Here is a 57671-nt window from a genome sequence, read left to right as displayed (position 1 = left end):
CCGTTACCATCCAGCCGGCCCGCTTTGCCGGACATGAAGCGCAAGACAAGATCAAGGAGATGCAAAAAGCGGTAACAGCGGCGGGAGCAAGCGCAACCGTTCTGACCGACCCTTCATCGGTTGCCTGGGTATTCAACATTCGCGGCAAGGATGTCTCCAACACACCTCTGCCATTGAGCTTTGCAATCATCCCGGCAGAGGGTGAGCCTGAACTCTTCATTGACGAGCGCAAGCTTGCCATTGAACCGCGCGCCTATCTCACACAGCTCGCCAAACTCTGTGAACCCGCCAAGTTGGAAGGCCACCTGAGCGCACGTGCTGCAAAGGGTGAAACCATTCTGCTTGATCCGGCACTGGCCGCTGAAAAGCTCCGCCTCGCGGTGGATGCTGCTGGCGGTCATGTCATTCATGGCAAAGACCCGGCCCGCCTGCCCCGCGCAATCAAGAACAAGGCCGAGCTTGACGGTTCTCGCGCAGCGCATGAACGTGACGGCGTGGCTATGGTCAACTTTCTGTCCTGGCTCGACGAACAAAACCCCGGCACGGTTGATGAAATCTCGGCGGCGCAAAAGCTGGAGCAAAGCCGCGACAGGGCTGGTCGCGATTTCCAGATGCCGCTCGAAGATATTTCATTTGATTCGATTTCCGGTGCAGGTCCTGACGGCGCGATCATCCATTACCGCGTTAACACAAACACCAATCGCAAGCTCAACGATGGCGAGTTGTATCTGATCGATTCCGGCGCACAATATCGCGATGGCACGACAGACATCACGCGCACAGTTGCAATCGGGACAGTGACGCCAGAAACGATCCGCTCTTTCACACTCGTTCTCAAAGGCATGATTGCGATCACCACCGCCCGTTTTCCAAAAGGGACGCGCGGACAGGACATTGATGTGCTGGCGCGTATCGCACTCTGGAAACAGGGCTTCGACTACGCACACGGCACCGGTCATGGCGTCGGCAGTTATCTCTCTGTCCATGAAGGCCCGCAGAGCATTTCAAAAAAAGGCGCACACGAGCTTCTGCCCGGTATGATCCTTTCCAATGAACCGGGCTATTACAAGCCGGGCGCTTATGGCATCCGCATTGAAAACCTGATCATTGTAAAGGAAGCGGAAGTGCCCGCAGGCGGCGAACTGCCAATGATGAGCTTTGAGACGCTCACCTTCTGCCCCATCGACCGTCGCCTGATCGACAAATCACTGCTCACGCCGGAAGAGCTTGATTGGCTCAACGCCTACCATGTAAGCGTGCGTGAGAAGCTGATCGGCCATCTCGAAGGCGCTCAGGTCGAATGGCTGGAAAAAGCGACTGCGCCGCTTTAAGCCGGAAAGAAATGGCGCAGCGTGATCAACAGCGCTGCGCCCGCAAAAAAAACAGCGTCATCATACTGACGCGCAGCGAAAGCAGCAACATTTCAGCATCACCTATCAGAATGCGTGATGAATCGATGCATTATTCGGATGCTTGCGGAACAGTGCCTTCGATCTTCTTGATCCAGTCGATCAGTGGGCGTGCCTGCTCGGCAAATTTGACCAACCGATCGGCAAGGTCGGCGCGGGTAATGCTATCGGGATCGATTTCGAGGCGAACAGCAAAATGCCGGTTGCGAATGGCTTCAAGAAGATCGGCATCCGCTACAGTTTCAAAACCACGCGGCGTGCGCTTCAACCGATCATGATCGCTGATTTGCAGGCCATGCTTCTTAAGCTTTGCCACGACCGCACGATACGCATCCGGCTTTTCGACAATCGCTTTGCGGATGGCTTGCAGAAGCTCTTTCTTCGGCCCCCACCATGCAACACCTGCATAGCAATCGCGCACACCCGGCAAACCGATACAGACATAAAAGCAGCCGCTTTCATCCCACTTGGTACCGGAATTGGACAGAAGGGCCGACAGATGCCGGTTATACGGAGCCTTGTCATGAGAGAAGCGCGTGTCCCGCTTGATGCGAAACTGCGACTTCACCCGATTACCCTTGAACGGCAATCCGGCCTTTTCAAAACGCACCGTCAGTTCTTCAACCAGATCACCAAGCGGCCCTTTCAAATGCTCTTCAAACAGGTCCTTGTTTTCAACAAACCATTCGCGGTTTTGATGAAAATCGAGCGCCTTCAAGAACGGAATAGCCTTGTCGCCAAAGCCCTTGAATGGAGCCATCAGCCTTCTCCAACCAGTTGAAGCCACGCATCTTCATCAATGACTTCGATGCCAAGTTCCGATGCTTTTGCAAGCTTTGAGCCAGCCCCCGGCCCTGCCACAACAAGATCCGTCTTCTTGGAAACAGACCCTGCCGTCTTGGCACCGTGACGCTCGGCCATGGCTTTTGCTTCATCACGTGACATGCGTTCAAGGCTACCCGTAAACACCACTGTCTTGCCCTCAACCGGCGATCCGGTTGCCACGCGGGCAACTTCATCAAGAGGCGTGACTTCATCAAGCAACGCTTTCAAGACCTGCACGTTATGCGGCTCGGCATAAAAATCGACCACCGCTTCCGCCACAATCGAACCAATGCCTTCAACTGAAATGAGATCCTGCCAGGCTTCATTGCCTTTATCGGTTCGGTCCCCCTCTTTTGGCGGGACTGCGGTTTTGGCTGCCTCAGCAAACTTGTCATAGCTGAGATAAGCCTTGGCAAAGCGCTTGGCGTTCACTTCGCCGACATGCCGGATACCAAGACCAAACAGGAAGCGATGCAAGGCAATCTCACGTCGGCCATTGATTGCGTCATAAAGCTTCTTCACGGAAACCGCACCAAAGCCCTCAATATTTTCGAGTTTCTTGAGCGCTTTAGACTGACGAGCCTGTAGCGTGAAAATATCAACAGGGGATTTGATTTTCAGACTGTCATCGTCCGCATGGAAGAAGAACTCGACCTGCTTCTCGCCAAGGCCCTCAATATCGAACGCATTGCGCGATACGAAATGGCGAATGCGCTCCACCACTTGCGCAGCACAGGTCAAACCGCCTGTGCAACGATAAACCGCCTCACCCTCCTCGCGCACGGCATGACTGCCACAGACAGGACACACATGCGGGAAATGGAACTCCTCAGCATCGGCGGGACGCTTTTCCAGCACCACATCGACAATCTGCGGAATAACATCGCCAGCACGCTGTACGATCACCGTATCGCCGATGCGAATGTCGTGACCATCCTCGCGAATATGTTCACCCTTGAGACCAATGCCCTTGATATAATCTTCATTATGCAGCGTGGCGTTGGTCACAACCACGCCACCAACAGTAATCGGCTCAAGGCGTGCAACGGGTGTCATTGCACCCGTCCGCCCGACCTGAACATCAATGTCGCGCAGAATGGTGGTTGCCTGTTCTGCCGGGAATTTGTGCGCTATCGCCCAGCGCGGACTGCGCGAGCGAAAGCCAAGCCGCGTTTGCAGATCCAGCCGATCCACCTTGTAGACAACACCGTCGATGTCGTAATCAAGCTTGGCGCGTTCAAGGCCAATCGCCCGATAATGCGCGATCAGCTCATCGGCACTGTGCATTCGTTTCGTTAACGGATTGACCGGAAAACCCCACTCACGAAAAACCTCGACCATGCCGTGTTGCGTATCCGCCGGCATCTCCGACATTTCGCCCCAGGCATAGGCAAAGAACCTGAGCTTGCGGCTGGCCGTCACTTTCGCATCCAGCTGTCTCAACGACCCAGCGGCTGTGTTGCGCGGATTGACGTATGTTTGTTTGCCCTCGGCAACCATCTGCTCATTGAGCGCAAGGAAGTCGCTCTTGGCCATATAGACCTCGCCGCGCACTTCAACGACCGCCGGCACACCTGCCGGAAGCTTATTGGGAATCTCGCTGATGGTGCGGATATTGGCGGTTACATTTTCGCCAGTCGTGCCATCACCACGAGTCGCGGCACTGACAAGAACGCCATTTTCATAGCGAATCGACATGGAAAGCCCGTCAATCTTCGGCTCTGCGGTGAAGGCAATGGAATTATCCGGCAATTGGCCGAGAAAACGATAAACGCTGCCGACAAAATCGCGCACGTCTTCATCCGAAAACGCATTGCCAAGTGACAGCATCGGACGTGCATGAACGATTTGTGCGAATTTGGAAACAGGTGCTGACCCAACGCGCAAAGAAGGGCTATCAGGGCGTACCAGATGTGGAAAGCGCGCTTCAATAGCATCGTTAAGACGCTTCAGTGCATCATAATCCGCGTCCGAAATCTCCGGTCGGTCATTGGCATGATAAAGCTCATCATGATGAGCAATTTCACGCGCCAGCCGCTCCAGCTCTGCTGCTGCTTCAAGGTCGGTCAGTTTTTCGACGGAGATATCGGACATATGCGTGGCAAAACCTGCTGAATCAATTTTGCCCAACATAACCAAGAAATTGCGCCGCGCCTACAGCCACGCGTGGTTACGAACATGTGCTCCCCCTGACAGCGTTCTGTCAGGAGACAAGCGCATTGTTTTCAGCCAACAAACGCTCGGCTGCGGCACGCGCTTCATCGGTAATGCTGGCACCGGCCAGCATACGCGCGATTTCTTCCTGCCGCTCATCAACACCAATCGAACGGATTGATGTGGACATGCGATCTTCATTGGTCGCCGATTTCGCAATGAGGAAATGGGTCGATGCACGCGCGGCCACCTGTGGTGCATGGGTCACGGAAAGCACCTGCACGCGCGATGATAACCGCGCCAGACGCTGCCCAATTGCATCGGCAACCGCACCGCCCACACCCGTATCAATTTCGTCAAACACAAGCGTCGGAGCCGAACCGCGATCAGCCAATGCCACTTTGAGCGCCAGCAGGAAGCGCGAAAGCTCACCACCCGATGCAACCTTCATCATCGGGCCTGCACGTGTGCCCGGATTGGTGCGAACCCAGTATTCGACCGTATCAATACCTTCCGCCGCCCGTGCATTGGTGTCGGTTGTCATTTCAACGATAAACTCGGCACGTTCCAGCTTCAATGCCGGAAGCTCAGCCATAACGGCAGCCTTCAGATGTTCAGCAGTGTCCTTACGGCGCTCGGACAACAGCTTCGCGGCAGCATCGTATGAAGCACGTGTTTCTGTGGCCTGTGCTTCCAGCTGGGTCAGCTTTTCTGCACCGGCATCAAGATCAGCAAGATCAGCATCCATCTTATCGCGCAGTGCGGGTAAACCCTCAACAGACACCGAATATTTGCGGGCGGCAGCTCTGAGCGCGAAAAGACGTTCTTCAACTTGTTCCAGCACGCGCGGATCAAAATCAATTTCGCGCATAGCGTGATCGATGCCGTCCTGCGCAAGCGCCAGGCTGTTGAGTGCTTCGTCTATCGCCTTGCAGACTGGCTCAAGCAGATGCGGCGCTTCCGGAATTTTGCGCTCCAGACGACGAACAAGGCTTGCCAGTGTCGGGACTGGCGAACCGTTACCCGACAGAAGCTCGCCTGCTTCGTTCACGTCGCCTGCAATCTTTTCCGACTTCATCATGATCGCGCGGCGCTCGGCAAGATCATCTTCCTCGCCCGGCTGCGGATCGAGCTTGGTCAGTTCTTCAACCGATGAACGCAGATAGTCGCCTTCGCGCTCGGCCTGCTCAACACGCGCGCGATGCTTCGACAAAGCATTTTCGGCATCGCGCCACGCTTTGTAGCGCTCGCGAACAGCAGCAGCCTCAGCATCAAGACCACCAAAAGCATCCAGCAATGTACGATGAAGATCGGTATCGATCAGCGCACGGTCGTCATGCTGACCATGGATTTCCACCAGCCGTTTGCCAAGCTCGCGCAACAGTGCAACGCTTGCCGCCTGATCATTGATGAAAACGCGTGTGCGGCCGTCCCCCATCTGAAGACGGCGCAGGATGACGTCACCGTCATCATCAAAACCATTTTCGCTAAGGAACTTGCGGGCGGGGTGCCCAACCGGCACATCGAATACGGCAGTTACCTGCCCCTGATCAGCGCCGTGACGCACCAGAGAAGCGTCGCCGCGTGCACCAAGGGCAAGCGACAACGAATCAAGCAGAATCGATTTACCGGCGCCGGTCTCGCCCGTAAGCACGGACAAGCCGGTCTTGAACTCGATGTCGAGCCTTTCAATCAGAACAATATCGCGGATCGACAGGTGCGACAGCATGCAGGTATCGGCTTAATTGCCGCCTGTGATCAGCGACGAAGCCTTGGCCAGCCACGAACCACCGTTTTCGCGCGGCTCAAGACCGCCGCTCTGCAGAAGCTTGTAGCTATCCTTATACCAACGGCTGTCCGGGAAGTTCTTGCCAAGCACCGACGCTGCCATCTGCGCTTCCGACGTCAGACCAAGCGCATAATAGGCTTCGACCAGACGAGCCAGTGCTTCTTCGACCTGACGAGTGTTGGAATATTCCTCAACCACCAGACGGAAGCGCTTGATTGCAGCAAGATATTCCTTGCGCTCAAGATAATAGCGGCCGACCTGCATTTCCTTACCAGCAAGCTGATCGCGGGCAACGCGGATCTTGGTCTTCGCGTCATCCACATATTCGGAATTCGGAAAACGATCGACCACTTCCTGCATCGCAGCAATGGCACGGCGGCTTGCAGCCTGATCGCGTGTCACGTCAGGGATCTGACGGAAATAGCTCAAACCAATAATGTAATAGGCATAAGCCGATTCAGGCGATGTCGGGTAAAGCGTGTTGTAACGCTTGGCCATGCTGATCGCTTCTTCATAATTACCCTGACGGTAATTGGTGAAGGCAGCCATAACGAGCGATTTACGCGCCCATTCAGTATAAGGGTGCTGACGATCAACCGCCGCAAACTTCTTTGCAGCTTCGCCAAGTCGTCCTGCATCAAGGTTTGCGAGGCCTTCATTATAAAGCTTATCCGCCGGATCGATCGTTTCCACATATTTGGTCAGATCAATATCGTCGTTTTTGCTGGCACATCCCGCAAGCGGAACAAAAACGGCAAGAGCGCTGGCAATCAGCGCGGTTTTCGTCTTCACCGGGAAATTCGAACTCGTCATGCGGTCTCCGGCCATCTGGCAACGTCTTTTCTGTCTGGAGCAACGTAAACATGTGCGTTCACGATTTTCTCCATTCTTCCCAATACATCAGCATCAGCACATAGGTAAACATAGCCGAGGCTGTTTTGGCAGTTCATAAACCACATGCTGGCGAAATCGGCAATCGTCTAGCTGATCAATCGTCAGAAATTGGCCTTAAACTACGGTCTGAAACTGTATCTATGCAAACCAATGGCTTTATCCTCACCAAATACGGAGGCTTGGCTGTCAGTTCATCATGAGTCTAACGACTCAACAGAAGAGAACCCGTCGATCACGGCCCAATTATGGCCATGAACGCCGACCTGCTCCACATGAGTTTCAAAGCGCCCAGGGTGCGGCAATATTAGGCTGAAGTGCAACCATATCCGAGCTGTCAGCATTGCGACGCACGCCACTGGCCTCAACAATATCGTAATTTGACTTATCGGCCAGAAGGGCCTTCACCGTCTCCGCATTCAATCGGTGCCCGCCACGATACGAGCGGAAGCAACCAATAAAAGGCAGGCCGGCCAGCGCCAGATCACCCACCGCGTCCAGCGTCTTATGGCGCACGAACTCATCCGTAAAACGCAAACCACCCGGATTGATAACCGAATTGTCGTCGCCAATGACAAGTGAATTGTCGAGCGACGATCCAAGTGCAAGACCAGCCGCCCACAACCGCTCGACATCTTTCATAAAGCCAAATGTACGTGCGGTGGATATGTCTTTTCTAAATATCACTTCATTGATATCGTTGGCATATTTCTGACGCCCGATCAGCGGACATTCAAAATCGATCTCGACTTCGTAGCGCGTACCCGAATAGGGCTGAAATTCACCCCACGAACCGCCAGCTTCGACGCGCACGGTTTTCAGAATGCGGATAAACCGGCGCTTGGCTTCCTGCGTGACAATACCCGCCTCATCGAATGCATCGATAAAACGCGCCGACGTGCCATCAAGAATAGGCACTTCCGGGCCTTCAACTTCAACAATCATGTTGTCGATGCCAAGGGCTGCTATCGCTGCCATCAAATGCTCGACGGTATTGATTCTCGCCTCTTTTGGTCCAAGAGCCGTACAGAGATCCGTCGCGCCGATTTCGGATGCATGCGCACGTATTGCGGGCGCTTCCTCGATGTCGGAGCGCTGAAATATAATTCCTGTGTTGGCGTCGGCTGGAACGAATGTCACCGATGCATGTGCGCCACCATGGACGCCCACACCGGACAAAGTCAGCACACGACCAATTGTCTTTTGATAAACGCTCAAAACAGGTCCAATCTATTCTTCATAAGTGCAGTCTGCTTAACCACAATCCAGCAGACCACCAGCCTCGCATCTTGACGCCGCTGGCTTCCGTCATGCTCTCTTTAATATAAAGAGATATGGCAAAATTAGTGGCAGATACACATAAGCAACCCGCATCTTTATACGAATTTATTGTCTATAAATAATGAGTGCCTCCTGGCATTCAAAATCACGCTTTCTTACAAAATTTAACGTATACCCCCAACAAAAAAGCCGCAGGATATATCCTGCGGCTTTGATTTTTAACACGGGGTCAGATGATCAGTTCGACTGACGGCGCAGGAATGCCGGAATTTCGAGCTGGTCTTCTTCCGAAGCAGCACGTGGCTGCGGACGGCCCTGATCGTCAAGCTGGCCACGACGTGGCGCATAGATTGACGCATCCTGCTGCATTGGGCGGCGCTGTTCTGGCTGGCGCATTGCAGGTTCACGATGCGCTGGTTCCAAACGTGCAGCTGGCTGCTCTTCTTCACGGCGCGTCAGACCACGGGTCAGGCGGGAAAGCAGACCCATTGGGCCGCGTTCTTCATGGACAGGCTGCTGCGGCGCTGCACGGCGTGCATTGATTTCAGCCTGTGCTACAGGCGGGAAATCCGAAACAGCTGGCATGCGTGGAGCAGGACGTGGCTCGCGAACAGGCTCTGAATGCATCTGCTGTGGCTGCTGATAAGCCTGTGGCTGCATAGCCTGAGCCGTTGCCTGATTGTTCATCATCTGCGGCTGTGGAGCGGCTGGACGTGCAACAGGTGCGCGCTCGAAGCTGTCAGCGGCTGGCGCCTGGAAAATGCGGCTCTGCGGACGGAATTCAGGAGCTGCCGAAGCTGCTGGAGCAGCAGGCGTTGCCGGAATTTCGTTTTCAATCGACTGAGCCGCAGGCTCGGCCTGGCGTGGCTGTTCAACAACCGGAGGACGCAGAGCGCCGTGCGGAGCCATCGGCTTGGTCTGGGCAGCAGGCTTTACCGGTTGGCGAAATTCCAGCGGCGCAGGCGCCGCATCTCCAATCTGCTTGTCGATGCCAGTCGCAACAACGGATACACGGATGACGCCTTCGAGGCCTTCATCAAAGGTGGCGCCAAGAATGATGTTGGCTTCTGGATCAACTTCTTCGCGGATACGGGTTGCAGCTTCATCGACTTCAAACAGCGTCATGTCGCGGCCACCGGTGATCGAGATCAGAAGACCCTTCGCACCGCGCATCGAGGTTTCATCAAGCAGCGGATTGGCAATTGCAGCTTCAGCAGCAGCCATCGCACGGCCTTCGCCTGACGCTTCGCCTGTACCCATCATCGCCTTGCCCATTTCGCGCATGACCGAGCGAACGTCAGCAAAGTCGAGGTTGATAAGACCTTCCTTGACCATCAGATCGGTGATGCAGGCAACACCCGAATAAAGCACCTGATCAGCCATTGCGAACGCATCGGCGAAAGTGGTCTTGTCATTGGCAATGCGGAAGAGGTTCTGGTTTGGAATGACGATCAGTGTATCAACATTCTTCTGCAGTTCTTCGATGCCCAGCTCAGCCGTCTTCATGCGGCGAGCACCTTCGAAATGGAAAGGCTTGGTAACAACGCCAACGGTGAGGATACCGCGTTCGCGTGCAGCGCGTGCCACAACAGGAGCAGCACCCGTGCCGGTACCGCCGCCCATACCAGCAGTAACAAAGCACATATGTGTGCCATTGAGGTGATCGACGATTTCGTCAATGCACTCTTCAGCAGCCGCACGACCAACTTCCGGCTGCGAGCCAGCGCCCAGACCTTCGGTGACAGCTGCACCAAGCTGGATCATGCGTTCGGACTTCGACATCGTCAAAGCCTGCGCGTCAGTGTTGGCCACAACAAAATCCACACCGCGCAGACCGGCATTGATCATGTTGTTGACCGCATTGCCGCCGCCGCCGCCAACACCAAATACGGTGATGCGAGGCTTGAGCTCGGTGATGTCCGGCTTTTGCAAATTAATGGTCATGGTTCTCGTTCCTCTTAAGCCTCTCACCGCTTCGCCGCCGCGGTGCTAATTGGTTATTACGCTGATGGTTACGCCCACATCACGCAATCAAATCACTCAATGTGTACTCAAAAACTCTCTTTCAGCCATTGGCTGACACGTTGAATTCGCCCCCCCGTACCGGTCATAAGACCGGAGGAAGCTGCTTTCACCGACCGCTCTTCAATACCTGCCACCTGGGGGTAAATCAGAAGCCCAACGGTCGCGGAGAAAGCCGCACCCTTAGCCGCCTCTGGCAATCCTGCTATGCCTAGCGGACGCCCGATGCGTACATTCCTTGCAAGAATCCGCCTGGCAGCTTCCGGCATTCCCGGCAACTGGCTTGCGCCACCGGTCAACACCACACGCTTACCAACAATATGGCCGAGGCCCGACTGGTTCAGCCTGTCGCGAACCAGTTCCAGCGTTTCTTCCACACGTGCACGGATGATCCGCGTCAAAACCGAACGCGGATATTGATTGGGTACATCACGCTCGTCATCGCCAATGGGCGGCACCGAGATGAGATCGCGGTCGTCAGCTGCACTTGGCAGCGCCGAACCATACATAACCTTGAGACGTTCAGCATCTTCCATACGCGTAGAGAAGCCGCGCGCCACGTCCATCGTGACATGCGATCCACCGATAGCGACAGCATCAGCGTGAATGAACTTGCCTTCGGAGAACACGGAGATCGTTGTTGTGCCGCCGCCCATATCGATGCAGGCCGCACCCATTTCCGCTTCATCACCCACGAGAGCGGCAAGACCGCTCGCATAAGGCGTGGCAACGATTGCTTCAACGGAAAGATGGCAACGATTGACGCAAAGCTCAAGATTACGCAAGGGTGCTGCATCAGCCGTCAACACATGCATATCAACGCCAAGGCTGTCACCCAGCATGCCAAGCGGATCGCGAATGCCGCGTTCTCCGTCAAGCGTGTAACCGACGGGCAGCGAATGCACGAGGTGGCGTTCGGCAGCAAGCGCCTGCTTGGCGCCAGCGGCCAGCACGCGGCGAATGTCAGTCTGCTCAACTTCATGACCGCCAAGATTAACGCTTGCGGTAAAGGTTTCGCTCTTGAGACGTCCTGCGGAAATATTGACGATCAGACTGTCGACGGTCAAACCGGCCATACGTTCAGCAGCATCAACAGCAAGGCGGATCGACTGTTCTGCGGCATCAAGATCGATAATGACACCGGACTTCACACCGCGCGAACGCTGATGACCAATACCAAGAACTTCCATGCGATGCGTGCGCCCCGGAAGAAGCACACCGCTTTCATGCGGACGCAAGCGTGCAATCACGCAAGAAACCTTGCTTGAACCAACATCCAGAACGGTCAGTAGGCGCACCTTGCGCCCTGCCCCTCCAGCCTGTGTTGAACTTTTTCCGCCAAGAATACTCATACGCGCTTCCCCGTGCGGGCTAATTCTTTCTTACGATCAGCCAAGAACTTCTGGCGCTGCTCCATACCGCTTGCCGTCAACTGAACCGTAACACGATCATCAAGACGCATATCGACCGATGCGATATCGCGGGACAGAAGATGTTTTTCCCCATCAAGGCGTTCAATTTCCGCAAGAGCCTTCATCGGCTCATCTTCCGGCAGCATGATGCGAACGCCGTTTTCCAGCAGCAAATCCCACCGACGATCCGCAACCCGGATATAAGCCCGAACCTTGGAAGCCAAAGCAGGATAAGCCGCAACCTCATCCACAAAACCCTTAACGCGCTTTTCAGCGCCTTCACCCACCACAAGCGGGAGAGCATTATAACGGCCCGGACGGAATGGAACGATTGTATCGCCCGCCGAATCAATCAGCGAAAGCTCCTGACCATTCTGCCAGACGGCGAAGGCCTTGCGCTCTTCCAACGAAACCAGCAGCGTGCCCGGATAAACCTTGCGCACTTCAGCGCTCTCAACCCAAGGCAGCTTGGCAATCGCCTGACGCGCACTTTCCGCACTCAGGCCGATCAAAGAGGTCTCGCCGTCCAGTTCAAGCTGACCCAGAATATCAATATCTGACGTTTCGCTGTTACCAACGACCTTCACGTTTTCAATAGCAAAACCGAAAGTCGAAGCCGTCGCCTTGATCATATTCTCGGAATGTCCACCAAGCACCATGCCATAGATGCCGGTTGCACCAAGAAAGCTGAGCATACCAATCGTACCGGCATAACGCGGAACATTGATATTGCCCTGAAACATACGGACAGCAAAGCGGAACGGCTTGCGCAGAAAGCGCGGCAGAACAAAGGCCGCACCCGATGCATCCCGCATCGCGCCCGAACGCCTGTATTCATGTGATCTGCCGTTTAACGCAAACAAGACGCGTCCTCCACCATCCAACTCAACAATTCACCAAAAGAGATACCTGCCGTCTTCGCGATGTCAGGTACGAGCGAGGTAGGAGTCATGCCCGGCTGAGTATTCACTTCCAGCCAGATAACTTCGCCTTCTTCAGAAAAACGATCATCGAAACGGAAGTCTGATCTGCTTACGCCCCGACACCCGATTGCCCGATGCGCCGTAAGGGCCATTGTTTGTATTTTTTGGTAAATATTTGGTAAAATTTTTGCCGGACATACGTGAGTTGATGCGCCAGGCACGTATTTTGAATCAAAATCGTAGAACTGATGCCCCACCGGAATGATCTCGCAGACATCCATCACGCGATCACCCATCACCGCGCAAGTCAACTCACGGCCGGGGATGTATTTTTCAACCAGAACTTCGGCACCATAATTCCATTCGGCAGAGCCGATGATCTGCGGCGCATGCGTCTGGTCTTCCTTGACGATAACAACACCGAAGCTGGAGCCTTCACGCACAGGTTTGACGACGTAAGGAGGCTGCATAGGGTGCTCGGAACCAATATCAAAACGGTTCATGAGACGCGAAGGCGCAACCGTGACGCCAGCCGCAGCAGCAACGTTTTTGGCGCGATCCTTGTCCATGGCAAGCGCTGAAGCCAACACGCCAGAATGCGTGTAAGGAATTTGAAGATATTCAAGAATCCCCTGAATAGTACCGTCTTCACCAAACGGACCATGCAGCGCATTAAACACCACATCAGGCTTCAATTCAGCAAGAACGCTTGCAACATTACGATCAACATCAATGCGCGTGACGCGATAGCCGCATTCTTCGAGGGTCGCAGCACAGGCAGTACCCGACGAAAGACTGACCGGACGCTCTGATGAGAAACCGCCCATCAAAACGGCAACATGCTTTACAGCCTTCTGTCCAGCCATGTCAGTCATCCCCTCTGCGCATTCCCTGCGCTCGAATCAAAAATAGAATCAGGATAGCCCACCCACATTACGCAGCGGACACCCAAGTCAGGAAAAACCCTGACGAATCAAATCACTGTACGGTTAACCATAAAGAATCAGAGAGTTGATTCCGTGGCAAGCCCCTATCAAAAGGGGAGCACGTTTCGAATCACTCAATAAGCACAAAAAAGCCCGGAATTTCAGTGGGAAATCCGGGCTTCTTAAGAATGGACTTTTTATAAGAATTCTTTCACTTCCCGCCCTTCGCGGAACAAGCCGAGCCGCTTAATCTCCCAATGAAGGCGAATGCCTGAATTCTCATAAACTTTAGCGCGAACTGTCTCGCCAAGCGTTTCAAGGTCATATCCGGTGGCGTCGCCGGTATTGATCATGAAGTTGCAATGCATCTCTGACATCTGAGCGCCACCCACGCGCAAGCCACGGCAACCAGCTTTATCAATTTCCTTCCACGCAGACGTGCCTTCAGGATTTTTGAAAGTTGAACCGCCCGTTTTTTCGCGCACAGGCTGCACCGTTTCGCGGTGATTCTGCACCGCATCCATAGCCTTCTGAATTTCGTCGCGGTCGCCCGGAATACCTTCAAACAGAGCCGAGGTGAAAATCAGCTCAGGCGATGCCGAGGAATAGCGATAGGCGTAGCCCATATCGGCGTTGGACAGGATATGCAGTTCACCCTTGCGATCCAGCGCACGCACTTCAACCACACGCTCGCGCGTTTCAACCCCATTGGCACCGGCATTCATGCGCAGAGCACCACCAATGCCACCGGGAATGCCATGGTAGAAGTGAAAGCCGCTGAGCCCCGCTTCAAGTGCTGCCGCTGCCACACGTTTATCCGGCGTCGCGGTCCCTGCTCTTAACTGTGTTTGCGAAACCTGCTCGACATGACCAAACCCCTTGGCAGACAGACGCACCACAAAGCCCGGGATTCCACCGTCACGCACCAAGAGATTGGAACCGATACCCACAACCAAAAGGGGAATCTCTGCCGGCACAGCCTTCAGAAATTCAGACAAATCTTCTTCATCAGCAGGCTGAAACAGAACTTGTGCAGGACCGCCGGCACGGAACCATGTAATCTTATCCATACCAGCATCCGGCGTCAGCTTGCCACGCAGTCCCGACAGCCTTCCATCAAGCTTCTTGAGAAGCGCCTCGCCGCTTTCCATTACTTTTTACCCTGTTCAGCCAGCTCTTTCGGCAATGCATAAGCCCATTGCGTGATACTGCCTGCACCCAGACAGACCACGAAATCCCCAGGTTCAGCAATCGATGCGACCAGTGGCGCCAAGGTTTCCGGCCCGCTTGCAAAACGCGCATCGCGATGACCTGCCGTTTTGATACGAGAAACCAGCATTTCCGAATTCACACCCTCAATCGGGTCCTCACCTGCTGTATAAACCGGCATTACGATAACAGTGTCAGCATCATTAAAGCACGCTGCAAACTCATCAAACAGGCTATGCAGGCGCGTGTAACGATGCGGCTGAACAATGCCGATCACTCGACCCTTGGTTGCTTCACGCGCAGCCTTCAGCACCGCGCGGATTTCAACCGGATGATGGCCATAGTCGTCGAAAATCTCAACGCCATTCCACGATCCCGTATGGGTGAAGCGACGCTTGACGCCACCAAATGCACCAAGTCCACGACGAATATCGTCTGCCGAAATACCCAACTCATGTGCGACAGCAATCGCAGCCGTCGCATTGGAAACATTGTGCAGACCCGGCATTGGCAAGCGCAGATCCTTGATCTCGGTTGTTTCGCCCTTGCGCGAACGGATCAGGACGTCAAACAGGCTGACAGCGCCGTCCATGCGATGATTGACAAAACGCACATCAGCCTGCGGGTTCTGCCCATAAGTCACAATGCGACGATCTTCGATGCGGCTGACCAGAGCCTGCACTTCAGGATGATCAAGGCACATCACGCCAAACCCATAAAACGGCACATTCTCAACGAACTGCGCAAAAGCCGCGCGCACATTGTCGAAATTGCCATAGTGATCCAGATGTTCCGGATCGATATTGGTCACAACCGCAATATCGGCGGGAAGCTTAAGGAAGGTGCCATCGCTTTCATCGGCTTCAACAACCATCCAGTCGCCGTCCCCCATGCGTGCATTGGTGCCGTAAGCATTGATGATGCCGCCATTGATAACCGTCGGATCAAGATGACCAGCATCAAGCAGCGCTGCCACCATCGACGTGGTCGTGGTCTTGCCGTGCGTGCCGCCAATAGCAACCGCACGACGAAAGCGCATCAGCTCGGCCAGCATTTCCGCACGGCGAACAATCGGCAAAAGCTTTTCGCGCGCACTCACAAGTTCAGGATTGTTTTTGCGGATCGCCGTCGAGACAACGATGACTTCGGCATCGCCAATATTTTCGGCCTTGTGACCGACAAAGACTTCAATGCCCTTCTCGCGCAGACGCTGCACATTGGCGCTGTCCGACTGATCCGAACCCTGAACCTTATAGCCGAGATTGTGCAGCACTTCCGCAATGCCGCTCATGCCAATGCCGCCGATCCCGATAAAATGGACAAGCCCGATATTCAGCGGCATTTTCATGGCCGAGTTCCTTCTTTGAATTCCTGAACAGATTTACCTGCTGCAATAGCCTCTGCAAGATCGGCAAGCAACTGCGTGGCATCCGGCTTACCAACGCTTTTTGCCGCTTTTGCCTGCTGTTCGAGCCTTTCAGGCGCATTCATGGCTGAACAGATGATTTCGGCGAGCCGCTGCGGTGTAAGCTCTGCCTGACGCACGACCTCGCAACCTCCTGCCGCAGCAAGGGCCGCCGCATTCGCAGCCTGATCATGATCAAGCGCATGCGGAAACGGCACCAGCATGGCCGGACGGCCAATCGCCGCAATTTCTGAAACGGTGGATGCGCCTGAGCGCGAAATCACAAAATGCGCATCTGCAATGCGCGCGGGCATGTCGTTGAAAAAGGGTGCCACATCGGCTGGAATTTTCAGCCTCTGATAGGCAGAACGAACGGATGCCTCGTCCTCTTTACGCGCCTGTTGTGTAATCAGCAGCCGTGCGCGTTCGCTCTCCGGCATAAGCGCAATTGCTTCGGGAATAGCATTTGAGAAAAACTGCGCACCCTGACTACCACCGAATACCAGAAGGCGAAAACGCTGCCCCTCTTTGGCTGGCTTATAAGACGTGTTGGCAGCCGCAAGCACAGGCGGGCGAACCGGATTGCCGGTCGCAACGATCTTGTCAGAAAAAGCACCGCTTGTTTCTGGCAGGAACCCACCAGCAATCGCTTTCACGCGCGAAGCCAGTCCCTTATTGGCTCGGCCCATGACAGCGTTCTGCTCATGGACAAGCGTCGGAATGCCCATATTGCCTGCTGCATAAAGCGGCGGCAATGTCGGATAGCCACCAAAGCCTGCGACAAGCTTCGGCTTGAGGCGACGAAACAATTTGCGGCTGTCGAGATTACCCTGCCACAACGACCACAATGTGCGTGCCAGCGCAATTGGATTGCGTCCGGCGATGGTGGCAGAGCGGATCACGTGCACATGGTCCTCTGCAAAGGCACCGGCAAAACGCTGCGCCCGTGCATCGGTCGCCAGATGCACGTCCCATCCGCGAGACTTCAATTCGTGCGCCAGCGCTTCAGCTGGAAACAGATGACCGCCCGTTCCCCCGGCGGCCAATACGATTACGCCTTTTCCCATAATCCCCTCACAAAGCCGGAATGCGCTCACCCATACCAACCGTATGCGTCATGCGCGCTTCCGGGCGACGACGGGTCAGCGCCAGCAAAATGCCCATCGTGATAGCAATCGCGACCAGCGAGGAACCACCATAAGAAATGAATGGAAGCGTCATGCCCTTGGCAGGCATCAGATGCAGATTAACGGCCATGTTAATAATCGACTGGAAGCCGAACAGAATCACGATGCCCGACACAGCCAGACGTGTGAATGCGTCACGCTCGCGAAGCGCAATCGAAAGCCCGCGGATCACGATAAAAGCGAAAAGCGCCATGATGATCATGCAGAGAATGATGCCATATTCTTCTGCGGCAACTGAAAAGATAAAGTCGGTGTGACTGTCTGGAATACTGCGCTTGACGATGCCTTCACCCGGCCCCTGGCCGAACCAGCCACCGCGCAAAAGAGCCTCACGCCCCATATCCACCTGAAACGTATCACCTTCACCCGTCATAAAGCGATTAACACGGCCCGCAACGTGATCCAGTGTCATATAGGCACCGAAAGCACCGACCGCTGCAATACCGCCAAGGACCAGAATCCACAGCATCGGCAGACCGGCGAGGAAGAACATTGCGCCCCATGTGCCGGTGGTAAGCATGGTCTGACCAAAGTCGGGCTGCAACATCAACAATCCGGCCGTCACACAAAACAGCATCATCGCCAGAAAATAGCCCGGCATCTCACCACCGCGTTCACGCTCGGAGAAAAGCCAGGCGCAGATGACCACAAAGGCTGGCTTCATGAATTCAGACGGCTGAATAGACAAGCCTGCAAGGCTCACCCATCGACGCGCACCCTTGATCTCGATACCCACAAAAAGTGCGGCCGCCATCAAAAACAGCGACACACAAAGCAGCACCAGCGCAAAGCGCCGGATCTGGCGCGGTGTCAAAAACGACACGCCAATCATCACAATCAGAGCCGGGATCATGAAGAAGATCTGACGCTCAACAAAATGGAAGCTGTTAAGGCCAATGCGCTGTGCAACGGCAGGACTTGCCGCAAAGGACAACAGCACACCAAGCCCCATCAGAGCCAGACATGCAGCCAGAAAGTAACGGTCGATTGTCCACCACCAGTTGGCGACAGGACCACGGTCAACGCGACTTACCATCAGCTTTCCCTTCCAATTGGTTCAATACCGGGGAGCGTGAGAACGGTGGTGCGGAATGCATCACCACGTTTTTCAAAATTCTGAAACTGATCAAAGCTTGCACAAGCCGGTGAAAGCAGAACCACGGGTTCGCTTGCCGCATCATTGCCTGCATCGCGCGCGGCGTGCTCAACCGCAACAGCCAGCGTGTCGGAAATCTCAAATGGCACGGCATCGCCCAGCGTCGCAGCAAACTGTGCTGCCGCTTCACCAATCAGATAGGCTTTTGTTATACGCGGAAAGAATTCCGACAAAGCGCTGATGCCGCCAGCCTTGGGTACACCGCCGGCGATCCAGTAAATATGATCAGCAAAAGACGACAACGCCGGAGCTGTCGCCTCCGCATTGGTCGCCTTTGAATCATTGACGAACAGAACCTTGCCGCGATGGCCAACCTGTTCCATGCGATGCGCAAGACCCGGAAAAGTTTTCAAACCCGCACGAATTTCTTCAATCGATAGGCCCACCGACAAACAGGCCGCAATTGCAGCCAACGCGTTCTGCGCATTATGCGCACCGCGCAAAGAGCCAATGCCTTCAAGGGAAGCCAGTTCTTCGGCTTTGCCATTTGTGGCACAATAAAGCTTTGCGCCTTCGGCGAAGCTTCCGTTTTCAAGCCGCTTATCCTTGGAGATCCTTGCAACGTTTACGCTGCTGCTTTCAAGACGATCTGCGATACCCGCACAATATGCATCATCCACGCCTATGATTGCCACGCCGCTTTTCGCAACCAGCCGTTCTTTGATAGCGGCATAGTTTTCCATCGAGCCGTGGCGATCAAGATGATCCGGCGTCAGGTTCAGCAGAATACCGGCAGTCGGGTTCAGCGATGGTGCGAGATCAATCTGATAAGACGAGCACTCAACCACATAGAAACGGCCTGGCGCAGGCGCTTCCAATGTGAGGATTGCTGTACCGATATTGCCGCCGAGTTGCATGTCGCGGCCTGAAGCCTTGATGATATGGGCAATCAGTGCGGTTGTGGTGGATTTGCCGTTTGTGCCGGTGATAGCAATAAACGGACAATCGGGTGCAATATGATTGCGCTCGCGAACAAAGAGTTCGACATCACCAATAATTTCAACGCCATTTGCACGAGCCAGATCAACGCTCCAATGTGGCTTCGGATGGGTCAGCGGCACGCCGGGTGAAAGCACAAAGGCAGCGAACTGTGACCAGTCCGCCTGCCTCAAATCCCCCGTCGCAATGCCTGCGCTCTGCGCACGTGCCACACTGTCGGGATTATCGTCCCAGGCAATGATCTTCGCACCACCGGCAACGATTGCCTTGGCGGTGGCGATGCCCGACCCGCCCAGTCCGAAGAGGGCGATAGTCTTGTCTTTAAGGGCGGTGATCGGGATCATTCTGTTTGCCTTATCTCAGCTTCAATGTGGAAAGGCCGATCATGGCAAGGATAATTGCCACGATCCAGAAACGAATCACGACCTGACTTTCTGTCCAGCCCTTCTTTTCAAAATGATGATGAATCGGGGCCATCAGGAACACGCGCTTGCCAGTGAGCTTGAACGAACCAACCTGAATAATGACCGAAAGTGCCTCCATGACAAAGAGGCCGCCAATGATGGCAAGAACGATTTCGTGCTTGGTCGCAACAGCAACCGTACCAAGCATACCGCCCAATGCCAGCGAGCCGGTATCGCCCATAAAAATTGCAGCCGGAGGCGCATTGAACCAGAGAAAGCCAAGCCCGGCGCCGATAACAGCACCCAGCACCACGGCCAGCTCGCCCGTACCCGGAACAAAATGGATCTGAAGGTAATCGGCAAAGATCGCATTACCCGAAAGATAGGCGATGAAGCCAAAAGATGCAGCCGCGACCATCACAGGCACGATAGCAAGACCATCAAGACCGTCAGTCAGGTTCACCGCATTGCCAGCGCCAACCATGACAAAGGCTGCCAATGGAATGAAGAACCAGCCAAGATTAAGCACAAACTGCTTCACAAACGGAAATGTCAGCGACGAGGAGAATGGCTCCTGCCCTGCCCGCATGATGATGAAGGCTGCAACGGCTGCAATCAGGAACTCGATAGCCAGACGTGATTTGCCGGAAAAACCTTTGTCCGACTGCTTCGTGACTTTCAGATAATCGTCATAAAAGCCGATGGCGCCAAAACCCACCGTGACCATCAACACAACCCAGACGTAGATACTGGAAAGGTTGGCCCACAAAAAGCAGGAGACCAAAATACCGGTCATGATCATCAGGCCGCCCATGGTAGGCGTACCGGCTTTTTTGAAATGTGTCTGAGGACCGTCAGCGCGGATCGGCTGACCTTTTCCCTGTCGCACGCGCAGCGCATTGATGATCGTGGGGCCAAAAAGGAACACGATCAACGCCGAGGTGATCATCGCGCCGCCAGTGCGGAACGTGATGTAGCGGAACACGTTAAACGGTGTCACATGCTCGGCGAAGATTGAAAGAAGCATCAACATGCGGAGAAAAATCCCTCAAAAACTGCTACTCGGCAGGCACCACTGGCGGAAACTGGCTGGTCAGCGCCTTGACGATTTTGGAGAAGCCAATCCCCTTGGATGATTTCACCATGACAACATCGCCGGGACGCACAGCCTTCGTCACCAGCGGCAACAATTCATCGGTGCTCTGCCTGTATTCGACGTGAATTTCAACCGGCAAAGCATTTTTGAGCACCGACATTTCGCGTCCGCCGATATAAACCGCGTTCACTTCTGCATCGACAATGGGACGCGCAAGATCAGCATGAAGCTTCCCGGACTGACGACCAAGCTCCAGCATATCACCAAGAACAGCGATGCGGCGTCCACGCGGTCCTTGCGGCGGAGTGGCCTGCAAAAGCGAAAGAGAAGCGCGCATCGAGGTCGGATTGGCATTGTAACTTTCATCGATCAGCGTGAAGGAACCACCGTCTGGATGTTCCAGCACATGGCGTGCACCGCGTCCGCCTTCAGCGGTCAGCGTTGCCATGGCGATGGCAACCTTGGCCATATCTGCACCAACGAGATGGGCCGCGCCAAGAACCGCAAGCATATTCTGCACAATATGCCGTCCCGGCATACCGACTTTGACGACGGCTTCTTCATCACCGATCTTCACCGTCATACAGGAGCAGGTCGGATGCATCTTCACTTCACGCAGGCGGTAGTCAGAACGGGCATTTTCACCGAAAGTCACCACATGCTCAACGCCTGCCTGCGCAGCAAGGTCTTCAAGCTGCTTGAAACGCTTGTCGTCGCGGTTGAGCAACGCATAACCGCCCGGCACAACACCTTCAAAAATCTCGGCTTTGGCTGTTGCAATTTCTTCAAGATTGGCGAAATGGCCAAGGTGGGCCGGAGCAATCAAAGTAATCAGTGCTACATGCGGACGAACCATTTTCACCAGCGGGCGAATTTCGTCATGATGGTTCATGCCGATTTCGAACACACCATAATCTGTATCGGCAGGCATACGGGCGAGCGTCAGCGGCACACCCCAGTGATTGTTAAATGACGCGACCGATGCGTGAACTTTGCCGCAATCAGCCAGCACATGACGCAACGCTTCCTTCGTCGTTGTTTTTCCCACAGACCCGGTCACGGCAATGATCTGCGCTTTGGAGCGCGCACGCGAGGCAATACCAAGCTTGATCAACGCTTCAAGGACATCATCAACCACGATCATCGGCACTTTGAGATTGCCAAGAGCAGGCAGACGGGATTCGTTGACCACCAGAAGACCAGCACCAGCAGCCATGGCCGCTGTTGCAAAGTCATGACCGTCAAACAATTCACCCTTAATTGCGAAAAACGCTTCGCCCTCTTTCAACGTGCGGCTATCAATAGAAATGCCGGTAATTCCGGCAGGCATGGTGCCAACAGGACGACCTTCCATGGCCTCGACCATATCGGCAGATGCCCAAAGCCAGTCACTCATTTCTTATTCTCCTCAAGACGTGCAGCAAGCGCTGCCGCCACTTCCGCATGATCGGAGAAAGGAAGCGTAAGGTCACCGACAATCTGGCCTTCCTCGTGGCCTTTGCCCGCAACAACCAGCGTATCGCCGGGCATCATCATCGACACAGCGGTAAAGATCGCTTCACGCCGATCACCAATTTCGGTCGCACCAGGCGCCGCAGCCATAATTTCCGAACGGATCTGTGCTGGCACTTCCGAGCGTGGATTGTCGTCAGTCACGATCGCAACATCCGCCAGACGCGCAGCGATTTCTCCCATGATCGGGCGCTTGCCCTTGTCGCGATCGCCGCCACAGCCAAACACCACGATGACGCGGCCAGTCGTGAATGGGCGCACCGATGTGAGAACATTTTCAAGTGCTTCCGGCTTATGCGCATAGTCCACATAGGCAGGAGCGCCCTCTTCCGTGGCACCAACCAGATCAAGACGGCCCGGCGCCCCTTTAAGGCGTTCAAGCGCACGCATGGCGGCTGCAACCGGAACACCTGTGACCATGGCAAGGCCAGCTGAAACAAGCGCATTGGCAACCTGAAAATCACCGGCCAACGGCAATTCAATCTCAAATATTTCATCGCCAATACGCACTTCAACGTGCTGGCGGAAGCGCTCATGCTCAACACGTTTGATGGTGATGAAATCACCCTTGCGGCCGACTGTCTTCACATCGCAACCAGCAGCTTTTGCCGCTTCTATTGCCTGGGGCGAGAACTGGTCATCTGCAAAAATGATTGCAGGCGATCCCTTTGGCAGCAAAGTGTCGAACAGGCGCATCTTGGCATGCAGATATTCTTCGATCGTCGCATGATAATCCATGTGATCGCGACCAAGATTGGTGAAAGCACCTGCGGCCAACTTCACACCATCAAGACGACGCTGATCAAGACCATGCGATGACGCTTCCATCGCGGCATGGGTCACACCTTCATCGGCCAGTTCTGCGAGCACACGCTGCAACTCAACCGGATCCGGTGTTGTCAGCGAGTTGTAATCGCTGCGCGTTGGCGAAAATACGCCTGTGGTCCCGATATTGGCAGCCGGAAAACCCGCATAAGCCCAAATCTGGCGCGTAAACGAAGCGACAGACGTCTTGCCGCTGGTGCCAGTCACTGCAACCATGACCTCAGGTTGCTTGCCGTAAAACTGTGCGCTGGCAACCGCCAGCGCATGGCGTGGATCTTCCACATGCACAACGGGTACGGCTGCATTGCTAATAATCGTATCTTTACCGGCAATGATCGCAGCAGCGCCACGGCTGATAGCATCCGCAGCAAAAACAGCACCATCGGCCTTCACACCTTTGAGCGCGGCAAAAAGAAAACCGCGCTGCACTTTCCGGGAGTCCGACGTAACACCCGTGATTTCCAGATCACCCGCCGAACCGGAGGTAAGTTCCTTAAAAAGTGCGATGTCTTTCAACTTCATGGTCATACCAATTCCAGTTACAGTGTGCAGACGGTCAGGTTTTACATGCAATTGCACAAATCAGTCATTTGCAGAATCAGCAAAGGCCAATTCAGACTCTGCTGGCGCAAATTCGAGTCGAAAATCGGGCTTTACTCCCAAAAAAGTGGCCGAACGGCGAATAATGTCAGCCACCATTGGCGCAGCATTGAGACCGGCGGTTGCGCTATACTTGCCTTCTTCCGGTTTCGGTTCGTCGATAATCGTCAGAACGACATAGGTTGGATCGTCCATCGGGAAGGATGCAAGGAAGGCGTTGAAGCGCACATCTTTCGAATAACGGCCATGCACAACTTTTTCAGCCGTGCCGGTTTTGCCGCCAACGCGATAGCCCTGAACGGTGGCGCGCTTGCCAGAACCGCCGGGCGCTGTCGCGTTCAAACGATAGAGATAGCGCATATCGGCGGAAACCTGCGGATGGATGACCTGCTTTGCAACCTTATTGGCTTCAGCCTGGGTTCGGGTCAGGAAGGTTGGTTCAATCAGCTTGCCACCATTCATCAATGCTGCCGCACCCACTGCTGTCTGAAGCGGTGTCGTCATCATGCCGTGACCAAACGCAATGGTCATGGAGTTAACTTTCTTCCAGACGCGTGGTTCGACAGGACGGGCAACTTCTGGCAACTCCGTCTCCATGCGGTCCAGCAAACCCATTTTCTTCAAAAATGCGCGATGGCCTTCAATGCCCACCACATTGGCCTCATGACCAGAACCAATATTGGAAGAGAAGATGAAAACCTCTGGCAGCGTCAACACACGGCCCTTACCGTGGAAGTCGCGGATGGTCTGGCGACCAATCACCAGCGGACGCGATGCATCGATGCGCGAATTAAGCGTAAATTTACCCGAGTCGAGCGCCATTGCCGTGGTGAAGCTCTTGATCGTCGAGCCCATTTCATAGGTGCCTGCCGACATACGGTTGAGGCGATCCTTATCAAGCGCATGCACGGGATTGTTCGGATCAAAATCCGGCACCGAAGCCATGGCGATCACTTCGCCGGTCTTCACGTTGAGAACGACCGCACCCGCTGCAATTGCACGATACCGTTCAACAGCCTTCACCAGCACGTCACGCATGATGTGCTGCACGCGAATATCAATGGAAAGTTTGACCGGTTCCAGCGATTGTGCCGTCGCCATACCCGCAGCGCGCAGATCGCTCAGGCCCTGACTGTCGATATATTTCTCCATGCCGGCAATGCCCTGGTTATCGACATTGACGAGGCCCAGAATATGCGAAGCGGTCGGACCACCGGGATAAAAACGACGCTTTTCGGTGCGAAAACCAATGCCCGGAACACCGAGCGCCATGATCTGGCTCTGCTGACGCGGTGTCAGGCCGCGCTTGATCCAGACAAAACCCGCACCGCTCTTCAGACGACGATAGGTCGTTTCCCAATCAAGATCAGGAATGACCGTTGAAAGCAGCTCAATGGTTTCATCGGGATCGACAATCTTGCGCGGTTCGGCGAAAAGCGATGATGTTTTAATGTCAGTGGCAAGAATTTCGCCATTGCGATCCAGAATATCGGGTCGCGATGCAAGCTGATGCACTGCTGGACCGTTTGACTCCTCATCTTCGCCGCCGATCACACCAAAATAGACCAGCTTCCCGCCGATCACACCATAAATGCCAACGAAGCAGACAATCGCCATCCAAAGACGATTGCGGGCACGGTTGCCGTTCTTTTTACGCGAGCCGACAAACGCCATATTGCCAGCCAGCTTTTCATTGCCAGCCGGCTCCATGCCGTCATGAATGTTCTGTTTGTTCTTTTTGGAAAACCCGAGCTTCAGCCGCATGATCAGTGCCTCGCTCCATTTTTCTTGATGCTTCCTGTGGTCGTTGCGTCTGGCTTCAGAACACCGCTTGCGACCAGTTCGTCACTGCCGGAAATCAGCTTCTGAATGTCGTCCAGCTGACGCTCAGGAATATCTTCAACGCCCATAGCAAACTGTTCAGCTTCAATGGGTGCAAGTTTCAACTCGTCCGCATAAACACCAACAAGGCTCTGCAAACGGCCCGGCTGTCTCATCAATGCCCAATCCGCGCGCAACAGCGTAATCGTGTCCTTTTCGGAATCGATCTGGCGCTTCAATTTTGCAATGACAGCGATCTGCCGTTCCGCATCATATTTGATGGTATAGGTGATCGTTGCTGCCACCAGCATCGCCGCTATCATGATGAGTTCAAAAGTACGCAGCACTCGTTCAACTCCGGGTCAGTTCATGCGTTTCAGGCAGCTTTGGCAGCCCGAACAGCGAAAGATCATCTTCAAGAGGCGGATTTTCAGTTCTCACACCCGCACGCAATTTTGCGGAACGGGCACGAGGATTGCGCTCTTCTTCTTCAACACTCGGCCCAACAGCCCCCTTCACCGCAGCCGTAAAGCTGGGAAGACGCACGTGGGTTTCCGGCAGATGCCGCGATCCGGCACTGCCACCGGCGCGATCTGCAAAGTAACGCTTGACCATCCGGTCTTCGAGCGAGTGGAAGGTTACGACCACCAGACGGCCACCCGGTTTAAGAACGCGTTCTGCCGCAAGCAGTGCACGCGCCAATTCACCAAGCTCGTCATTCACATAAATGCGCAGCGCCTGAAACACACGCGTTGCCGGATGAATAGGCACTTTCGGATTGCGCCCGACCAGCGCTTCAATGGCATTGGCGAGATCAAGCGTGCGTGTGAAAGGCTGCGCTTCGCGCCGCTTTTCAATCATGCGCGCGATACGCCCCGCATGGCGTTCCTCGCCAAGAAAATTAAAGATGCGCGCCAGATCACCCATCTTCAGGCGGTTCACCACATCGGCAGCACTTGGCCCCTTGCGGGACATGCGCATGTCGAGCGGACCATCTTTCTGAAATGAAAACCCACGCTCAGCTTCATCGATTTGCATCGATGAGACACCAATATCAAGCACAACACCATCAACTTTCGCGCCGTCGCCCAGAACCTGCTCAACAGCCTGATCCAGCCTGGAAAACTGGCTTTCAACCAGCGTAAGCCGATCATCGAACTGCCTGACCATGGCCTGTCCGGCGTCAATCGCGGTGGGATCACGGTCGATTGCAATAACATTCGCCCCCTGCTCCAGAACGCACCGCGTGTAACCCCCTGCACCGAATGTGCCATCGACGATTACTTTGCCGGTTTCGGGCTTCAGGGCATCAATCACTTCGGAGATAAGCACCGGAACGTGACGGACCTGAGCCCCTTCGGCTTGAGATTGGTCTCCGCCGAGGCTAGCCATCATCACGGTCCTTTCCCGGGATCACGTCCCGCTATCCTGTGTTTTCTTTCGAATTCCGGCCAATTTCAGACGGCTGCCGATTTGACGGATTCGTTCAAACAGTTATCGGATATTAAGCTTAATGAACCGTTATGCTTTGCTCTGCCCAATCAAAAAACCGGAACTTATAGAAAAGTTTTGTTGCCCCGATTTCACGTGATTCAGGCATCCAAAACCGCGCTTCCGGCCTACGGTCAATTCGTCCAATACCTAGATTGAACAATCACACTGATATGAAAAACGCTCAATGAACAGCAGTTGACGGCAAACCATACAAACGTTATTTATTGCAAATAATTCGCAATTGCATTTTGGAAACATGACGCATGGCATTTAAGATGCCCCTTCGGGGAAGTACGCCTCCCGCTCCGCAAGAAGTTACATTTGAAGGCTGGCGTCGGGAACGGGGCGAAGCTTCGATGTCGGATGTTCATCGGTCAGTTCGTGTCAGCCGCTCTGGCTCGAAATTCCGCCGTGCCATGGCCTTTTTCGGGCCCGGCTACCTTGTTGCTGTCGGCTATATGGATCCCGGCAACTGGGCAACTTCGCTCGCTGGCGGATCGCGTTTTGGCTACACGCTTTTGTCAGTCGTGCTGCTTTCAAATCTCATGGCCGTTCTGTTGCAAGCGCTGTGTACCCGGCTTGCGGTTGCTACGGGTCGTGATCTTGCGCAGGCCTGCCGCGATGCCTATCCGCGTTTTCTCGCCTGGCCTTTGTGGTTTCTGGCAGAACTTGCCATCTGTGCCACAGACCTCGCCGAAGTGATCGGAACGGCAATCGGTCTTAATCTGCTTTTCGGTATTCCGCTGGAAATCGGTGTAATCCTGACTGCCGCCGACGTGCTTCTTGTACTCTATTTGCAGAACAAGGGCTTCCGCCGTGTCGAAGCACTGATCATTACCTTACTCGGTGTGATCGCTGTCTGCTTTCTGATCCAAATACTGATGGCACAGCCCCATTGGGGTGAGGTGATCCGCGGGTTTGCACCAACCACGGAAATCATACGCAACCCGGATATGCTTTATATAGCATTGGGCATTATCGGTGCGACGGTCATGCCACATAACCTGTATCTGCATTCAGGCATTATCCAAACCCGTGATTACGGTCACACCTTACCGGAAAAGCGGGAAGCCATTCGCTATGCGACACTCGATTCGACAATTGCACTGACCTTCGCTTTGCTGGTCAACGCATCGATCCTCATTCTTGCAGCGGCCAGCTTCAATGCGACCGGCAATACAGGCGTCGAGGATCTCGATAAGGCACACGCGTTGCTCAATCCGCTGCTCGGTTCAGCGCTTGCCCCGACGCTTTTCGCAATCGCATTGCTTTGTTGCGGGTTAAACTCGACCATCACCGCGACAATGGCTGGCCAGATCGTGATGGAAGGCTTTATCGACATCAAGCTCAAACCATGGCTGCGCCGCGCCATCACCCGCTTTGTCGCCATCGTACCAGCAGCCATCGTCACCATTATGTATGGCTCCGAAGGAACGAGCGAACTTCTGATCCTGTCGCAGGTCGTGCTCAGCTTGCAATTGCCTTTTGCGGTCATCCCGCTGGTTATGTTCACGGCAGAAAAGAAAAAAATGGGGGCGCTCACAGCGCCACGCTGGGTGACCTTGCTTGCCGCAATCACAGCAGCCATCATCGTCGTGCTGAACATGAAACTGATCTACGATTTCTTCACCGGAGCACCGATCTGAAATGGGAAGCGGCTTTCCAGCCCGGAAAGCCGCTGACTTTTTATTTGACGGCTGAATTGCCGCCATCAGCATAGAGTGCTGAACCAGTAACGAAACTTGACATCGGCCCCGCGAGAAATAACGCCGCCTGAGCAATTTCTTCGGGCTGCGCAATCCGCTTCATTGCATGCAGGCCTGCTGCCCATTCTTTCTGCGCATCGTTGCCTGCCATCGGCGTATCAACTCCGCCCGGCAAAAGCGCGTTGGCTCTGATGCCTTGGGATCCATAGTCTGCGGTGATGCCTTTCACCAATCCCATCAAGCCAGCCTTTGCAGCACCATAAAGTGCCATTCCTGGAATGCCGACACTGCTGCCGACAAAGGTTGATGTGAAAATGATTGAACCGCCGCCAGACCTGAGCATTGACGGTATCTGCGATTTTGCACCGAGAAATGCCGATGTCAGATTACCGGCGATCACATTGTTCCAATCATCAAGGCTTGCCTCTGCCATCGGTACGACGGGACCGACAGTGCCTGCATTATTAAAGGCAATATCAAGACGGCCGAACACGTTCTGCGCTACGGCTATGAGTTTTTCATGTGTTTCAGAATGAGAAGCGTCACCCGCCACATAATACGCTTCACCACCAAGCTCTTTGATAGTATGCGCTACCGCTTCAAGCCCTAACTTGTTACGCGCATTCAAAACAACAGATGCCCCCTCAGACGCAAACAACATTGCCGCAGCACGCCCTATTCCTGATGATGCGCCAATAATGATTGCGACCTTATCTTTTAAACTCGACATAGAAACCTCCTTGATTGGGAGGCCCCGCAATAGATATGCAACACGCACACAACTATCCGTTTCCTGCGATCAAATAAAAATGTCGATTAGCGGATACGGGGAAGAAAAAGTGTCAGTCGGTCTATAAGCCGGGTTTTGTATGGCCGGACTTGCGTCCAACGTGGCAGCCATTCATCTGGGACGGATGTCGCCACCCGCCTCTTGCAACCCACCCGGACGGCTGATCCGGAAACTGATTGCCGATCCTTGCGGACCGGCGCGCCGTCCCTATTCGGTTTTGCTCCCAATGGGGTTTACCGTGCCGCCTGTGTTGCCACCGGCGCGGTGGGCTCTTACCCCACCCTTTCACCCTTACCCCGTCATCCCTGCCGCTTTGACAAGCGGTACGGAAGACGGGGCGGTCTGCTTTCTGTGGCACTGTCCCTGGGGTCGCCCCCGCCGGGCGTTACCCGGCATCGTGTTTCCATGGAGCCCGGACTTTCCTCACCTGCCGCCTTTCGGCATATGACAAGCGCGGCTGCCCGACCGACTGACGGCCGCGTATATAACACGTTCGGACTAGCTGGGAACCGTGTTTCGAAAAAATCTGCACACAACAGAAAAGCCGGCAGCGAAACCGCTACCGGCTTTTCGTTCACATCATCGACCTGAAACTCAACGCGGCCGACAAAGTAAATTTAATTATTAAAGGCCAGCCATATAAGACTTAACCGAGCTGCAATATTTTGCAGAGGTCGGGTTCATGCGCTTGGCGCCATGACCGGCATTATACTTGAGGATCGTACCGCACGTCGTGCCGCCGCCAAGCTTCTGTGCCTGAGCGAGATATTTCATACCATACTGGATATTGGTCGATGGCTCATAAAGCCCCTTGGCAGAGCCGGAATAACCCAAGCTGCGCGCCGTGGAGAGTTTAATCTGCATGAGGCCGATCTCGCCAGCCTTGCCACGAACATTTGGCTGAAAATTGCTTTCATGACGCACAACGGCATGCGCAAGCGAGGACGGCACACCATAGGTCGCAGCATAACGATTGATAATCTGGGAATAAGGCTTGCCGGACTTCTCTACAGACTGTGAAGCCGTACCGTCTGCCTTGGAGCGCTTCGCGCCTTTAGCATTCGGCGCAGAACGCCTGGTAACCACGGAAGCCTTTTTGGCTGTCTGTCTTGGCTCTGCATTCGCGGAGCGCGATTTATTTTCTGCCTTATTGGCTTCAGCCATCTTGTTCTGTGCCCGAGCCTTCAGCAGGTCCGTCAGATTGGTTGGCTCATTAAGCGGAGCACTCATCGCAGAATTAAGACCAAAAGAACTCACGGCGCCAATAAGGGCGCATACAACAACAAATTTTACTTTCATGACCTACCGTCTTGGATTGCTTATGGGCATTGCTGGTCTTGGGGGCAGCAGTGCCGTTTATTTATGATCCCGCTCACAAACTCTTGCCCGCTTATCAAAGCTGGGCCCGCTCGTCACAGCCGGGAATGGCAGCTCATTTGACGGGCAAATGCAGCCGAAGATTGGTTCGGGAAGTAAAATAGTCTTACAGGTTGTAATAAACCCTGTCACAATCCGTGATGCGCGCAGCAGTAGAAAATCACCACTACCCAAAGATGCATCCGCTCTAGTTTAATGAAATTGTTACAGAAATATGAAACATATACCTGTGCCATAAGAGAACAGATCAAAGCTCTTACGCGGTAACGTTTTGCAATGAAAAAATCAGCCTGTAGAGGGTATCGATCGTGGATACATCGGCCACGCCGTCCACATTCTGTGTTCGAAAACGTCGTTGAAACGCCTTAATCACGGTCTCAGTAGCCTCATCAAACACACCATTGATCTCAATTTTGTAACCATAAAGCGCTAGCATGGATTGCAAAGCCTCGACGGGTTGCCCCTGCTCGCCACGCGCGAGAAAACGTCCGCCACGAATGGCTGTCGGTTCAATGTGATGGGCTAGCCCTGCTTCATGCAGGCGCCTCCATGGAAAATTGTGGCCAGGATCTGTCTTGCGTTCTGGCGCTATATCTGAGTGCGCGAGAACATGCTCGGGACGAATGCCATAACGCTCGCAGATGCTTCGGCAGAGCTCAATGACGGCTTCAATCTGGCGATCGGCGAAGGGCGGGTAGTTTTCTAACTCACCCGGATTGACGATCTCAATGCCGATCGAAGCCGAATTAATGTCGGTTTCGCCTTTCCAGAAACTTTTCCCTGCATGCCATGCGCGCGCCTTTTCAGAAACCATCTGCACTACGCGGCCATCTTCATGGACAAGGTAATGGGCCGAGACTTCCCTCTCGGGCGACTTGAGAATATCAAGCGCCTCCTGAGCGGTCGCGAGGCCGGTATAATGCAGGATAAGATAGGTCGGCGTCTTGCCATCCTTGCGGATACCAAAATTCGGCGATGCATCGACAGTCGCGGCTGGATAGTCGGGCTTTTCCAAAGCGAGTGCCGTCAGGAGTTCTTCTTCTGATGTATCTGGGCTGCTCATGCGGCTTCCAACTGTTTTTCTACGCTTGCCCAGGCTGCATTGATGGCAGCAAGGCGTGTATTTGCAATCTTGATGAATTCAAGCGGAAGACCTTCCGCAACAAGCCGGTCAGGATGATGCTCTTTGACCAATGAACGATACCGCTTGCGCGCATCCTCAAACGAAACACCCCGCACCAGACCCAGTATGGCGTAGGGGTCGCCCTCGCCTTGGTTGACATGGCGCAGAGCAATACGCTCGAAACCTTCCTCATCAAAGCCGAATATCTCGGCAACACTTGAGAGGAACGCCATTTCTTTCTCATGCACATAACCGTCGGCCGTTGCGATATGGAACAGACCGTCGAGAATGTCTTCCAGCAAATGACAATTATCATCGCCTTCACGGCAGAGGCCAGCAAGCTGACGCGCGTAGCTCTCATAGCCTGCAACGTCCTGCTGTGCGAGATTATAGAGCCGGACCACATGAGCATGCTCTTCGGGTGGAACAGAAAAAATATTCTGGAATGCCCGAAACTCGTCCTGGGTAACAACGCCATCAGCTTTCGCCATTTTGGCTGCAAGAGCGATCATAGCGATGGAAAAAGCAACACGCCTGCGCGTATCTGCATCCCCTTCAAAAACCGTTCGCACAGCCTCAATCACGCTTGAAATAGCGTTCAGCGTTAAGGAAGTGACAAACTCACCGATGCGGCCCCAGATCGACATGAATCGTTTCTATAGAATTCCGTAATGACTGGAAACAACAACCCGTTGCAAAACAGAAAAAACAATAAACTGGAAGAATATAGGCTTGGCAGCGCCGATTATTGCGCTGCCTGACGAGACTCAAACGACCGCTGAGCTGCGCTCGCTGCCGCTTCACCTGCGGCCTGCGCCTGTTGTTCGCTCTGGCCAACAGCCTTGGCTGCCGCTTCCGCATTCGCGCGCGCCCGGTCAATAGCGGCTTTCTGCTCTTCCGGCGTCATAACGCCGGAATTATCCTGCAAAGCCTTCATCAAGTTCGGGCCATCCTGCTCTGGCGCAGGTGCAGACGTTGTTTGCTCTTCCTGAGAAGGAACGGCAGCCTGCTCATCCTCTCCTTTGCCGCAAGCGGCAAGGGCAACCAGAACAATAGCGGAAATCAAAAACAAAAAATGGCGGCTCATAACAAAAGACATAACCGAAGAAAGCCGGCGTTTGAACATGGAAAACGCAGTTATACTGTCTTTATTATCAACCGCTGCGGAATTATCCATCATCTTCGCTCCTTACGGGGCGAATGGCGGTCCGCCAACCGGACCGCCATTCACTTATCAGCAAACAAAGCTGACGCAATATCAACTGAACTGCCCCTTAATTTGCAGGCGGCGTGCCGGTCGTACCTGGCGTTGCCGGCGCAGGAGCAGGTGTCGAAGGTGGGGTCGCAGGTGGAGTCATTGTGTCATTGTTAGCAGGCGCGGCCGGCGCTTCAGGCGAAGGCGATGCCGGTGCCTTGCTGGCATCGTTGGAATTGTCGCTGCATGCTGCAAGCCCCAAAAACGATACGGCAGCAACCGAAGCAATTAAAAACTTCTTCATGATGGCTATCCTTCCCTAAAAAACAGCGTTGTGGGGACTGATCCAACGCGCATTGTTTCTCGTGCCTGACCGGTTAACGGCCAATCACCCTATTAAGACATCGTCACATCACTTTTTCGTCCCCGGTGATGCTTGGCGACGCTCTCAACATCACAGGACAAAACGGCGAGTATGCGGAAAGGTTCTCTCAATTAGTCTTACGGCTGGTAACAAACCGCCATAATAACAAAGTGGTAACCATATTTTTCCGTCGCGTGCCGATAACCCGAAAGGGCTTAACTTAAGCAGAAACACCGCAGCGGCCTCTCGGGGCGCGCTTTTAAAATAAGGGAACGGGAATTTCCCCCTCTCAATCGCCGCAACACAATCTATTTCCCGCAAGTTTTTGCGAGCATAACTGATGACGTTGATACACGGATCGCGTAACCGTTGTTAAAATTGATTCGCGACACCGGGATCCCTGTATGAACCGTATGGCCAACCGCAGCATTCTAGCCCTTGGCATGTTACTTCTGGCCGGCTGCACCACAGTCGACTACGATTTTGCCGATGTTAAAAAATCCGGCAGTTCGATGCAGCAAATGGCGCGCCCCACAGGTTCCATAAACGCGCCACGTTTTGATGATCGCAAGCCATTTGAATGGACTGGGCGCACTCCATGGCATTATCCGATCCACGGTACGGATGTTTCCAAATATCAGGTCGATGTCGACTGGAATGCGGTGCGGCGCAGCGGCATTTCCTTTGCCTTTATCAAGGCAACAGAAGGTGGTGATCGCCTCGATGATCGTTTTGCTGAACACTGGAACGGCGCAAAACAGGCTGGCATTCCACGCAGTGCCTATCACTTCTATTATTTCTGCCGTCCAGCCATCGAACAGGCCCGTTGGTACATTCAGAATGTTCCGCACGATCCCAACGCCTTACCCCCTGTCCTCGACATGGAATGGAATGCGCATTCCCCCACCTGTAAGCTGAGGCCGAACGAAGCCATCGTGCGCAAGGAAATGAAGATTTTCCTCAATGCCGTTGAAAAACATTACGGTAAGCGTCCCATCATCTACACGACCGTCGATTTCTTTGATGAGAATAATCTCAATCAGCTGCACGGTTATCCATTCTGGCTGCGCTCAACTGCGGGCCATCCAACGGAAAAATATGGGCCGCATCCGTGGACCTTCTGGCAATATACCGGCACCGGCACCATTCCGGGTATCAAGGGTGATGCAGATATCAACGTGTTTGCGGGCAGCGCCAGCGCCTGGAAAAAGTGGCTGGAAAGCAACAAGGTCCGTTAACTCGGCATCAAATGAGAGCGCATACTAAGTTTCGCTTCATTTCCATGACGTGATGAGGCACTAGAGCGGCGTGCGTTCGGTTGGACGCACAAAGGACGCTCTACATTATTGAGTTTAAGCGTAAAGCTTTCCAAAAACGATTTCGATTTTTGGGCCGATGCTTTAGATTTTGGAAATAAATGGGGAAGTTCTTTCTCTTTTAATTGTGAGTTCTCTCGATGAAACTTATCGCTTCAGTGATGGCTGCCGCTTTACTGGCATCAACTGCAATTTCGCCTGCGCTCGCCTCTCCGGGTCCAGATGCTGCAACCAATGCGGCCAATCTGCCTAAGCCGGAATGCGAGATCGATTATGGTCAGTGGATGGATAATCTGACCAAGGAAGCGCGCGCAGCAGGCGTGGGTGAAAAGGGCATTGCCGAACTGCACAAGGCCTCGCTTGAACAGAAAGTTCTCGACCGTGACCGTAAACAGACGGTCTTCAACCTGACATTCACCGAATTCTCGAAGCGCCTGATTTCTGAAGCGCGCCTGAAGAACGGCCAGAATAACCTCGTCAAATATGCCGATGTTTTCAAGAAGGTCGAAGACACGTATGGCGTGCCGGGTCCGGTGCTTGCAGCCTTCTGGGGGCTCGAAACCGATTATGGCGCCATTCAGGGCGATTTCGATACGCTGAACGCGCTTGTGACACTTTCTTACGATTGCCGCCGCCCGGAACTCTTTCGTCCGCAGCTGATCGCCCTTCTCAAGCTTTTCGACACCGGCGTTGTCGATGCGGCGACAACAGGCGCATGGGCCGGTGAAATCGGCATGATGCAGCTTCTGCCGAAGGATTATCTTGAACGCGGCGTCGACGGTGACGGCGATGGCAAGGTCGATCTCAAGAACAGCGTTCCTGACGCGATGATGACCGCTGGCCGCATGATTTCCGAACTCGGCTGGAAGCGTGGCGAGCCTTGGCTCGAAGAAGTACGCATCACCAAAGATCTGCCATGGGAAGAATCCATCCGCACCAATCGCAAGCCGCATTCATGGTGGGCAGAACAAGGTGTAGTCGGGCTTAATGGACCGCTTGGCCCTGATGATGGCGATGCATCGCTGTTGCTGCCACTGGGCCGCAAGGGACCTGCCTTCCTGTCTTATGCAAACTTCGATGTTTTTGTGGAATGGAACAAGTCGATCGTTTATGCGACGACCGCTGCTTATTTCGCCACCCGCCTTGCAGGTGCGCCAGCCTTCAATCCCGGCAACCCCGATCAGGGCCTGACGCAGGACCAGATGAAGGAACTCCAGACCAAGCTTCAGGCGCGTGGCTATGATATGGGCAAGATTGATGGCGTCTTCGGTGTGTTAACCCGCGATGCGGTCCGTACCGAGCAATTGCGTCTTGGAATGCCTGCCGATTCCTGGCCAACACCTGAACTGCTCGAAAAGCTTTAATTTCAGAATAAATCAAAGGCGCGGACAATCTCCGCGCCTTTCAACTTTTGCAATCACGCTGGTCGCCATGCTCTCAACCCTTATCGTTGTCCTGCCCGTGTTTGCCCTGATTTTCTCAGGTTGGCTGGCGTTCAGGCTAAAAATATTAGGCCCACATGCAATTGCAGAACTCAACCGCTTCGTCGTCTATCTCGCACTGCCCGCCCTGCTTTTCGACATCATGGCCAACACGCATGGTGGCGATTTATGGCAACCGGGCTTCATCGGCGCTTTTCTGCTTGGCAGCGCCGTGGCCTTTGCCCTGCCCTTCATCATCCGCCTGCGCGGTAAGCAGCCGCTTGCAGACAGCGCCATCGATGGCCTTAACGCCGCCTATCCCAATACAGGCTATATGGGCATTCCGCTTTCGATGATTGCATTTGGTTCAGGCGTTCTCGCTGCGACCACGATCACCATCGTCATCACCGTTTGCGTGACCTTCGCTTTTGCCATTGTCCTGATCGAAATAGGCCTGCAAACCGAGAAGAAGCCGCTTCATCTTGCCCGGAAGGTTACGCACTCGCTGATCCGCAATCCGTTGCTCGTCGCACCGTTCCTCGGAATGCTGGTGCCTGTAACCGGCTTTGCCATTCCCGCACCTGCTGAAACATTTCTGAAGATGTTAGGCGGCGCAGCCTCTCCATGCGCACTTGTTGCACTCGGGCTTTTCCTTGCCCAGCCGCGAAAGATTGAGCGCGAAAGCATCAATGCCATCGCTTTTCTTGTTTCGGTCAAGCTGGTGGTCATGCCGCTCGCCACATGGCTGCTTGCTGTTTATGTGTTTCAACTGCCATCACATCTGGCACAGAGTGTGACCTTGCTGGCAGCCCTGCCCGCTGGCACCGGTCCCTTCATGCTGGCCGAACATTATCGTCGTGAGGCCGCAATTACGTCGAATGTCATTCTCTATTCGACAACGATTTCGGTCGTGACTCTGTCCGTTTTCCTTGCCTTTATCAGCTAAAACATACCCGACACTGGGTCAAAGCCACCTCCAAAATTGGCGGTTTCGTGGCATTTTCATGAAATGTGAACAAACTTTTACAGTTAAAAATTTCAATGACTTAGGTGGTAAACAGAAGGTTTTTTCCACGATCACCACATATTGCAGTGAGAAATGTTCTTTTGTTTAAGGCCTTTTGCGCTTAGATTCAGGATCTCTACCAGCGCGCATTCGACCTCGTCGGATGCATAAAAGGAGACAGACCAATGGGACTCACGCGATCTTTGAATGTCCTCATGATCTGTGCAGCATTTGCATTTGTTGCAGCGTTGATAGCAGGCGTCATTCCCTGATTAGGAATAGCCTAAGCCATTAGAAGACCTTGGTTTTGAGGATAAATCAATTCTTCTCATCTGAAAGAAAAGCCCGGTTTTAAACCGGGCTTTTCACGTTTCAGGCCACTTGCAATGAAGTTTCTGTTTTAGGCCGAATGCCAATCATGTGGCAGATGGCATAAGGAAGATCAGCCCTGTTCATCGTGTAGAAATGGAAATCCTGCACGCCACGCTCGATCAGATCCATCACCTGTTCGGCAGCAATGGCGGCTGCAACAAGCTGGTGCGTCTGCGCATCGTTTTCCAGACCATCGAAGCGCTCCGCCAGCCATGTCGGAATATGCGTTGCAGAACGTGCACAAAAATTGCGAACCTGCTTGAAATTATGCACGGGCAGAACACCCGGAACAATCGGAATATAGATGCCCGCACGGCGCACGCGTTCGACATAACGCTCATAAAGATCATTATCGAAGAAGAACTGCGTGATGGCGCGCGTTGCGCCATTGTCGACCTTACGCTTGAGCATATCGATATCTGTAGCGAAATCCGGGCTTTCGGGATGCTTTTCCGGATAGGCCGAAACCGAAATATCGAAATCGGCAAGCTTGCGTAAACCGCCAACCAGCTCGGCGCCATTCTGATAGCCGCCCGGTGTGGGAACATATTTCTCACCAATACCGGCAGCCGGATCGCCACGCAACGCTACAAAGCGATTAACACCAAGTTCTGCGAATTCCTGCGCAACACGATCAACCTCCTCGCGGGTCGCATCCACACAGGTGAGATGGGCCGCAGGCTTGATATCCGTCTCTTTCAGAATACGCGCAACCGTGCGGATCGTGCGCTCCCGCGTCGACCCGCCCGCACCGTAAGTCACGGAGACAAATTCCGGCTTGAGCGGCGCAAGCCGCGTTACCGTTTCCCACAGGCGCTGTTCCATTTCTTCCGACTTGGGCGGAAAGAATTCAAACGATACCCGTGTGGTCTGGCCGATGTCAGATCGGCGTGAAAGACCGTAAAAGCCCATTAAACTGTCTCCGTCATGCTTATATTCTGTGGTGCCGGATCGGCGATCAGCAGGCGTGGGTCGCGGCCAAGCCACAGCTTGACTGTCAATCCATCGTCACCATTGGCAACCTTCGGCCCCAGGGTGCGCGTTTCTGCAGGCTCAAGCCCGGCTTCTTTCATCCAGCCCAGCATCTGCTCATCGCTAAACCCAAGCCGCAAATGCGCATGGTCTTCGCGCAGAAACTCAAGTTTATGCGGAGCAAAATCGACGATCAGCAGCCTTCCACCCGGACGCAGCGCACGCGCCGCCTCGCGGATTGCAGCCAACGGATCATCAAGAAAATGCAGCACCTGATGGATTGTCACCAAGTCAAAATTCTCGCGCTCAACAGGCAATGCATAAACATCGCCCTGCCTTACCTGCGCATTGTTCACCGATCCGAGATCAAGATTGGCGCGCGCCACGGCAAGCATGTCACGATTGATATCGATGCCAAGACCACGCGCATAAAGCGGTGAGAACAGCTCCAGCAGACGGCCAGTACCCGTGCCGACATCAAGCATAGACTGAAACGGTTTGTCGCCCACAATGGTTTTGAGTGCTGCTTCAACCGCATTTTCAGGAACATGCAGCTTACGGATTTCATCCCAACTGCCAGCATTGGCACTGAAATAGGCCGCAGCCTTTTCCTGACGATTGGATTTGACCTGTGATAGGCGCTCCAGATCGCGTTCAATAAGCGTATCCGCAGCATCAAGTTTCAACAAAAGATTGCGCGCAACCTCGCCGCAAACTGCGTTATCCGAAAGTCGGAAATAGGCCCAGGCACCTTCCTGATAGCGATCGATCAGATCAGCTTCGCCAAGCAGCTTAAGATGGCGCGACACGCGCGGCTGCGACTGGCCAAGGATTGCAGTCAGGTCCGAAACAGTCAAATCGCCCCTCGCAAGAAGCGCAAGGATGCGCAGACGGCTCGGTTCAGCCACTGCTTTTAAAACATCCACCATCTGATCGAGCTGCAAGCGCAATTCGCAATCTCCACACCACTAAACATATAAAGATATGTTTATGTGAAATTCATTTGCGGTGCAAGCAGTTTTCACGATCCCATACACAGCAAAACTGTCATAGTGTTCGCGTAGCCGTTTGAGCAGAATGACAGCTGGGTTATGATTACATCGAATCTTGCTGCAAGCAGGAAAGGATGACCGCCATGGGTGCAAGCACAGAACGCCAGAAGGCTGTTGCAAAATCGCTGACGCTTTTGCTTCCTGCGGTTCCTTATTCGGATTCAGAACCAATTCGTGCGGCAGCCCTTGCGCCGCATATGAAATCGCTCCCGCCTTCAATTGCCGTATGGCTGGCAACAGTGGCGCATGTCCGCCATGCCCATACCGACTATGACGCGCTGCGTGATGACGGTTACGACAAAGATTCAGCACGTTTCTTTGTGCTTGATGAGATCAATAAAAAGCTGACCGAATGGCGCGCCACACGGCTCGTTACCGCAGATGAAGACGAAAAGGTCGATCTGTAAAATCCGCGTGCCTATTTCTGCAGAACAACGAACAGACGCGGAAAACGCAGTAGAACCCGGCCATCCTTGATTTCCGGGTAGTGCTTGTTGATCGCTGATTTATACGCACTCAGATACTGGCTTTGCTCCGCAGCATCCAGTGGATCGAGAAACGGGCGCAGACCAGCTGCCTTCACCCATTCAACAATCGTATCAACGCTTTCCAGCGGGTGATTATAAATCATGTGCCAGATATCGATGCGCGACACCTGCCCTGCAAAAGCATTGTAAAATTCTGACACAGGCGGCAGAGGTGCTCTTCCTGTCCTGCCAATTTTATCATTGAAGGCTTCCGATTGCGCAACCTCCCGCATGGCAACATGCACTGGCTCCATCATATTGTCGGGCATCTGAACTGCCAGAAAGGCACCGGGCTGCAAAAGCGAAACAAGCCGTCTCATTTCAGCAACGGGATCAGCAAACCACTGAAAGACCGCATTGGAAAACAGCACATCCGTCTGCGCATCCGGCGCGTAACGCGTTGCATCAGCGACCGAAAACTCGACCTCTGGGAGACGCGCTCTCGCCTTTTCGATCATATCCGGCGAGGTATCAAAGCCGGAAACATGCGCGCTGGGCCAGCGATTAACCAGAAGCCCGGTAGAATTTCCCGGACCGCAACCAATATCGACCACCTTGCGCGGGTTATCGATTTTAATCTGCGCAAGAAGATCAGCCGCAGGACGGCTCCGTTCATCTTCAAACTTCAAATATTGCTTTGCGGACCAGTCTTTCATTTGCAAACTCCATACAGCAAAAAGGCCGGTGCGATGCACCGGCCTTTGAGTTTTTAGCGTGTCAGCGGCTTGTAAGTCACCCGCTTTGGATTGACGCTTTCGGGTCCGAGACGACGAACCTTATCCGCTTCATAATCTTCGAAGTTACCTTCGAACCATTCGACATGGCTGTCGCCTTCGAATGCCAGAATATGCGTTGCCAGACGATCAAGGAACATACGGTCGTGGGAGATGATAACAGCGCAGCCAGCGTATTTTTCGAGCGCATCTTCAAGCGCTGCCAGCGTTTCCGTATCAAGATCGTTGGTCGGTTCGTCGAGCAGCAGAACGTTCCCGCCAGCCTGCAACATCTTGGCAAGATGCACACGGTTGCGCTGACCGCCGGACAGATTACCAACCTTGGCCTGCTGATCACCGCCCTTGAAATTGAACGCGCCGCAATAAGCGCGGGAATTCATTTCAAACTTGCCAAGCTTGATAATATCGTTGCCGCCGGAAATTTCTTCCCAGACATTCTTGTTCGGGTCGAGATGATCGCGGCTCTGATCGACATAACCAAGATGAACTGTGTCACCGATGCGGATTGAACCGGAATCCGGCTTTTCCTGACCAGTGATCATCTTGAACAGCGTCGACTTACCAGCACCGTTTGGACCGATAACACCAACGATACCACCTGGAGGCAGCTTGAAAGTGAGGTTTTCGATCAGCATACGGTCGCCAAACGATTTGGTCAGACCTTCAGCTTCAATAACCACCTGACCGAGACGCTCGCCTGCCGGGATCAGAATCTGGGCATCGCCCGGACGCTGATTGTTGGCAGCTTCAACGAGCTGATCATAAGCCTTGATACGAGCCTTGGACTTCGACTGACGCGCCTTCGGGCTCGCAGCAATCCACTGACGCTCACGCTCAAGGGCCTTCTGACGCGAATCTTCTTCACGACCTTCCTGAATCATACGCTTGGACTTCGCTTCCAGATAGGCAGAGTAGTTGCCTTCGTAAGGAATGCCGCGACCGCGATCGAGTTCGAGAATCCAGCCTGTCACATTGTCAAGGAAGTAGCGATCGTGCGTGATGAGAAGAACTGCGCCTTCATATTCACGTAAGTGCTTTTCCAGCCAAGCAGTGGTTTCAGCGTCAAGGTGGTTGGTCGGTTCGTCAAGCAGCAGCAGATCAGGCTTTGACAGAAGCAGCTTGCAAAGCGCAACACGGCGACGCTCACCACCAGAGAGAGTTGTAACATCGGCATCCGCTGGCGGGCAGCGCAGTGCTTCCATCGCCATTTCAACCTGACTATCCAGATCCCACAGATTCTGGCTGTCGATGACATCCTGAAGTGCGGCGCCTTCGTCGGCGGTTTCGTCGGAATAATTCATCATCAGCTCGTTGTAACGGTCGAGAATAGCCGTCTTCGCGGCCACACCTTCCATCACATTGCCAAGAACGTTTTTTTCCGGATCAAGATGCGGTTCCTGCGCGAGATAGCCGCACGTTGCACCCTCAGCGAGCCAGGCCTCACCCGTATAATCCTTGTCGAGACCAGCCATGATCTTGAGAATTGTCGATTTACCGGCACCATTTGGACCAAGGATACCGATCTTCGCATCTGGATAGAATGACAGATGAAGGTTTTCGATAACCTTCTTTGCACCGTAGGCCTTGTTCAGCCCGGACATATGATAAATGAATTGGCGTGCCATAAAGCGCGTCGTCTCCACGAGTTAGAGAGCGTGAACGGCCATTTGCCGAACCGCAAGGAAAAATTCTGCTGGGTATGTAGGCGAAATAGCGCGCGGAAGCAAATATCATCGCGCAAAGTCGACATGGAAATGTGCTTGAATAAAATGAAACCGGGCGCGGATATTTCCGTCACCCGGTTTCCCCTCTGGCCACCACTCGGGAAAGTATCCTCCCTTTCACCGAACGGCCTGCTAGTTATGCCTTAAAGACTGAAATTCGACGCCTCTGAATTCTCTTCAAAACCCAGCCCACATTCCCTGATTAGGACAGATTTGCCTAGGATTTTGCGGTTTTCAAGCGAAATTTACTCGAAAATTGTAAATGCCTAAAATTAGTTCATTCAACCTCTGGATGCCTTTTTAAACGACACCACCAAAAGAGAATTTGACTATTTGCGCGGCATAAATTCTGATGACCTGATGACATTTCAACCCATCAAACGCTTGCAGCTCTCAGACGGAACCGAACTCCCATATCGGGAGGCGCTGGCTGCCCGGCCAAAAGCCGCCATACAAATCTGCCATGGATTGGCCGAACATTCCGCTCGTTATGCGCGCTTCGCCGAAGCGCTCAATCAGGCGGACTATCATGTTTACGCCCATGATCATCGTGGGCACGGCGCCAATATTGGCTTCCATGCGCCACGAGGAATGTTTGCGCCCAAAGACGGCGATAGAGTGGCTATCGGGGATGTTCTGGCACTCAACTATCATATTCATGCAGCGCATCCCGGCGTGCCGGTGGTATTATTTGGGCACTCCATGGGGGGCTTGATCGCGCTGAATTACGCGCTTGCGCATTCGGATACGATTGATGCAGTTGCCGTCTGGAACTCTAATTTCAATGGCGGCATTGAGAATAGTGTCGCAAAAGCAATCCTTTATGCAGAGCGCATGTTGAAAGGCTCCGACGTTCCAAGCACGATCTTGCCGAAACTGACGTTCCGGGCGTGGGGAAACGCCGTTCCCGACCATCGGACCGCTTTCGACTGGCTGTCTCGCGATCCGGCTGAGGTCGAAGCCTATATCCGTGATCCGCTCTGTGGCTTTGATCCAACCATTGCATTGTGGATCGACATATTCCGCATGATGAAAACGGGAGCGACAAACAGTCATTTTGCAAATATGCGCAAAGAGCTGCCATTCAACCTCGTTGGCGGCATGCAGGACCCTGCAACCGACAAAGCCAAAGCCACGCGCAAACTGGCCGACAGGATGAAAGCCATGGGCTTTAAGAATATTACCTGCACTCTCTATCCTGAAACCCGTCATGAAGGTCTGAACGACATCAACCGGGATGACGTGACGCAAAATTTTCTGGATTGGCTCGCAGAGGTACTTCCGTCTTCCCCCATCTCAGAGTAAAAGCGGCGCACACAAATATCCAGTCTAGCTCACAATTTTTTGAAACGCTTGGTTTACCCGGCAATCAATGTTATGGAGCCCGCCTTGCGCGCCACAGGGCCCCTAGACTGAGATATTAGCAACGATTTGACGGAAAATGCGCAAGGAATGAAGGAAACTCCGCTTGGCAACACCAACGATTTCAGTGGTCATCCCCTGTCGCAATGAAGCTGACAACCTTGCTTTCCTGCTTGATGAGGTTGACAGCGCCATGCTGGGCCGCGCGTATGAAGTGATTGTCGTTGACGATGGCTCGACAGATTCCACCAGCGATGTACTGGCAGGCCGCATCCATGCAGGCAAGCCGCTGCGCCATATCCGTCATGATCGCTCCTCCGGGCAAAGCGCTGCTTTGCGATCCGGCGTTTTCGCGGCCCGCGGCCAGATTGTTGTGACAATGGATGGCGATGGGCAGAACAACCCGGCCTATCTGCCAGCGCTCGCAGATGCTTTGATCAATGCTGGCCCCGCTTTTGGTATCGCCGCCGGTCAGCGCCTCAAGCGCACAGATACCAAGCTCAAGCAGCTTTCTTCGCGCTTTGCCAACAATCTGCGCGGCGCGATCCTGAAAGACAAGACGCGCGATTCCGGTTGTGGACTGAAAGCCTTGCATACCGATCTATTCCGCCAACTGCCATTTTTTGACGGCTGGCACCGTTATCTGCCAGCGCTTGCGCTGCGTGAGGGCTTTGATGTCGTGCATATCGACGTCACCGACCGCGAACGGCGTCACGGCAAATCCAATTACGGTATTCTCGACCGAGGTCTGCGCGGCATTCTCGACCTTTATGGCGTATGGTGGTTGCGCAAGCGTCGCAAGGTTGTGCCACGCGTGACGGAGATCACCCATGACTGATATTTTTAGCAGCGTGGTCCAATGGCTTCATGATGTATTCGTGGCGCAGTGGGACGGCTGGATCATTCTGGGCTTCGTTGCGCAGGCCTGCTTCACAATGCGCTTTGTCGTGCAGTGGCTGGCATCTGAAAAGGCCAAAAAAAGCGTAATGCCTGTGGCTTTCTGGTTCTTTTCGCTGGTCGGCGGCGTTTTGCTGCTCATTTACGCAATTCAGCGCAAGGATCCAGTCTTTATCGCAGGCCAAGGCTTCGGCCTGATTGTCTACATTCGCAACCTTTGGCTGATTGCGAATGAGAAAAAGAGGCTTAGGGCAGCAAATTAATGGGCTTTTGCGGATAGCGACTGGATTTTCGACGTCCGTCCCACTGAGCGATAATCAAGCCCCGTCTCAGCAATGTCTTCGGCTTTGTAGACATTGCGCAGATCAATCAAAACATTACCATCCATCACACCGCGCAATCGCTTGAGATCAAGGGCGCGGTAGGCATTCCATTCGGTCAGCAGCGCTACAACGCCTGCACCTTCTGCGGCCTCATAGGCAGAGCCGCACCAGACCACATCGGGCAATACGGATCTTGCAGCATCCATTGCCTCAGGATCGTGCGCGCGCACGGTAATACCCGCCTTCTGAATCGCTGCAATAATATCCAGCGATGGCGATTCACGAATATCATCTGTATTCGGCTTGAAAGCGACCCCCAACACCGCAACAGTCTTCGTTCCGCTCTCATGGGCCGCGGCAACAATACGCTCTGCCATTGATTGCTTGCGCGCCTCATTGACTGCAATCACTTCTTCGATCAGCGACTGCGGTGCGCCATATTTCTTGCCGGTCGCGGCAAAGGCACGTGTATCTTTTGGAAAACACGAGCCGCCAAAGCCCGGCCCCGCATGCAGAAATTTTGAGCCAATGCGATTATCCATGCCGATGGCACGCGCAACTTCCTGCACGTTACCGCCGGTCTTTTCGCAAAGGTCGGCCACCTGATTGATGAATGTGACCTTCATCGCAAGAAAGGCATTGGCGGCATATTTGATGATTTCAGCATTTTCCAGCGACGTGATCACCATTGGCGTTTCACGTATATAAAGCGGCCGGTAAAGCCGCTGCATGGCAGCCTTACCACGCTCATCATCAACGCCGACGACGACGCGATCAGGCCGCATAAAATCTTCAATTGCCGAGCCTTCGCGCAGGAATTCCGGATTTGAAACCATAGAGAATTCAACACCCGGACGCGCAGCCGCAATGCGATCACGAATGCGCGCATTGGTGCCGACAACGACTGTCGACTTAATGACAACCACCGCTCCCGGCTTCATAGCGGCGGCAATTTCATCGGCAGCAGCTTCAATATATTGCAGATCAGCCTCGCCATCGCCGCGCCGTGACGGAGTGCCAACGGCGATCAGGATCACATCGGCATCGGCGACGCTTGTCGCCAAATCGGTACTGAATTCAAGCCGACCGTCACGAATATTACGACCCATAAGCTCATCAAGCCCCGGTTCGAAAATCGTAACCTTGCCCGCAGTGAGCCGCTCGATGATAGACGGATTCTTGTCGACACAGGTGACGTGAAAGCCGAATTCGGCAAAACACACACCCGACACCAGACCCACATAGCCCGTTCCGATCATCGCCAGCTTCATATGTTCAGTCCTTTAGTTGAGCTCAGAGCCATTTATCATAGTCTGACACCAAAAGGTGCAATGGCTGTTCGTTTTCCTCAATATTGGAAAAACGTCCAATCGGCTCGCGGAAAATATTATCCGTCAGGTCGTCGTTGACGGTCGAAACTTCTCCGATCAGCACGTCGCCCCCCTCACCCCAGAACGCGTGCCAGTTACCCGGCAAAAGCGTGACACTTTCGCCAGGGCTGAGCTTGAGATGCGCACCAGCCTTTTGCGTCACAAGGCGGCCATCGGTGGCAACCGTTACATCCGTTTCTTCATCAACGCTGCCATCCGCGCGCGAATTGAAGAGTTCGAGAACCAGCGTACCACCACCGCGATTGATGATGTCTTCTGCTTTGACCACATGGCGATGCATCGGCGAAATCTGATTCTTGCGCGAGATCATGATCTTTTCAGCATAGAGCATTCCACCGCCGCGCTTGAGGTCTTCAGCATTGCCATTGCGCGTCGTGAACAAAAACAATCCAAGATCAGCAAATTTGCCCTGACCGTAATCCGTAATGTCCCAGCCAAGACGCCCATCGCGAATGGCCTTTGCGTCGCTTGAAGTGCGCGTTTTCAACTCTTCGGGCGACCAGTAAGCGAAGGGAGGCATGACGTAGCCAAAAGAACGAATGAAAGCGTCGCTTTCGCGGATAATCTCGTTAACTTCAGAACGTTTCATGGCCTCTAAGCCTCCCATAGAATGAAACCGGATATATTTCGCAGTTTGGTAACTGCCTTTGAGTGCTCTTGGCAATCCCACACGCACACACCCCACACATTTGCAAACTGCTGCGCGTCATTTTGACGTGTCGTCTTTACGCGAAAATCATGTCGCATCCCAATGCGCGTTTAGAACATTTCAATGATTGAATCATGACAACGGAAGTCAGTTTGAACATGATCGCATGAACAGGCAAGCCATTGAGATAATGGGAAAAGCTGTGCTTCCAGAAGACAACGGGAACATTCCACCGGGCATGCGTCGCTGAGAGAACAGCGCCTGCAGGCTCATGATGATGGACACAGAGGGTTCAATACTATGGACGTTCGCAACGAAATGCTGGGGCTTTTGACCGGGCGCGACCCAAATTTCAGCCTTGAGCAGAAGTTTTACACGGATCCCGATTTTTACAAGCTGGACTTGGAAAACGTCTTCTATCGCGACTGGCTGTTTGTCGGCCACGATTGCGAGCTACCCAAAACCGGTTCTTATATGACCGTTCAGGTGGGTGCCTATCCGGTCGTGATCGTGCGCGATGCACAGGGTGGCATCCGCGCGTTTCACAATTCCTGCCGTCATCGCGGTTCACGCATCTGTTCTGCCGAAAAAGGCACTGCAGCAAAACTCGTCTGCCCTTATCATCAGTGGACCTATGAACTTGATGGTCGCCTTCTCTTTGCGCGTCAGGTCGGTCCGGATTTCAAGCCCGCCGACTATGGTTTGAAACAGGTTCATTGCGAGAGCGTCGCTGGTTATATCTATATCTGCGTTGCTGATGAAGCACCGGATTTCAACAGCTTCCGCAGTCTCGTTGAGCCTTATCTCGCCCCGCATAACATCAAGGAAGCCAAGGTCGCCTTTGAAAGCTCAATTATCGAGAAGGGCAACTGGAAGCTCGTGTGGGAAAACAACCGTGAGTGCTATCACTGTGCGGCCAACCACCCGGAGCTTTGCCGCACCTATCCCGAAGCACCGAGTGCTACCGGCGTGCAGGGCGTTATGGAAGACCCGGAAATCAACCAGCTCTGGAAGAACTGCGCAACGATCGGTTTGCCAGCCCAATTCACCATGTCGGACGATGGCCGCTATCGCATCACCCGCATTCCACTCTTGCGCGATGCTGTAAGCTACACCATGTCGGGCAAGCCGGCAGTCAAAAAGCCACTGAGCGATAAGGTTGCTGGTAACACCAATATCGGCGCAATGCTGCTCTTCAATTATCCATCCACGTGGAACCATCTGATGGCCGACCACGCTATCTCTTTCCGCGTGCTGCCGATCAGCGCCGAAGAGACCATGGTGACAACCAAATGGCTCGTTCACAAGGATGCGGTTGAAGGCGTTGATTATGATCTCAATGAACTGACCCATGTCTGGCTTCAGACCAATGATCAGGATCGTCAGATTGTGGAAGAAAATGCGGTCGGCATTCGCTCACCCGCTTATCAGCCCGGTCCTTACTCGGTTGAGCATGAAGGGGGCGTGATGCAGTTCCTCGAATGGTACACCAACACAGTCACACCTCGCCTGAAGGGTGAAACTGCGAAACTCAGCCGCGTTGCGTAAAATAAAGCCATTGAGAAGTGAGAAGGCCATGCAGCCTCTGAAATATCTGGACGAGATGCTGCCGTGGAACGACAGGCTGCAAATGCTGCAATGCATCTCGGCCATCGAAGAAGCGCCAGACGTCATGACCTTCTCCTTCAAAACGCTGGAGGACAACTGGTTCCGCTATACACCGGGCCAGTTTGTCACCCTCGAACTGCCGATTGAACGCGCTGATGGATTGGGGCCGGTGCTGCGGACCTATACGCTGTCATCGACCCCTTCGCGGCCCTACCATATCTCGGTCACGGTCAAGGCCCAGAAGGACAGTATCGGCACCCGCTGGATGCTTGATCATCTTCGCCCGCCGATGGCCATCAAAGCCTATGGCCCAAATGGTGACTTCTCGCTCGCCAATCATCCGAGCGACAAATATCTTTTCATCTCGGCTGGCTCCGGCATCACACCAATGGTGTCCATGACGCGCTGGCTGTTTGATTGTGCACCGACAAGCGATGTTGCTTTCATCAATTGCGCACGCACGCCCGACGACATTATTTTCCGCAAGGAGCTCGAACTGCTTTCAGGGCGCATGGAGGCCATGCGCCTTGCCTTTATCGTTGAACAATCCTCAGCCCGCCATGTCTGGCCCGGCCTACACGGGCGCATTGACCGCGCCCGACTGGAACTGCTGGCACCTGATTTCATGCAGCGCGAAGTATTTTGCTGCGGGCCTGAGCCATTCATGAATGGTGTGCGGAGCCTTTTGGAGCAATCAGGCTTCAATATGGCCAATTATCATCAGGAGAGCTTCCAACCTGCGACCGAAATCTCGTCGGTGCCAGTACCATCCGCTCTTGCTGTTGATACCCCAACCGCCCCTACCGCGCCCGCTGTTGCCCCGGCAAGCATTGTCTTCAGCCTGTCGGGCGTTGAAGTCGAATGCACCCAAAACGACACGATCCTGCTCGCAGCGCGCAATGGCGGGCTTAAAATTCCGAGTGCCTGCGAGTTCGGCATCTGCGGCACCTGCAAAGTCAAATGCATCGCTGGCGAAACCGAAATGAACCACAATGGCGGCATTCGTGATGACGAAGTGGCGGAAGGTTACATTCTTGCCTGTTGCAGCCGTCCGCGTGGTCGTGTCGAGATTGATGCCTGAACGACTTGACGGACCAAACCACATAGCGCACCACTATGCCGTTAAATTCAATGGAGTGCCTTATGATTGGTCATGCCCTTCTGGTTATCGATGTTCAGAACGATTTCTGTCCCGGTGGTGCGCTGGCTGTTGATAAAGGTGATGAAATTCTACCTGCAATCAACCGGCTGATTGATGAGAGCGAACATGTCATTCTGACACAGGACTGGCATCCGGCCGGCCATTCCAGCTTCGCCTCCAGCCACCCCGGAAAAAAGGCTTATGATAATGTTGAGATGGCTTATGGGCCACAAACATTATGGCCTGACCACTGCATTCAAGGCACCCATGGCGCTGACTTTCATCCCGATCTGCAACGGGACCGTGCGCAGCTTGTCATCCGCAAGGGCTTTCGTGTGGGAGTGGACAGCTATTCAGCTTTTTATGAAAACGACCGTCAAACACCAACCGGACTTGCGGGATATCTGCGTGACCGCAATATCGCATCATTGACACTTGCGGGACTTGCAACCGACTTCTGCGTCGCCTTTTCGGCCATGGATGCCGTATCACATGGATTTCAGGTGCGTGTCCGGCTTGATGCCTGTCGCGGCATTGATATTGGCGGCTCAATGAATGCGATGCTTGAGAAAATGCAAAAGGCAGGTGTTGAACTCATCAACGAACCCACCCTTGCATCGCATTTCATCTGATTATTTTTCGATCTCGCCATCCGGCAAAACGACATAAATCAGCACGGCAATGATGGTGATAAAGAAGCGGAATGCAGATTCGATGCCGTTCCAGGTTGACGACATCCACATGCCGAACCATTCGCCACCAATCGACATAAAGCCAACCTGCCAGACGAGGAAACCAAGCGATAGCCCACCAATGGCCCACTTCTTGGAACGGTTGAAGCTTTGTGCATCACCGCTCAAACGGCCACACATGGCAAAAGCACCGATCCAGCAGAGAATTGCAGTCAATGTTTCTGCTGCAATAATCATGATATAGGCGGCATTGTGCAGGAAATTGCTTTCAATCGCCCGATACTTGATTGTTGCATCCGGGAAGATCGTATCCATCAGAAGCACGTGCTGAACGAAGGCAAAATTGCTGCCGTAATCAGTGATATTGCCGAAAGAAACGAGTGTTGCAAAAAAAGCAATCGCCGCGACAAAGACGGTTTTGCTTAAACGGGTGACGACCATGGAAAACCCCTCTCCAAAAAAGTCGTAGCCACAGCCTTTTTGAAGCTGACAGCTTATGAAGATACGCTCAGACGGGCCATACCGTGAGTGGAGCAACGCTTGCCAACTCTTTTGATTCGGTCAACAAAAAAGGCGGCAATTGCCGCCTTTTATCGCTATTTATCATTCGCAACTCATTGAAGGGCTGTCTCGTCAGCCTCTTTCTGCCATTCAGGGTTTTTCTTGTTATAACGGATTGAGGATATGAAGGAGAGACCAATCAAAACTGCACCGATAAGACCAGTAATAACTTCCGGAATATGGTAGAGTGTCTGTACATACATGATCACTGCCAGCACCAGAATGGCGTAAAATGCGCCGTGCTCCAGATAGCGATACTGGCCGAGCGTCTTACGCTCCACCAACATAATGGTGAGCGAGCGCACATAAAACGCACCAATACCAAGACCAATCGCAATCACAAACAGGTTCGTCGTCAGCGCAAAGGCACCGATGACACCGTCGAACGAGAAGCTGGCATCAAGCACTTCCAGATAAATGAATGCGCCAAGCCCACCCCGGTGAACCATGTCCACCTGCTCCTGTGAGGCATCAAGAACAGCACCCAGCCCCTCAACCGCAAGGAAGGTCAGCAAACCAAACAGCGCAGCCACAAGGAAAGTGTGCGAGTGTTCGGCATCAAGCTGGTAGGAGAAAAACAGGATAAGTGCGACGGCAACACCAATCTCGATCCCCTGAACCGAAGCAAACTTCGACATGCGGCTCTCAATGGCCTTGACCCAATGCACGTCCTTCTCGACATCGAAAAAGTATTTCATGCCAACCATCATGAGGAATGTGCCACCAAAGGCGGCAATGCCCGTGTGAGATTCTGCAATCACCCGCGCATATTCATCCGGTTGCCAGATAGCAAGTTTGAGTGCGGAAAGAGGGTCTGTCCACATAGCAACTGCGACAATGGCAAGCGGGAAGATGATACGCATGCCAAAGACAGCAATCACAATGCCCCATGTCAGAAATCGATGCTGCCACTTCGGCGTCATGTCGCGCAGGATACGCGCGTTTACAATAGCATTGTCAAAGGATAGCGAGATTTCCAGAACACTGAGCACCGCGCAGATGATAAAAACGGAAATCATGCCACCGACCGTGCCCGTCATCGAATATCCGAGCCAGAGCGCGCCGAGAAAGCCTATGACCGTAAAAACGGCAGGCCAGATAAAATATTTATAAGTGGTCATCGCAAACCATTTGATTATGTGTTGATAAGACAGGTCGACATATCAACCTGAAAAGAAGCCAAGCCAACGGTGCCCCTCCTGCGGCGCAACGCTTATGTAAGAAACGTGCGCTCCGCGAACAAGCAAGACTGTGGTCAAATTTTGTTCACGAAAAAACGCAATATTCAAAATTACGTGATCGACTGATCATCCACCACGAATCCATCAAAAAGTCACATAGCAATTTCCGGGTTTTGTCATAGACTTAAATAAATCGCGTATATCTGAGATGACAAGGAATACTGCCATGATCACAGGACCACAATGTCGCGCAGCACGGGCGCTGGTGGAATTTTCGCGGGATCGTCTTGCCCAGCTATCCGGTATCGACGCGCAGGTCATCGAATATTTCGAAAGAAAAATCAATGCGCCCACTGACGAACAGAACAAGGCCCTGCAAGATACGCTCGAAAAGGTCGGAGCACAGTTCATCTGGGAGAATGGCGGCGGACTTGGCGTGAGACTGAAATTCAACCGCTCAGAATCAAAACGCATTGCAAGCCTTGAAAACGAAGGCGGCGTCTCTGGTTATGACGATGTTCCCTGATCATGAAAGGGGCGACCGTCTTGTCGCCCTACCCCCTGAAAATTAATCACTTTTCTCAAGCAGAGTTTCTACTTTCATTTTCCGTGCCGCCTCGGTTGATTGAATAATGCTGGCAACGCCCACGTAAAAACAAGCAAAATAACCCCTGCCGCTGATCGTCAATTGAGTAAAACTGTGTAACAATCGAACTTTTCAGTTTATTTACCGGCACGATTAACATATTGATGTTAATGAGCCTTTTCTGGAAATACTTTAATTTATTCTAAATTACGCTCCCGGGGGATTAGACCAAAATGAAGCTGAATTCAGGCAATGGTGGCAAGAGTTTTGCGGGTATGACTATGCGTAACATCCTTTTAGCAAGCACATTTGCCGTAATGCCAACGGCGTCTGCATTGGCGGCCGACATTATAGCGCCGGCACCTGTTCAAACAGAAATACAGGATCAACAACGCTGGCGCGTGATCTTCAGCCCTTATGTATGGGGTGCATCACTGAATGGTAATGCTGGCTTGCTCGGTCGCTCTACCACTGTGGACGTTCCTTTTAAGGATATTTTCAACAATCTCGATATGAGTTTCATGGGCAATGTCGAGATTAGCAACGGCACGTTTGGCGCTTATTTTGATGGGCAATACACCAAGACCAGCCAGGACGAAGATGTTCTCGGCAGACAGCTTGGACTGGACATTGTCTCTATAACGCTGACCGGCGGTGTTTTTTATCGTATTTATCAGCATGATCTGGATGGTCTGACCTATTTTGGCAAACAGCGCGTTTTTGCGATTGAGCCAACGGCGGGCGTTCGCTGGACGCAGCTGAAAGCAACATTGAGCGTGGGGCCTTACACCGAGTCCCGCAAGAAAGACTGGACAGATCCATTTATCGGAACACGCGTACTTTACGACATTAATGATCGCTGGAATATCGCCGCAGAAGCAGATATCGGCGGCTTTGGTGCAGGAACGAAACTGAGCGCCAATGGTCAGATTTACCTTGGCTACCGCACCAAGCTGTTTGACTTACCTACAATATGGCGCGTCGGCTATCGTGCGCTTCATCAAAATTACCGCGACAACGATACGCGTGAAAAGTTCAAATATGATGTGACGCAGCATGGGCCAGTGGTTGGTTTTTCAGTTGTGTTCTAAGCTGAAAAAACCCGGACCAATAGGAAGCCGCCTGTGATAACGGGCGGCTTTTTGTTTAGAAAGAAATAAGCACATCCCTATTTCGTCCTTGCAACATATTCCTTTCTGGCTTCAACTAAGGCCTTATAGGGCTGGGACTTGGCTTTCTGATTGTTCACAAAGGCTGCCCGTCCTGACATATCTCAAGCAATGAGAAACGGATGTCTCTGATTTTTGAACTTTCAGTCTATGCTTCTTTCATCATCTTTTTACTGCTGGGGGTGTGTTTCTACGCTATGGGCCATATTGCGCTCCACCTGCTTTCCCAGCATGCAAACCATGATGTGTTGTCCGTACCAATCGGTGCATTCATAAGCACAATCGCAACGGCATGGGCATTATCGCTGGGGTTTGTTGCCGCCGATATCTGGACCGCAAACTCCAAAGCGGACCAAGCCACCAGTGAAGAAAGATCATCGATTTCACGACTTGTTGGCGCCGCAAGCCCCGATATTCTCAATGTACCTGCCTTGCGCAGCGCGCTTGTCGATTATCGCGATGCAGTCGTGAAAGACGAATGGCTGAAACACAGCAATATCGAGCCGGCAGTAGCGGTCGAAATCGCATTGCAGAACATCCGCCGCGAGATTGTCGACCTCGCACGAACGGATATTCCGACACCCATCATTTCGCAGCTCGTCCATGATTTCGATGAATTGCAGGACGCGCGCAATACGCGCTTGTCCGTAGGGTCGACCTCTGTCGATATGTATAAATGGTATATGCTGCTGTTTCTGACGATCCTCACGGCCATCACCATCGCAGCCACCCATGCAGATCGAGTGGTAGCAGGCATCAAATCCTTGATTATCTATTCAACCACCGCTGCATTTTGTCTGTGGATCTTGGCAATCCATGCCAACCCCTATCAGGGAATTGAGCGCATACAACCCTCACTGTTGTTCACAAACCATAAGCTGGGATAAACCGCCATCATTACATGCTTCCCAAATAGCCGCCATTTAAGGCCATTGATGCTAGCGATCGGCGCAACAGTTTTGTTCGCAGCCATTCCGCAGGCCAATGCTGCAACCTTTCGGGTTTGCCACGGCTATGACTGCTCCTATAAAACCAAAGTCATCCTCACTGCGAAGGACTTGAGCCGCATTGAGCGCCTGTTGCGGCAAGGCGCTCAATCCCCTGCCGACGAGCGCAAGGCGCTGCGGCAAGCCGTGGCACTTTTTGAGGAGCGCAGCACACTCACAATCGGAGTGCGCGACAAGCCACGCATGCAGTTTGGTCGGGCACGCATCAAGGGGCAAATGGATTGTGTTGACGAATCAACGAATACAGACAACTTTATCCGCTATCTTCATTCTCGCGGTTGGCTGAAATATCATCAGCCCGCACGCAAAACGACGCGTGGCAGTTTCTTTGATGGCCGCTATCCACATTGGACAGCCGTCATTGAGGACAACAGCGGTGTGAAGTGGGTGGTAGACTCTTGGTTTGAAGCAGGCGGCGGCCTGCCAGACATCATGCCTTTGAGCGAATGGAAACGCCGTGGCTATGGCGGCGAACGATGAAAACTCATGAACATGTGAACGAAGTACCATTTGAAAAGCAGGGGGTTATCAATGTCTATTCTGAAAAAATCATTTACAGCCGCATGCACCAGCGTGCTCGTCGCTGCCAGCATGCTGGCGGCACCGGTCGTGGAAGCGTGCACACGCGTGGTCTATCTTGGCGCCGATGACCAAATCATCACAGCACGCTCAATGGACTGGAGTGTCGATGTTGGCACCAACCTCTGGATTTTCCCGCGCGGCATGAAACGCAGCGGCGAAGCTGGTCCAAACTCCATCCAGTGGACCTCAAAATATGGCAGCGTCATCTCATCAGGCTACGATATTTCCACCACCGACGGAATGAACGAGGCCGGTCTCGTTGCCAACGTGCTATGGCTGGTTGAATCCCAATATCCTAAATATGACGGCACAGGTCCAGGGCTTTCAATCGCAGCCTGGGCGCAATATGTTCTCGATAATTTCGCCACTGTCGATGAAGCTGTCACAGCGCTAAGCGCCAATCCCTTCACAATCGTCACCGATTATGTTCCAGGCGAAAACAGGCTTGCAACACTGCATCTTGCAATATCGGATGCATCCGGCGACAGTGCAATTGTAGAATATATCGACGGCAAGCAGGTCATTCACCACAGCCCAAAATATCAGGTTCTGACCAATTCGCCGACCTTTGACGAGCAACTCGCCCTTCATTCTTACTGGACGCAGATTGGCGGCACCGTGATGCTGCCGGGCACAAACCGGGCTTCGGACCGCTTCACGCGCGCGTCATTTTATATCAATGCCGTTCCAAAAACCAACGATGCGGTTGAATCCATCGCAAGTGTGTTCAGCGTCATCCGCAACGCTTCCGTCCCTTACGGCTTAACGACACCGGACCAGCCCAATATCTCTTCGACACGCTGGCGCACGGTGTCTGACCAGAAACGCAAACTGTATTTCTTTGAATCAGCCCTCACGCCGAATATTTTCTGGGTTGATCTGAACACAATTGATTTTTCTGCCGACAAGGGAAAAGTGCAGAAACTTGATCTTGGTCCTGATCAGCGCAACATTTTTTCAGGTGTTGCAAACAAGGAATTCAAGGACGCAGAACCTTTCAAGTTCCTGGGAATTTAAAGCGCGCTATGATTCAATCAAATCGAAACGCATTCTAAAGCCCATCCAAAAAATCTGAACCAATTGCCTTTTCACGCGTTAACTCATCACAACAACCAGAACGGAGGAAATCCAATGGACTGGAACCGCGTAGAAGGCAATTGGAAGCAAGCAAAGGGTAAGATCAAGGAGCAGTGGGGCAAGCTCACTGATGATGATCTCGACCAGATCAACGGTCGCCGCGAACAGTTGGAAGGCAAGATTCAGGAGCGCTATGGCATCGAGAAGGACCGGGTAAAATCGGATATCGATGACTGGTATAAACACCAGAGCTGGCTCTCGTGATAACAGCGTATTGAACATAGAATAAAGCCCTGCCCTTTGGCGGGGCTTTATTCTTTAAAACCCTTTTTAATTAGAGCATTTCCAATAATTCAATCCAAACAGGAAACACTCTACGGCGTAGACTCATAAACTGATGCACCAGATGCGGACAGCGATGAGTTTGACAGCAGCCAGGAAATTGGCCGGGTTTTTGTCGTAACGTGTTGCAATGCCGCGATAGTG

52 protein-coding genes, 1 other RNA gene and 1 pseudogene (1 of these 54 running past the window's edge) are annotated in these 57671 nt (G+C 53.3%); 18 read left to right on the top strand and 36 right to left on the bottom strand.

The annotated features are described in order from the left end of the window. Positions 1-1331 carry the 3' portion of an aminopeptidase P family protein gene (locus tag ABE530_RS09690; protein ID WP_499694379.1) on the top strand. Its footprint begins 496 nt before the window's first position, so 1331 of the gene's 1827 nt are visible here — the last part of the coding sequence; its start codon lies beyond the left edge, outside the window; its stop codon occupies positions 1329-1331. A gap of 130 nt (positions 1332-1461) precedes the next feature. Here ABE530_RS09690 and ABE530_RS09685 read toward each other — a convergent pair whose 3' ends face one another. The 20 genes from ABE530_RS09685 to rsmH form a co-directional block, all read right to left on the bottom strand. Next, complete coding sequence (locus ABE530_RS09685; protein ID WP_499694378.1) at positions 1462-2169, bottom strand: DUF2461 domain-containing protein; 708 nt, start codon at positions 2167-2169, stop codon at positions 1462-1464. Continuing rightward, positions 2169-4328: an NAD-dependent DNA ligase LigA gene (ligA, locus tag ABE530_RS09680; RefSeq protein ID WP_499694377.1), complete on the bottom strand. Its 2160-nt coding sequence runs from the start codon at positions 4326-4328 to the stop codon at positions 2169-2171. Before ligA ends, ABE530_RS09685 begins: the two co-directional genes overlap by 1 nt. A 109-nt stretch (positions 4329-4437) precedes the next feature. Continuing rightward, positions 4438-6117: a DNA repair protein RecN gene (gene recN / locus ABE530_RS09675; RefSeq protein WP_499694376.1), complete on the bottom strand. Its 1680-nt coding sequence runs from the start codon at positions 6115-6117 to the stop codon at positions 4438-4440. A gap of 12 nt (positions 6118-6129) precedes the next feature. Next, entirely contained in the window at positions 6130-6990 is an 861-nt protein-coding gene (locus ABE530_RS09670) for an outer membrane protein assembly factor BamD (RefSeq protein ID WP_265985413.1), read from the bottom strand. Between the two features lie 360 nt (positions 6991-7350). Then, a complete protein-coding gene (lpxC, locus tag ABE530_RS09665; protein ID WP_265985415.1) occupies positions 7351-8286 on the bottom strand; it encodes a UDP-3-O-acyl-N-acetylglucosamine deacetylase in 936 nt (311 codons plus the stop codon). A 300-nt stretch (positions 8287-8586) separates the two neighbouring features. Next, positions 8587-10293: a cell division protein FtsZ gene (ftsZ, locus tag ABE530_RS09660; protein ID WP_265985416.1), complete on the bottom strand. Its 1707-nt coding sequence runs from the start codon at positions 10291-10293 to the stop codon at positions 8587-8589. 107 nt (positions 10294-10400) lie between these two features. Then, a complete protein-coding gene (gene ftsA / locus ABE530_RS09655) occupies positions 10401-11723 on the bottom strand; it encodes a cell division protein FtsA (RefSeq protein ID WP_265985417.1) in 1323 nt (440 codons plus the stop codon). Further along, positions 11720-12646, bottom strand: coding sequence for a cell division protein FtsQ/DivIB (locus ABE530_RS09650; RefSeq protein WP_396997557.1), 927 nt, complete (start codon positions 12644-12646; stop codon positions 11720-11722). Before ABE530_RS09650 ends, ftsA begins: the two co-directional genes overlap by 4 nt. Further along, positions 12634-13572, bottom strand: a complete 939-nt coding sequence (locus tag ABE530_RS09645) for a D-alanine--D-alanine ligase (RefSeq protein WP_499694375.1) — start codon at positions 13570-13572, stop codon at positions 12634-12636. The genes ABE530_RS09650 and ABE530_RS09645 overlap by 13 nt, the downstream gene beginning before the upstream one ends. Positions 13573-13829: 257 nt before the next feature. Next, positions 13830-14783 (bottom strand): UDP-N-acetylmuramate dehydrogenase, encoded by a 954-nt coding sequence (gene murB / locus ABE530_RS09640; protein ID WP_499694374.1) that lies wholly within the window; start codon positions 14781-14783, stop codon positions 13830-13832. Next, the gene (murC, locus tag ABE530_RS09635; protein WP_396997563.1) at positions 14783-16189 is read right to left on the bottom strand and encodes a UDP-N-acetylmuramate--L-alanine ligase; all 1407 of its coding nucleotides are present in this window, start codon (positions 16187-16189) and stop codon (positions 14783-14785) included. The genes murB and murC overlap by 1 nt, the downstream gene beginning before the upstream one ends. Next, complete coding sequence (gene murG, locus ABE530_RS09630) at positions 16186-17313, bottom strand: undecaprenyldiphospho-muramoylpentapeptide beta-N-acetylglucosaminyltransferase (RefSeq protein WP_499694373.1); 1128 nt, start codon at positions 17311-17313, stop codon at positions 16186-16188. Before murG ends, murC begins: the two co-directional genes overlap by 4 nt. A 7-nt stretch (positions 17314-17320) precedes the next feature. Then, complete coding sequence (gene ftsW, locus ABE530_RS09625; protein WP_265985424.1) at positions 17321-18469, bottom strand: putative lipid II flippase FtsW; 1149 nt, start codon at positions 18467-18469, stop codon at positions 17321-17323. Next, positions 18469-19872 carry a UDP-N-acetylmuramoyl-L-alanine--D-glutamate ligase gene (gene murD / locus ABE530_RS09620; protein WP_499694372.1) on the bottom strand — a complete coding sequence of 468 codons (1404 nt, stop codon included), beginning with the start codon at positions 19870-19872 and terminating at the stop codon, positions 18469-18471. Before murD ends, ftsW begins: the two co-directional genes overlap by 1 nt. A gap of 10 nt (positions 19873-19882) precedes the next feature. Next, positions 19883-20965, bottom strand: coding sequence for a phospho-N-acetylmuramoyl-pentapeptide-transferase (gene mraY, locus ABE530_RS09615; protein ID WP_265985426.1), 1083 nt, complete (start codon positions 20963-20965; stop codon positions 19883-19885). A gap of 25 nt (positions 20966-20990) precedes the next feature. Then, a complete protein-coding gene (locus ABE530_RS09610) occupies positions 20991-22424 on the bottom strand; it encodes a UDP-N-acetylmuramoylalanyl-D-glutamyl-2,6-diaminopimelate--D-alanyl-D-alanine ligase (protein WP_265985427.1) in 1434 nt (477 codons plus the stop codon). Further along, the gene (locus ABE530_RS09605) at positions 22421-23893 is read right to left on the bottom strand and encodes a UDP-N-acetylmuramoyl-L-alanyl-D-glutamate--2,6-diaminopimelate ligase (RefSeq protein WP_396997572.1); all 1473 of its coding nucleotides are present in this window, start codon (positions 23891-23893) and stop codon (positions 22421-22423) included. The genes ABE530_RS09610 and ABE530_RS09605 overlap by 4 nt, the downstream gene beginning before the upstream one ends. A 54-nt stretch (positions 23894-23947) precedes the next feature. After that, positions 23948-25729 (bottom strand): peptidoglycan D,D-transpeptidase FtsI family protein, encoded by a 1782-nt coding sequence (locus ABE530_RS09600; protein ID WP_499694371.1) that lies wholly within the window; start codon positions 25727-25729, stop codon positions 23948-23950. Between the two features lie 2 nt (positions 25730-25731). Further along, the gene (ftsL, locus tag ABE530_RS09595; RefSeq protein WP_265985430.1) at positions 25732-26133 is read right to left on the bottom strand and encodes a cell division protein FtsL; all 402 of its coding nucleotides are present in this window, start codon (positions 26131-26133) and stop codon (positions 25732-25734) included. A 4-nt stretch (positions 26134-26137) separates the two neighbouring features. Beyond that, entirely contained in the window at positions 26138-27181 is a 1044-nt protein-coding gene (gene rsmH / locus ABE530_RS09590) for a 16S rRNA (cytosine(1402)-N(4))-methyltransferase RsmH (RefSeq protein ID WP_499694459.1), read from the bottom strand. Between the two features lie 374 nt (positions 27182-27555). On the opposite strand from rsmH, the gene ABE530_RS09585 reads away from it, so the two are divergent. Then, on the top strand, positions 27556-28926 hold the full coding sequence (locus ABE530_RS09585; RefSeq protein WP_499694458.1) for an Nramp family divalent metal transporter: 1371 nt from the start codon (positions 27556-27558) through the stop codon (positions 28924-28926). A 40-nt stretch (positions 28927-28966) separates the two neighbouring features. Here ABE530_RS09585 and ABE530_RS09580 read toward each other — a convergent pair whose 3' ends face one another. The 7 genes from ABE530_RS09580 to ABE530_RS09550 form a co-directional block, all read right to left on the bottom strand. Then, positions 28967-29716, bottom strand: coding sequence for an SDR family oxidoreductase (locus ABE530_RS09580; RefSeq protein WP_396997576.1), 750 nt, complete (start codon positions 29714-29716; stop codon positions 28967-28969). A gap of 108 nt (positions 29717-29824) precedes the next feature. Continuing rightward, positions 29825-30249, bottom strand: an RNA gene (gene rnpB, locus ABE530_RS09575) — RNase P RNA component class A. Between the two features lie 151 nt (positions 30250-30400). After that, positions 30401-31075, bottom strand: a complete 675-nt coding sequence (locus tag ABE530_RS09570; RefSeq protein WP_396997578.1) for a lytic transglycosylase domain-containing protein — start codon at positions 31073-31075, stop codon at positions 30401-30403. 334 nt (positions 31076-31409) lie between these two features. Beyond that, positions 31410-32216 (bottom strand): N-acetylmuramoyl-L-alanine amidase, encoded by an 807-nt coding sequence (locus ABE530_RS09565; RefSeq protein ID WP_499694370.1) that lies wholly within the window; start codon positions 32214-32216, stop codon positions 31410-31412. After that, positions 32213-32923: a TerB family tellurite resistance protein gene (locus ABE530_RS09560; RefSeq protein WP_396997582.1), complete on the bottom strand. Its 711-nt coding sequence runs from the start codon at positions 32921-32923 to the stop codon at positions 32213-32215. Before ABE530_RS09560 ends, ABE530_RS09565 begins: the two co-directional genes overlap by 4 nt. A gap of 98 nt (positions 32924-33021) precedes the next feature. Next, on the bottom strand, positions 33022-33453 hold the full coding sequence (locus ABE530_RS09555) for a hypothetical protein (protein WP_499694457.1): 432 nt from the start codon (positions 33451-33453) through the stop codon (positions 33022-33024). 97 nt (positions 33454-33550) lie between these two features. Further along, a complete protein-coding gene (locus ABE530_RS09550) occupies positions 33551-33775 on the bottom strand; it encodes a hypothetical protein (RefSeq protein WP_499694369.1) in 225 nt (74 codons plus the stop codon). A gap of 464 nt (positions 33776-34239) precedes the next feature. On the opposite strand from ABE530_RS09550, the gene ABE530_RS09545 reads away from it, so the two are divergent. The 3 genes from ABE530_RS09545 (at position 34240) to ABE530_RS09535 (ending at position 37518) form a co-directional block, all read left to right on the top strand. Beyond that, complete coding sequence (locus ABE530_RS09545; protein WP_499694368.1) at positions 34240-35073, top strand: glycoside hydrolase family 25 protein; 834 nt, start codon at positions 34240-34242, stop codon at positions 35071-35073. Between the two features lie 218 nt (positions 35074-35291). Beyond that, positions 35292-36515 carry a lytic murein transglycosylase gene (locus tag ABE530_RS09540; RefSeq protein WP_396997585.1) on the top strand — a complete coding sequence of 408 codons (1224 nt, stop codon included), beginning with the start codon at positions 35292-35294 and terminating at the stop codon, positions 36513-36515. A gap of 67 nt (positions 36516-36582) precedes the next feature. Continuing rightward, positions 36583-37518 (top strand): AEC family transporter, encoded by a 936-nt coding sequence (locus tag ABE530_RS09535; protein WP_499694367.1) that lies wholly within the window; start codon positions 36583-36585, stop codon positions 37516-37518. 432 nt (positions 37519-37950) lie between these two features. On the opposite strand, the gene metF is transcribed toward ABE530_RS09535, so the two are convergent. Both metF and ABE530_RS09525 read right to left on the bottom strand, forming a co-directional pair. Next, positions 37951-38862: a methylenetetrahydrofolate reductase [NAD(P)H] gene (gene metF, locus ABE530_RS09530; RefSeq protein WP_265985440.1), complete on the bottom strand. Its 912-nt coding sequence runs from the start codon at positions 38860-38862 to the stop codon at positions 37951-37953. Further along, on the bottom strand, positions 38862-39851 hold the full coding sequence (locus tag ABE530_RS09525; protein ID WP_499694456.1) for an ArsR/SmtB family transcription factor: 990 nt from the start codon (positions 39849-39851) through the stop codon (positions 38862-38864). Before ABE530_RS09525 ends, metF begins: the two co-directional genes overlap by 1 nt. A gap of 206 nt (positions 39852-40057) precedes the next feature. On the opposite strand from ABE530_RS09525, the gene ABE530_RS09520 reads away from it, so the two are divergent. Then, positions 40058-40381 (top strand): DUF2293 domain-containing protein, encoded by a 324-nt coding sequence (locus ABE530_RS09520; RefSeq protein WP_265985441.1) that lies wholly within the window; start codon positions 40058-40060, stop codon positions 40379-40381. A gap of 11 nt (positions 40382-40392) precedes the next feature. Here the strand turns inward: ABE530_RS09520 and tam are convergent, their stop codons facing one another. Then, positions 40393-41157: a trans-aconitate 2-methyltransferase gene (tam, locus tag ABE530_RS09515; protein ID WP_499694366.1), complete on the bottom strand. Its 765-nt coding sequence runs from the start codon at positions 41155-41157 to the stop codon at positions 40393-40395. A gap of 53 nt (positions 41158-41210) precedes the next feature. Continuing rightward, on the bottom strand, positions 41211-42860 hold the full coding sequence (gene ettA / locus ABE530_RS09510) for an energy-dependent translational throttle protein EttA (protein WP_396997593.1): 1650 nt from the start codon (positions 42858-42860) through the stop codon (positions 41211-41213). Between the two features lie 459 nt (positions 42861-43319). Between ettA and ABE530_RS09505 the strand changes: the two genes are divergently transcribed. From ABE530_RS09505 to ABE530_RS09495, 3 genes are all read left to right on the top strand, one after another. After that, on the top strand, positions 43320-44264 hold the full coding sequence (locus ABE530_RS09505; RefSeq protein ID WP_499694365.1) for an alpha/beta fold hydrolase: 945 nt from the start codon (positions 43320-43322) through the stop codon (positions 44262-44264). Between the two features lie 163 nt (positions 44265-44427). After that, positions 44428-45159: a glycosyltransferase family 2 protein gene (locus ABE530_RS09500; RefSeq protein ID WP_265985445.1), complete on the top strand. Its 732-nt coding sequence runs from the start codon at positions 44428-44430 to the stop codon at positions 45157-45159. Beyond that, positions 45152-45481, top strand: coding sequence for a lipid-A-disaccharide synthase N-terminal domain-containing protein (locus ABE530_RS09495; RefSeq protein WP_265985446.1), 330 nt, complete (start codon positions 45152-45154; stop codon positions 45479-45481). Before ABE530_RS09500 ends, ABE530_RS09495 begins: the two co-directional genes overlap by 8 nt. Here the strand turns inward: ABE530_RS09495 and ABE530_RS09490 are convergent. Both ABE530_RS09490 and ABE530_RS09485 read right to left on the bottom strand, forming a co-directional pair. After that, a complete protein-coding gene (locus ABE530_RS09490) occupies positions 45478-46812 on the bottom strand; it encodes a UDP-glucose dehydrogenase family protein (protein ID WP_396997597.1) in 1335 nt (444 codons plus the stop codon). The genes ABE530_RS09495 and ABE530_RS09490 overlap by 4 nt on opposite strands. Before the next feature lie 22 nt (positions 46813-46834). After that, the gene (locus tag ABE530_RS09485) at positions 46835-47521 is read right to left on the bottom strand and encodes a D-lyxose/D-mannose family sugar isomerase (protein WP_499694364.1); all 687 of its coding nucleotides are present in this window, start codon (positions 47519-47521) and stop codon (positions 46835-46837) included. Positions 47522-47881: 360 nt separating this feature from the next. Here ABE530_RS09485 and ABE530_RS09480 point away from each other — a divergent pair, with 360 nt between their 5' ends. The 3 genes from ABE530_RS09480 to pncA all read left to right on the top strand — a co-directional run bounded on the left by ABE530_RS09480 (position 47882) and on the right by pncA (position 50962). After that, positions 47882-49129: an aromatic ring-hydroxylating oxygenase subunit alpha gene (locus tag ABE530_RS09480; RefSeq protein WP_265985449.1), complete on the top strand. Its 1248-nt coding sequence runs from the start codon at positions 47882-47884 to the stop codon at positions 49127-49129. A 28-nt stretch (positions 49130-49157) separates the two neighbouring features. After that, positions 49158-50270: an FAD-binding oxidoreductase gene (locus tag ABE530_RS09475; RefSeq protein ID WP_499694363.1), complete on the top strand. Its 1113-nt coding sequence runs from the start codon at positions 49158-49160 to the stop codon at positions 50268-50270. A gap of 62 nt (positions 50271-50332) precedes the next feature. After that, positions 50333-50962 carry a bifunctional nicotinamidase/pyrazinamidase gene (gene pncA / locus ABE530_RS09470; protein ID WP_499694362.1) on the top strand — a complete coding sequence of 210 codons (630 nt, stop codon included), beginning with the start codon at positions 50333-50335 and terminating at the stop codon, positions 50960-50962. Here the strand turns inward: pncA and ABE530_RS09465 are convergent, their stop codons facing one another. Together ABE530_RS09465 and ABE530_RS09460 are read right to left on the bottom strand one after the other, a co-directional pair. Then, a complete protein-coding gene (locus ABE530_RS09465) occupies positions 50963-51463 on the bottom strand; it encodes a DUF2165 family protein (protein WP_396997605.1) in 501 nt (166 codons plus the stop codon). It lies immediately after the preceding gene. A 173-nt stretch (positions 51464-51636) separates the two neighbouring features. Next, the gene (locus ABE530_RS09460) at positions 51637-52704 is read right to left on the bottom strand and encodes a DUF475 domain-containing protein (protein ID WP_265985453.1); all 1068 of its coding nucleotides are present in this window, start codon (positions 52702-52704) and stop codon (positions 51637-51639) included. Between the two features lie 286 nt (positions 52705-52990). On the opposite strand from ABE530_RS09460, the gene ABE530_RS09455 reads away from it, so the two are divergent. From ABE530_RS09455 to ABE530_RS09430, 6 genes are all read left to right on the top strand, one after another. Next, complete coding sequence (locus tag ABE530_RS09455; protein WP_396997607.1) at positions 52991-53290, top strand: XRE family transcriptional regulator; 300 nt, start codon at positions 52991-52993, stop codon at positions 53288-53290. Positions 53291-53631: 341 nt separating this feature from the next. Further along, positions 53632-54441: a hypothetical protein gene (locus ABE530_RS09450; RefSeq protein ID WP_499694455.1), complete on the top strand. Its 810-nt coding sequence runs from the start codon at positions 53632-53634 to the stop codon at positions 54439-54441. A gap of 200 nt (positions 54442-54641) precedes the next feature. Then, entirely contained in the window at positions 54642-55406 is a 765-nt protein-coding gene (locus ABE530_RS09445) for a bestrophin-like domain (RefSeq protein WP_396997609.1), read from the top strand. Positions 55407-55454: 48 nt separating this feature from the next. After that, complete coding sequence (locus ABE530_RS09440; protein WP_265985456.1) at positions 55455-56006, top strand: hypothetical protein; 552 nt, start codon at positions 55455-55457, stop codon at positions 56004-56006. Positions 56007-56057: 51 nt separating this feature from the next. Then, the gene (locus ABE530_RS09435) at positions 56058-57125 is read left to right on the top strand and encodes a linear amide C-N hydrolase (RefSeq protein WP_265985457.1); all 1068 of its coding nucleotides are present in this window, start codon (positions 56058-56060) and stop codon (positions 57123-57125) included. 114 nt (positions 57126-57239) lie between these two features. Further along, positions 57240-57449, top strand: coding sequence for a CsbD family protein (locus ABE530_RS09430; RefSeq protein ID WP_265985458.1), 210 nt, complete (start codon positions 57240-57242; stop codon positions 57447-57449). A gap of 123 nt (positions 57450-57572) precedes the next feature. On the opposite strand, the pseudogene ABE530_RS09425 reads toward ABE530_RS09430, so the two are convergent. After that, positions 57573-57671, bottom strand: a pseudogene (locus tag ABE530_RS09425) (IS5/IS1182 family transposase); the annotation flags it as partial.

This window comes from Brucella sp. TWI559 (assembly GCF_039674265.1).
GTDB classification, from domain to species: Bacteria; Pseudomonadota; Alphaproteobacteria; order Rhizobiales; family Rhizobiaceae; genus Brucella; species Brucella chromiisoli.
Note: the sequence above shows the minus strand (reverse complement) of the source record. Positions and strands in the feature narration are given on the sequence as shown.

Bases quoted from the DNA above. Each gene is read 5' to 3' on its own strand.
- ABE530_RS09685 (WP_499694378.1), bottom strand. From the start codon at position 2,169: ATGGCTCCATTCAAGGGCTTTGGCGACAAGGCTATTCCGTTCTTGAAG.
- ligA (WP_499694377.1), bottom strand. From the start codon at position 4,328: ATGTCCGATATCTCCGTCGAAAAACTGACCGACCTTGAAGCAGCAGCA.
- recN (WP_499694376.1), bottom strand. From the start codon at position 6,117: ATGCTGTCGCACCTGTCGATCCGCGATATTGTTCTGATTGAAAGGCTC.
- ABE530_RS09670 (WP_265985413.1), bottom strand. From the start codon at position 6,990: ATGACGAGTTCGAATTTCCCGGTGAAGACGAAAACCGCGCTGATTGCC.
- ftsZ (WP_265985416.1), bottom strand. From the start codon at position 10,293: ATGACCATTAATTTGCAAAAGCCGGACATCACCGAGCTCAAGCCTCGC.
- ftsA (WP_265985417.1), bottom strand. From the start codon at position 11,723: ATGAGTATTCTTGGCGGAAAAAGTTCAACACAGGCTGGAGGGGCAGGG.
- ABE530_RS09645 (WP_499694375.1), bottom strand. From the start codon at position 13,572: ATGGCTGGACAGAAGGCTGTAAAGCATGTTGCCGTTTTGATGGGCGGT.
- murB (WP_499694374.1), bottom strand. From the start codon at position 14,783: ATGGAAAGCGGCGAGGCGCTTCTCAAGAAGCTTGATGGAAGGCTGTCG.
- murC (WP_396997563.1), bottom strand. From the start codon at position 16,189: ATGAAAATGCCGCTGAATATCGGGCTTGTCCATTTTATCGGGATCGGC.
- murG (WP_499694373.1), bottom strand. From the start codon at position 17,313: ATGGGAAAAGGCGTAATCGTATTGGCCGCCGGGGGAACGGGCGGTCAT.
- ftsW (WP_265985424.1), bottom strand. From the start codon at position 18,469: ATGGTAAGTCGCGTTGACCGTGGTCCTGTCGCCAACTGGTGGTGGACA.
- murD (WP_499694372.1), bottom strand. From the start codon at position 19,872: ATGATCCCGATCACCGCCCTTAAAGACAAGACTATCGCCCTCTTCGGA.
- mraY (WP_265985426.1), bottom strand. From the start codon at position 20,965: ATGTTGATGCTTCTTTCAATCTTCGCCGAGCATGTGACACCGTTTAAC.
- ABE530_RS09610 (WP_265985427.1), bottom strand. From the start codon at position 22,424: ATGAGTGACTGGCTTTGGGCATCTGCCGATATGGTCGAGGCCATGGAA.
- ABE530_RS09605 (WP_396997572.1), bottom strand. From the start codon at position 23,893: ATGACCATGAAGTTGAAAGACATCGCACTTTTTAAGGAACTTACCTCC.
- ABE530_RS09600 (WP_499694371.1), bottom strand. From the start codon at position 25,729: ATGCGGCTGAAGCTCGGGTTTTCCAAAAAGAACAAACAGAACATTCAT.
- rsmH (WP_499694459.1), bottom strand. From the start codon at position 27,181: ATGATGGCTAGCCTCGGCGGAGACCAATCTCAAGCCGAAGGGGCTCAG.
- ABE530_RS09585 (WP_499694458.1), top strand. From the start codon at position 27,556: ATGCCCCTTCGGGGAAGTACGCCTCCCGCTCCGCAAGAAGTTACATTT.
- ABE530_RS09580 (WP_396997576.1), bottom strand. From the start codon at position 29,716: ATGTCGAGTTTAAAAGATAAGGTCGCAATCATTATTGGCGCATCATCA.
- ABE530_RS09570 (WP_396997578.1), bottom strand. From the start codon at position 31,075: ATGAAAGTAAAATTTGTTGTTGTATGCGCCCTTATTGGCGCCGTGAGT.
- ABE530_RS09565 (WP_499694370.1), bottom strand. From the start codon at position 32,216: ATGAGCAGCCCAGATACATCAGAAGAAGAACTCCTGACGGCACTCGCT.
- ABE530_RS09560 (WP_396997582.1), bottom strand. From the start codon at position 32,923: ATGTCGATCTGGGGCCGCATCGGTGAGTTTGTCACTTCCTTAACGCTG.
- ABE530_RS09555 (WP_499694457.1), bottom strand. From the start codon at position 33,453: ATGGATAATTCCGCAGCGGTTGATAATAAAGACAGTATAACTGCGTTT.
- ABE530_RS09550 (WP_499694369.1), bottom strand. From the start codon at position 33,775: ATGAAGAAGTTTTTAATTGCTTCGGTTGCTGCCGTATCGTTTTTGGGG.
- ABE530_RS09545 (WP_499694368.1), top strand. From the start codon at position 34,240: ATGAACCGTATGGCCAACCGCAGCATTCTAGCCCTTGGCATGTTACTT.
- ABE530_RS09540 (WP_396997585.1), top strand. From the start codon at position 35,292: ATGAAACTTATCGCTTCAGTGATGGCTGCCGCTTTACTGGCATCAACT.
- ABE530_RS09535 (WP_499694367.1), top strand. From the start codon at position 36,583: ATGCTCTCAACCCTTATCGTTGTCCTGCCCGTGTTTGCCCTGATTTTC.
- metF (WP_265985440.1), bottom strand. From the start codon at position 38,862: ATGGGCTTTTACGGTCTTTCACGCCGATCTGACATCGGCCAGACCACA.
- ABE530_RS09525 (WP_499694456.1), bottom strand. From the start codon at position 39,851: ATGGTGGATGTTTTAAAAGCAGTGGCTGAACCGAGCCGTCTGCGCATC.
- ABE530_RS09520 (WP_265985441.1), top strand. From the start codon at position 40,058: ATGGGTGCAAGCACAGAACGCCAGAAGGCTGTTGCAAAATCGCTGACG.
- tam (WP_499694366.1), bottom strand. From the start codon at position 41,157: ATGAAAGACTGGTCCGCAAAGCAATATTTGAAGTTTGAAGATGAACGG.
- ettA (WP_396997593.1), bottom strand. From the start codon at position 42,860: ATGGCACGCCAATTCATTTATCATATGTCCGGGCTGAACAAGGCCTAC.
- ABE530_RS09505 (WP_499694365.1), top strand. From the start codon at position 43,320: ATGACATTTCAACCCATCAAACGCTTGCAGCTCTCAGACGGAACCGAA.
- ABE530_RS09495 (WP_265985446.1), top strand. From the start codon at position 45,152: ATGACTGATATTTTTAGCAGCGTGGTCCAATGGCTTCATGATGTATTC.
- ABE530_RS09490 (WP_396997597.1), bottom strand. From the start codon at position 46,812: ATGAAGCTGGCGATGATCGGAACGGGCTATGTGGGTCTGGTGTCGGGT.
- ABE530_RS09485 (WP_499694364.1), bottom strand. From the start codon at position 47,521: ATGAAACGTTCTGAAGTTAACGAGATTATCCGCGAAAGCGACGCTTTC.
- ABE530_RS09480 (WP_265985449.1), top strand. From the start codon at position 47,882: ATGGACGTTCGCAACGAAATGCTGGGGCTTTTGACCGGGCGCGACCCA.
- ABE530_RS09475 (WP_499694363.1), top strand. From the start codon at position 49,158: ATGCAGCCTCTGAAATATCTGGACGAGATGCTGCCGTGGAACGACAGG.
- pncA (WP_499694362.1), top strand. From the start codon at position 50,333: ATGATTGGTCATGCCCTTCTGGTTATCGATGTTCAGAACGATTTCTGT.
- ABE530_RS09465 (WP_396997605.1), bottom strand. From the start codon at position 51,463: ATGGTCGTCACCCGTTTAAGCAAAACCGTCTTTGTCGCGGCGATTGCT.
- ABE530_RS09460 (WP_265985453.1), bottom strand. From the start codon at position 52,704: ATGACCACTTATAAATATTTTATCTGGCCTGCCGTTTTTACGGTCATA.
- ABE530_RS09455 (WP_396997607.1), top strand. From the start codon at position 52,991: ATGATCACAGGACCACAATGTCGCGCAGCACGGGCGCTGGTGGAATTT.
- ABE530_RS09450 (WP_499694455.1), top strand. From the start codon at position 53,632: ATGCGTAACATCCTTTTAGCAAGCACATTTGCCGTAATGCCAACGGCG.
- ABE530_RS09445 (WP_396997609.1), top strand. From the start codon at position 54,642: ATGTCTCTGATTTTTGAACTTTCAGTCTATGCTTCTTTCATCATCTTT.
- ABE530_RS09440 (WP_265985456.1), top strand. From the start codon at position 55,455: ATGCTAGCGATCGGCGCAACAGTTTTGTTCGCAGCCATTCCGCAGGCC.
- ABE530_RS09435 (WP_265985457.1), top strand. From the start codon at position 56,058: ATGTCTATTCTGAAAAAATCATTTACAGCCGCATGCACCAGCGTGCTC.
- ABE530_RS09430 (WP_265985458.1), top strand. From the start codon at position 57,240: ATGGACTGGAACCGCGTAGAAGGCAATTGGAAGCAAGCAAAGGGTAAG.